The 57671-nt window shown below is 48.3% G+C and carries 50 protein-coding genes (2 of these 50 cut by a window edge); 14 read left to right on the top strand and 36 right to left on the bottom strand.

Features of this window, described 5'->3' with window-relative positions; all coding sequences use genetic code 11:
* A protein-coding gene (locus tag ACQ4MX_RS27235) for an RluA family pseudouridine synthase (protein ID WP_431088385.1) crosses the window boundary here: on the top strand, positions 1-205 show its final stretch. The gene continues 542 nt to the left of window position 1, outside the view; only the last 205 of its 747 coding nucleotides appear in the window; its start codon lies beyond the left edge, outside the window; its stop codon occupies positions 203-205.
* Positions 206-333: 128 nt separating this feature from the next.
* On the opposite strand, the gene ACQ4MX_RS27230 is transcribed toward ACQ4MX_RS27235, so the two are convergent.
* The 23 genes from ACQ4MX_RS27230 to leuC all read right to left on the bottom strand — a co-directional run bounded on the left by ACQ4MX_RS27230 (position 334) and on the right by leuC (position 30871).
* Positions 334-1836: a DHA2 family efflux MFS transporter permease subunit gene (locus tag ACQ4MX_RS27230; protein ID WP_431088384.1), complete on the bottom strand. Its 1503-nt coding sequence runs from the start codon at positions 1834-1836 to the stop codon at positions 334-336.
* Positions 1820-2305, bottom strand: a complete 486-nt coding sequence (locus tag ACQ4MX_RS27225) for a MarR family winged helix-turn-helix transcriptional regulator (RefSeq protein ID WP_431088383.1) — start codon at positions 2303-2305, stop codon at positions 1820-1822. The genes ACQ4MX_RS27230 and ACQ4MX_RS27225 overlap by 17 nt, the downstream gene beginning before the upstream one ends.
* 344 nt (positions 2306-2649) lie before the next feature.
* Positions 2650-3120, bottom strand: a complete 471-nt coding sequence (locus tag ACQ4MX_RS27220; protein ID WP_431088382.1) for a MarR family winged helix-turn-helix transcriptional regulator — start codon at positions 3118-3120, stop codon at positions 2650-2652.
* Positions 3121-3395: 275 nt separating this feature from the next.
* Positions 3396-5858, bottom strand: coding sequence for a DNA gyrase subunit A (gyrA, locus tag ACQ4MX_RS27215; RefSeq protein ID WP_431088380.1), 2463 nt, complete (start codon positions 5856-5858; stop codon positions 3396-3398).
* Positions 5859-5880: 22 nt separating this feature from the next.
* Positions 5881-7860, bottom strand: a complete 1980-nt coding sequence (gene parE / locus ACQ4MX_RS27210; protein WP_431088378.1) for a DNA topoisomerase IV subunit B — start codon at positions 7858-7860, stop codon at positions 5881-5883.
* Positions 7861-7958: 98 nt separating this feature from the next.
* Complete coding sequence (locus ACQ4MX_RS27205) at positions 7959-8948, bottom strand: ABC transporter permease (RefSeq protein WP_044648805.1); 990 nt, start codon at positions 8946-8948, stop codon at positions 7959-7961.
* On the bottom strand, positions 8941-10017 hold the full coding sequence (locus tag ACQ4MX_RS27200; RefSeq protein ID WP_431088376.1) for an ABC transporter ATP-binding protein: 1077 nt from the start codon (positions 10015-10017) through the stop codon (positions 8941-8943). Before ACQ4MX_RS27200 ends, ACQ4MX_RS27205 begins: the two co-directional genes overlap by 8 nt.
* Complete coding sequence (locus ACQ4MX_RS27195; protein ID WP_431088375.1) at positions 10017-10964, bottom strand: GDSL-type esterase/lipase family protein; 948 nt, start codon at positions 10962-10964, stop codon at positions 10017-10019. The genes ACQ4MX_RS27200 and ACQ4MX_RS27195 overlap by 1 nt, the downstream gene beginning before the upstream one ends.
* Before the next feature lie 239 nt (positions 10965-11203).
* Positions 11204-11884, bottom strand: a complete 681-nt coding sequence (locus ACQ4MX_RS27190; RefSeq protein WP_431088374.1) for a TIGR00266 family protein — start codon at positions 11882-11884, stop codon at positions 11204-11206.
* A gap of 244 nt (positions 11885-12128) precedes the next feature.
* Positions 12129-12866 (bottom strand): CAP domain-containing protein, encoded by a 738-nt coding sequence (locus tag ACQ4MX_RS27185; protein WP_431088373.1) that lies wholly within the window; start codon positions 12864-12866, stop codon positions 12129-12131.
* A gap of 206 nt (positions 12867-13072) precedes the next feature.
* Positions 13073-13534 carry a GNAT family N-acetyltransferase gene (locus ACQ4MX_RS27180; protein ID WP_044647579.1) on the bottom strand — a complete coding sequence of 154 codons (462 nt, stop codon included), beginning with the start codon at positions 13532-13534 and terminating at the stop codon, positions 13073-13075.
* Positions 13527-14711, bottom strand: a complete 1185-nt coding sequence (purT, locus tag ACQ4MX_RS27175) for a formate-dependent phosphoribosylglycinamide formyltransferase (RefSeq protein ID WP_431088371.1) — start codon at positions 14709-14711, stop codon at positions 13527-13529. The genes ACQ4MX_RS27180 and purT overlap by 8 nt, the downstream gene beginning before the upstream one ends.
* A 129-nt stretch (positions 14712-14840) precedes the next feature.
* Positions 14841-16679 carry an ABC transporter ATP-binding protein gene (locus ACQ4MX_RS27170; protein ID WP_431088370.1) on the bottom strand — a complete coding sequence of 613 codons (1839 nt, stop codon included), beginning with the start codon at positions 16677-16679 and terminating at the stop codon, positions 14841-14843.
* On the bottom strand, positions 16676-18451 hold the full coding sequence (locus tag ACQ4MX_RS27165) for an ABC transporter ATP-binding protein (protein ID WP_431088369.1): 1776 nt from the start codon (positions 18449-18451) through the stop codon (positions 16676-16678). Before ACQ4MX_RS27165 ends, ACQ4MX_RS27170 begins: the two co-directional genes overlap by 4 nt.
* A 267-nt stretch (positions 18452-18718) precedes the next feature.
* Positions 18719-22393 carry a dynamin family protein gene (locus tag ACQ4MX_RS27160; protein WP_431088368.1) on the bottom strand — a complete coding sequence of 1225 codons (3675 nt, stop codon included), beginning with the start codon at positions 22391-22393 and terminating at the stop codon, positions 18719-18721.
* A gap of 192 nt (positions 22394-22585) precedes the next feature.
* Positions 22586-23131, bottom strand: a complete 546-nt coding sequence (locus tag ACQ4MX_RS27155) for a glutathione peroxidase (protein ID WP_431088367.1) — start codon at positions 23129-23131, stop codon at positions 22586-22588.
* Positions 23132-23293: 162 nt separating this feature from the next.
* Positions 23294-23566, bottom strand: coding sequence for a hypothetical protein (locus ACQ4MX_RS27150; protein WP_014282011.1), 273 nt, complete (start codon positions 23564-23566; stop codon positions 23294-23296).
* A 57-nt stretch (positions 23567-23623) separates the two neighbouring features.
* Positions 23624-24298: an endonuclease III gene (nth, locus tag ACQ4MX_RS27145; protein WP_431088366.1), complete on the bottom strand. Its 675-nt coding sequence runs from the start codon at positions 24296-24298 to the stop codon at positions 23624-23626.
* 211 nt (positions 24299-24509) lie between these two features.
* Positions 24510-25160, bottom strand: a complete 651-nt coding sequence (locus tag ACQ4MX_RS27140) for a GerMN domain-containing protein (RefSeq protein WP_431088365.1) — start codon at positions 25158-25160, stop codon at positions 24510-24512.
* Positions 25161-25205: 45 nt separating this feature from the next.
* Positions 25206-26705, bottom strand: a complete 1500-nt coding sequence (locus tag ACQ4MX_RS27135) for an N-acetylmuramoyl-L-alanine amidase (RefSeq protein ID WP_431088364.1) — start codon at positions 26703-26705, stop codon at positions 25206-25208.
* Between the two features lie 317 nt (positions 26706-27022).
* A complete protein-coding gene (locus ACQ4MX_RS27130) occupies positions 27023-28597 on the bottom strand; it encodes an N-acetylmuramoyl-L-alanine amidase (RefSeq protein WP_431088362.1) in 1575 nt (524 codons plus the stop codon).
* Positions 28598-28822: 225 nt separating this feature from the next.
* Complete coding sequence (gene leuD / locus ACQ4MX_RS27125) at positions 28823-29425, bottom strand: 3-isopropylmalate dehydratase small subunit (RefSeq protein WP_134913989.1); 603 nt, start codon at positions 29423-29425, stop codon at positions 28823-28825.
* Between the two features lie 21 nt (positions 29426-29446).
* Positions 29447-30871 carry a 3-isopropylmalate dehydratase large subunit gene (gene leuC / locus ACQ4MX_RS27120; RefSeq protein WP_431091424.1) on the bottom strand — a complete coding sequence of 475 codons (1425 nt, stop codon included), beginning with the start codon at positions 30869-30871 and terminating at the stop codon, positions 29447-29449.
* Between the two features lie 387 nt (positions 30872-31258).
* Between leuC and ACQ4MX_RS27115 the strand changes: the two genes are divergently transcribed.
* From ACQ4MX_RS27115 to hydF, 11 genes are all read left to right on the top strand, one after another.
* Positions 31259-32215, top strand: coding sequence for a copper amine oxidase N-terminal domain-containing protein (locus ACQ4MX_RS27115; protein ID WP_431088360.1), 957 nt, complete (start codon positions 31259-31261; stop codon positions 32213-32215).
* Positions 32216-32723: 508 nt separating this feature from the next.
* A complete protein-coding gene (locus ACQ4MX_RS27110; protein ID WP_431088359.1) occupies positions 32724-33704 on the top strand; it encodes an aldo/keto reductase in 981 nt (326 codons plus the stop codon).
* A 98-nt stretch (positions 33705-33802) separates the two neighbouring features.
* Positions 33803-34189: a MerR family transcriptional regulator gene (locus ACQ4MX_RS27105; RefSeq protein ID WP_431088357.1), complete on the top strand. Its 387-nt coding sequence runs from the start codon at positions 33803-33805 to the stop codon at positions 34187-34189.
* Positions 34190-34340: 151 nt separating this feature from the next.
* The gene (locus ACQ4MX_RS27100) at positions 34341-34721 is read left to right on the top strand and encodes a VOC family protein (RefSeq protein ID WP_044647562.1); all 381 of its coding nucleotides are present in this window, start codon (positions 34341-34343) and stop codon (positions 34719-34721) included.
* 198 nt (positions 34722-34919) lie between these two features.
* Positions 34920-35402, top strand: a complete 483-nt coding sequence (locus ACQ4MX_RS27095; RefSeq protein ID WP_431088355.1) for a DUF2294 domain-containing protein — start codon at positions 34920-34922, stop codon at positions 35400-35402.
* Between the two features lie 129 nt (positions 35403-35531).
* Positions 35532-37694, top strand: coding sequence for a formate dehydrogenase subunit alpha (gene fdhF / locus ACQ4MX_RS27090; RefSeq protein WP_431088354.1), 2163 nt, complete (start codon positions 35532-35534; stop codon positions 37692-37694).
* Positions 37691-38341 carry a 4Fe-4S dicluster domain-containing protein gene (locus tag ACQ4MX_RS27085; RefSeq protein ID WP_431088353.1) on the top strand — a complete coding sequence of 217 codons (651 nt, stop codon included), beginning with the start codon at positions 37691-37693 and terminating at the stop codon, positions 38339-38341. Before fdhF ends, ACQ4MX_RS27085 begins: the two co-directional genes overlap by 4 nt.
* Before the next feature lie 33 nt (positions 38342-38374).
* Positions 38375-39880, top strand: coding sequence for a [FeFe] hydrogenase, group A (locus ACQ4MX_RS27080; protein WP_431088352.1), 1506 nt, complete (start codon positions 38375-38377; stop codon positions 39878-39880).
* 186 nt (positions 39881-40066) lie between these two features.
* Positions 40067-40657, top strand: coding sequence for a 4Fe-4S dicluster domain-containing protein (locus ACQ4MX_RS27075; protein WP_431088351.1), 591 nt, complete (start codon positions 40067-40069; stop codon positions 40655-40657).
* A 1-nt stretch (position 40658) separates the two neighbouring features.
* Complete coding sequence (locus ACQ4MX_RS27070) at positions 40659-42107, top strand: aspartate ammonia-lyase (RefSeq protein WP_431088350.1); 1449 nt, start codon at positions 40659-40661, stop codon at positions 42105-42107.
* Positions 42094-43347 carry a [FeFe] hydrogenase H-cluster maturation GTPase HydF gene (gene hydF / locus ACQ4MX_RS27065; RefSeq protein ID WP_431088348.1) on the top strand — a complete coding sequence of 418 codons (1254 nt, stop codon included), beginning with the start codon at positions 42094-42096 and terminating at the stop codon, positions 43345-43347. The genes ACQ4MX_RS27070 and hydF overlap by 14 nt, the downstream gene beginning before the upstream one ends.
* 112 nt (positions 43348-43459) lie before the next feature.
* Here hydF and hydG read toward each other — a convergent pair whose 3' ends face one another.
* The 11 genes from hydG to ACQ4MX_RS27010 form a co-directional block, all read right to left on the bottom strand.
* Positions 43460-44872, bottom strand: coding sequence for a [FeFe] hydrogenase H-cluster radical SAM maturase HydG (hydG, locus tag ACQ4MX_RS27060; protein ID WP_431088347.1), 1413 nt, complete (start codon positions 44870-44872; stop codon positions 43460-43462).
* Between the two features lie 65 nt (positions 44873-44937).
* Positions 44938-45981, bottom strand: coding sequence for a [FeFe] hydrogenase H-cluster radical SAM maturase HydE (gene hydE / locus ACQ4MX_RS27055; protein ID WP_431091423.1), 1044 nt, complete (start codon positions 45979-45981; stop codon positions 44938-44940).
* A 244-nt stretch (positions 45982-46225) separates the two neighbouring features.
* A complete protein-coding gene (locus ACQ4MX_RS27050) occupies positions 46226-46381 on the bottom strand; it encodes a hypothetical protein (RefSeq protein WP_431088346.1) in 156 nt (51 codons plus the stop codon).
* A 44-nt stretch (positions 46382-46425) separates the two neighbouring features.
* On the bottom strand, positions 46426-47067 hold the full coding sequence (locus ACQ4MX_RS27045; protein ID WP_431088344.1) for an alkaline phosphatase: 642 nt from the start codon (positions 47065-47067) through the stop codon (positions 46426-46428).
* Entirely contained in the window at positions 47068-48204 is a 1137-nt protein-coding gene (locus ACQ4MX_RS27040; protein WP_431088343.1) for an amidohydrolase family protein, read from the bottom strand.
* On the bottom strand, positions 48194-49264 hold the full coding sequence (locus ACQ4MX_RS27035) for a pyridoxal-phosphate-dependent aminotransferase family protein (RefSeq protein WP_431088342.1): 1071 nt from the start codon (positions 49262-49264) through the stop codon (positions 48194-48196). Before ACQ4MX_RS27035 ends, ACQ4MX_RS27040 begins: the two co-directional genes overlap by 11 nt.
* Positions 49251-50033, bottom strand: coding sequence for an ABC transporter ATP-binding protein (locus ACQ4MX_RS27030; RefSeq protein ID WP_431088341.1), 783 nt, complete (start codon positions 50031-50033; stop codon positions 49251-49253). Before ACQ4MX_RS27030 ends, ACQ4MX_RS27035 begins: the two co-directional genes overlap by 14 nt.
* Positions 50030-50803 carry an ABC transporter ATP-binding protein gene (locus ACQ4MX_RS27025; protein WP_431088339.1) on the bottom strand — a complete coding sequence of 258 codons (774 nt, stop codon included), beginning with the start codon at positions 50801-50803 and terminating at the stop codon, positions 50030-50032. Before ACQ4MX_RS27025 ends, ACQ4MX_RS27030 begins: the two co-directional genes overlap by 4 nt.
* Positions 50788-51654 (bottom strand): ABC transporter permease, encoded by an 867-nt coding sequence (locus tag ACQ4MX_RS27020; RefSeq protein ID WP_431088338.1) that lies wholly within the window; start codon positions 51652-51654, stop codon positions 50788-50790. The genes ACQ4MX_RS27025 and ACQ4MX_RS27020 overlap by 16 nt, the downstream gene beginning before the upstream one ends.
* Positions 51651-52649: an ABC transporter permease gene (locus ACQ4MX_RS27015; protein WP_431088336.1), complete on the bottom strand. Its 999-nt coding sequence runs from the start codon at positions 52647-52649 to the stop codon at positions 51651-51653. The genes ACQ4MX_RS27020 and ACQ4MX_RS27015 overlap by 4 nt, the downstream gene beginning before the upstream one ends.
* Before the next feature lie 4 nt (positions 52650-52653).
* On the bottom strand, positions 52654-54258 hold the full coding sequence (locus ACQ4MX_RS27010; RefSeq protein ID WP_431088335.1) for an ABC transporter substrate-binding protein: 1605 nt from the start codon (positions 54256-54258) through the stop codon (positions 52654-52656).
* Between the two features lie 324 nt (positions 54259-54582).
* On the opposite strand from ACQ4MX_RS27010, the gene ACQ4MX_RS27005 reads away from it, so the two are divergent.
* Positions 54583-55500 carry a LysR family transcriptional regulator gene (locus ACQ4MX_RS27005; RefSeq protein ID WP_431088333.1) on the top strand — a complete coding sequence of 306 codons (918 nt, stop codon included), beginning with the start codon at positions 54583-54585 and terminating at the stop codon, positions 55498-55500.
* Positions 55501-55840: 340 nt separating this feature from the next.
* Here the strand turns inward: ACQ4MX_RS27005 and ACQ4MX_RS27000 are convergent, their stop codons facing one another.
* Positions 55841-55981: a hypothetical protein gene (locus ACQ4MX_RS27000; protein WP_431088332.1), complete on the bottom strand. Its 141-nt coding sequence runs from the start codon at positions 55979-55981 to the stop codon at positions 55841-55843.
* A 79-nt stretch (positions 55982-56060) separates the two neighbouring features.
* A complete protein-coding gene (locus tag ACQ4MX_RS26995; protein ID WP_431088331.1) occupies positions 56061-56879 on the bottom strand; it encodes a carbon-nitrogen family hydrolase in 819 nt (272 codons plus the stop codon).
* 176 nt (positions 56880-57055) lie between these two features.
* Here ACQ4MX_RS26995 and ACQ4MX_RS26990 point away from each other — a divergent pair, with 176 nt between their 5' ends.
* Positions 57056-57671 carry the 5' portion of a pyridoxal phosphate-dependent aminotransferase gene (locus ACQ4MX_RS26990; protein WP_431091422.1) on the top strand. Its footprint extends 566 nt past the window's final position, so only the first 616 of its 1182 coding nucleotides appear in the window; the start codon lies at positions 57056-57058; the stop codon falls past the right edge of the window.

Below are 57671 nucleotides of genomic sequence, written 5' to 3'. Positions count from 1 at the left end.
CGGCTGTCCTCTATACGGGGATCAAAAATACGGTGGCAACCTGAGCCGTCCGGGTCAACAGTTGGCGCTCTGGTCCCTGCTTGCCGGAGCACCGCATCCGGTTAGCAAGGAGAACATGAGCTTCCACTCGTTCCCTCCAGCCCAATTCCCATGGAGTGAATGGCCCAAATCGCTTTATGAAAGAATGATCGAAGCTGAGAATTGAGCAGGCAAGTCCGCGTATTTAGCTTTTAATATCTTCAATTCAATATACAAAAAGAGCCCGTAACGCATGTAAACAAACATGCATTACGGACTCTTTTTTTGTTAAAAATCTGATAGTCCTCCCGTCGCTTATGACGAGGAGACCACAGATTGCCCTTTCTTGCTGTTCACCAACTGCTGACGGGGCAGAGCGTTTTGAGCATTCGTATTCTTGATGAAAAACGCCAAAATCAGGGCCGTCACACTCAACAGCGTCGCAATGATAAAGGCTGTATTGATACCGTAAATCGTAGCCTGATTGCCCGCTGCCAGCATCCCTGCTTTATCCGTAACAGATAATCCCTCAGATGCAACAATATTCGCCAGACGGCTACTGCTTTGAGTCGACATCACCGTCACCAGAATTGCCGTCCCAATTGAACCGGAAACCATACGCAGTGTATTACTCATTGCCGTACCATGCGCATTCAATCGTTGTGGAAGCTGGTTCAAGCCGGCCGTTTGGATCGGCATCATCAGCAATGACATTCCGAACATCCGAACCGTATAATTAGCCAGCAGCGTCATATAAGTCGTTGTTTCGGTCAAGCGTGTGAACTCCCAAGTGGTCACAGCCATGATCAATAAACCGATCACGGACAACCAGCGCGCTCCGATCCGGTCAAAAATAGCCCCGGTTACAGGAGACATGAACCCCATCAGAATCGCCCCCGGCAACATCAGCATACCGGACTCAATCGGTGAAAAGCCGCGAATATTTTGCAAATAAATCGGTAGTAATATCATACCGGCGTACAAAGCCATCGTCACAATGACATTAATGATTGTCGTCAAGCTATACACATCGTATTTAAAGATACGGAACTCCAGCATAGGTTCATCAACCTTCAGCTGGCGAACAATAAACAGAATGAGCGCGATCGTCCCCACAATAAGCGTAGACAGGACCGGAATACTTCCCCAGCCCGATGTTCCAGCATCACTAAAGCCGTATAACAGTCCGCCGAAACCGAGCGTAGACAAAATGATGCCGGGAATGTCCAGCTTAGGCTTGGACTGCTCCGTTACATTTTTCAGAAAAATAAATCCGATCACAATCGAAATCACTGAAATCGGCAGGATGATCCAGAACAGCACCCGCCAGTCATAATGCTGGACTATATAACCGGATAAGGTTGGTCCAATGGCTGGAGCAAAACCCATTGCAATCCCCAGCGTTCCCATCGCCCGGCCACGACGCTCTATGGGGTAGATGTTCAAGATAACGACCATCATTAAAGGCATCATAATACCCGCACCCGCGGCCTGAATAAGACGTCCGATCAGCAATATGCTAAAGCTCGGGGCAATAGCGCACAACAGCGTGCCGATTGAAAAGATAATCATCGCACTAATAAACAATTTACGAGTGGAAAAACGCGCAATCAAAAATGCGGTCACCGGGATCAATACCCCGTTCACGAGCATAAAGCCCGTACTAAGCCACTGAGCCACATTGGCATCTACATTCAGATCACTCATCATTTTCGGTAAAGCCACACTTATCAACGTCTGGTTTAAAATCGCAACAAACGCGCCAATCAACAGAGCGGCCACAATGGGTGCTCTGCGTACATTACCTGGTAGTGTCATTTGAGGACTGCTCAAGTTGATTCATTCCCTTCGGTGTCAATTTCATTATCATTTGTTTATGGATATCCAGAACCATGTCCAGATGCTCCTTCGGGATGTCCAGAATGGGCAAGACGCGCTCCATCCACATGTCGTCTACTTTTTGCATGATGTCTTTTCCTTCCGGTGTAAGCGTCAGTACTAAGGATCTGCGATCATGCTCATGCCGTCCGCGAGCGATATATCCTGCCTTGGTCAAGCGATCAACCACCCCGCTCATGGAGCTACACCCCATATGGGCTATGTCTGCCAGCTCGGATAACCCGATATTGGGTCGTTTATTCAGAATCGCCAAAGCCATGTGCTGAACGGCTGTCAGTTCCAAATGCTGCTCCTCATTCCAGAAGGCATAAAATATCGTTTTGTTAACCTCCCTTACCGACTGAATAATCCGGTACACCTCAAGTCTGTCTTCCTCTCTGTCACTCACTGGAACCATCCCTCTTCCCATTACCCAATTCACATTCCATATACATATTTAAGCAATTATTCGCATACGAAATGTTATTTATGTATAACTAATTTTATCATGTTATATGTTAATGTCAACATTCACCCCTGTAACAGATATAGGTATTGAAAAGAGCAACTGAAACTTGCAGGATACAACAAGTCATTTAAAAAAGTAACAACAGCTACAGTATGTGTTTTTTCAGCACAAAAAACGCGGACATGTGTGGCCCTTTTGGCCAGCATTATCCGCGCATTTTTATTTAGAATATTAAAGAGACGGTCTGTTCATGTAAGCCGTTTTTCATTCAACTGATGTTCCGCTTATTCTGCTCGCTCTATTTGTTCCTTTACTCCCTTTGCCTCGCTTGCCGATGCAGACGGTTTCGTCTTTGTGGTGATTTTACCCAACAGATAAACCAGCAAATTTTGATTATGCTGCGAAATCCGGTTTAGTGCAGAGGCCAGAAAATCATCTCTTATCTGCAACCCCCGTTCAGCTTCTTCTCTCCCTTGATCCGAAATAACAATCCATACGATTCTACGGTCCTTTACGTCTCTAAAGCGGGTGACCAGGCGATTCCGCTCCATCCGGTCCAGCAGCATTGTAACCGCGGCAGGTGTGGTTGCGAGATACGGGATCAATTGAGACGGTTTCATACGGCCGTATTCGTTCAAAACCTCCAGTACTGTAAGCTGAGCCTCAGTCAATGATGGAGCCAACTGCTGCTCCATATGAACCTTGTAATCCTTAGCCATTCTGGACCAGATTTTCGCAAATTCGGTCGTTTGCATTTTGCCTCACTCCTTTGAATAACAGGGTCAGTAAAAGCATCAAATTTACCGTATGGGCCACCGTCCGGATTGTATTTCATCACATTAAATTTTCGCCATTCAGCCCTGGTTTCCTGCCGTTTTTGGAGTATCAATTGAAAAGGGGAAGGAAGTCTCACTTCGGTTTTGGAGGGTGGTCAAGGTTCGACAGCATGACGGCAAAAAGGTCCTCATTCGTGCCAGAATGGCACGAGAGGACCTCTCTTTTTCGAGCTAAAAAGCGATTGACTTTCCTGTTATTCTATAGACTGGGAAGCCTGCAGCTCACTACGCGGCAGCACATTCACAATTTCGTCCTTCTTCTCCACAGGAGCCAGCAATTTGCCTGTATCCTTGCGGTCGGTCAAAGGAGCTTTTTCCGAAAGGAAAGACATCGTCTGCCCTTCTGCAGTGATCACAAACAATTGAATAGCTTCACGGCAATAGAAGGCAGCTACGATCCGAGTTCCATTCGAACGTACTCGTTTACCTTCCTTGAACTCAAAGGTGGTGATTCCTTTACCGCCTCGTCCCTGAGCAGGATAATCCAGCAGAAGCGTGCGCTTGCCATAACCGGACTCGGTCAGCACCAGCACTTCTCCTTCATCCTCTTCCACCCACAGCGCTGCGACAATTTCATCGCCTTCCGCCAGTTGTATACCTTTGACACCAGCCGAGACGCGACCCATCGCATTAACCTCTTGCTCCTTGAATCGTATGCTCATCCCTGCACGGGTAATCAGCATAATATCCCGGGTGCCGTCGCTTAGCGTTACCGACAACACTTCATCGTCCCCTGCTACCTTGCAGGCTGCTACAGCACTGGAACGTTTCGTTGCATATTCCGTCAGCTCTGTCCGCTTCACTTGGCCCTTCTTCGTTACAAACACCAGACTTTTGCCGATTTCCTCAATGTTTTTGATCGGAATGACACTCACGATACGATCATCCTTGGTTAACGAAATCACGTTAACAATCGGAGTTCCCGGCTCTTTCCACTTGTACTCCGGCACCTGGTGCACAGGCAATAAGAAATATTGTCCGCGCTGAGTGAAGACGAGCAACACATCCAGTGTGTTGACATCAAGCAACTGGGTGACATAATCCCCTTCCTTTACGCCAGAAGCTGAGCGCTCCCCACCGGAACGGGTGAAGGACAGCATACCTGTACGCTTCACATAGCCGTCTTTGGAAAGAGTCAGCAATACATCCTCTGCCCCAACCATGACCTCCAGATTTACCTTAATCTCTTCAACCTCACCCTGTATGTCCGAACGGCGGTCAATGCCGAACTTCTCACGGATTTCCAGCAGTTCCTTGCGGATCAAACTGATCAGCTTACGATCACTTTCCAAAATAGAACGGTACTGGTTAATCTTTTTCTGGATTTCACTTAATTCCTTTTCCAGCGTGGTGATTTCTAGATTCGTGAGGCGGTAAAGCTGTAAGGTCAAAATAGAATCAGCCTGGCGTTCGCTAAAGCCAAACATCCATTGCAAATTATTTTGCGCGTCCTGGCGATTTTTGGAAGCTTTAATGGCCGCAATGACCTCATCCAGAATGTTCAGCGCCTTGACCAAACCTTCCAGCACATGGGCGCGATCCTCCGCCTTTTCCAGCTCAAACTGGATACGGTGTGTGACAACTTCGCGTTGATGGGCAATATATGCTTCTAAAATGGACTTCAATCCAAGCTGATGCGGCGCTTTGTTCACAATGGCTACCATGTTGAAGTTGTATGCCACCTGAAGGTCGGTTTTTTTCAGCAAATAGGCCAAAATCCCTTCCGCATCGGCTTCCTTCTTCAGTTCCACCACAATTCGCAAACCATTCCGTCCACTCTCGTCACGAACCTCGGCAATCCCTTCCACCTTTTTCTCCAGACGGATATTCTCCATGGCGGTTACGAGCCTTGACTTAACAATCTGGTATGGAATCTCCGTAATGACCAGTTGCTGCTTGCCTCCGCGCAAAGACTGAATTTCCGTTTTGGAACGGATATAAATACGCCCTTTACCTGTGCGATAAGCGTCTTTAATGCCTTCGCCACCCATAATTAGTCCGCCCGTCGGAAAATCAGGACCTTTAATAAAGGTCATAATCTCTTCCAGCTCAATATCCGGCTTTTCCATCACAGCAATGCTGGCGTCAATGACCTCGCGTAAGCTGTGCGTCGGAATTTCAGTCGCAAATCCGGCCGAAATCCCACTGGAGCCGTTTACTAACAGATTCGGATAGCGGGAAGGCAGCACAACCGGTTCCTTTGCCGAGTTATCAAAGTTATCCTTGAACATAACCGTGCGTTTTTCGATATCACGCAGCATTTCCATCGCGATAGGAGACAGACGGGCCTCTGTGTACCGCATAGCGGCTGCCGGGTCATCGTCCTGGGAACCCCAGTTGCCGTGACCGTCCACCAGTACGTGACTCATTTTCCAAGGCTGCGCCATCCGCACCATTCCATCGTAAATTGACGAGTCACCGTGGGGGTGATAATTACCCATAACGTCCCCGACCGTTTTGGCAGATTTACGATACGCTTTATCCGGTGTGTTGCCGGAATCATACATGGAGTACAAAATCCGGCGCTGTACTGGCTTTAATCCATCCCGCACATCGGGTATCGCCCGATCCTGAATAATATATTTGGAATATCGGCCAAAGCGGTCACCGACCACTTCCTCCAGAAAAGCTGGCAAAAATTGCTCCGATAAGCTCATGTATACACCTCATTTGTTAGCACTACTCTACATATTCCGTAAAATCTACGTTTTCCACAATCCAGCGCTTGCGCGGATCAACCTTGTCGCCCATCAATGTCGACACACGGCGTTCAGCCTTGGCTGCATCCTCAATCTGGACGCGCAGCAGGGTACGTGACTCGGGATTCATCGTCGTTTCCCATAGCTGATCCGGGTTCATCTCCCCGAGTCCTTTATAGCGTTGAAGCTCAAAATTCCGTCCAAATTCCTTTAAGTAATTGTCAAGCTGCTCGTCAGTCCAGGCATAACGTACCGTTTCGAGCTTACCCGACTTCCGGGTTATTTTATACAATGGCGGTTGGGCGATAAATATGCGTCCCGCATCAATCAGCTCTTTCATATACCGATAAAAGAACGTCAGCAGCAACACTTGAATGTGCGCGCCGTCCGTATCCGCATCCGTCATAATGATGATTTTGGAATAATTGCTATCTTCCAGCGTAAACTCTGTTCCTACTCCCGCCCCGATTGCTGCTGTAATGGCGCGGTACTCATCATTTTTCATAACATCCGCCAGTTTGGATTTCTCCGGGTTCATCGGCTTACCCTTCAAGGGCAAAATAGCCTGAATTTTGGAATCACGTCCCTGTTTCGCCGATCCGCCAGCCGAATCACCTTCCACGATAAACAGCTCGTTTCGTGTAAAATCCTTGGACTGTGCAGGCGACAGCTTGCCGTTCAGATTAGAGCTTTCACTGCGTTTCTTGCCGGTACGCATTTCGTCCCGAGCTTTACGCGCAGCTTCACGCGCTCTGGATGCCTGAACTGCCTTTTTGATTAACGTTTGCGCGACCTGCGGATTTTCCTCCAGAAAACGCTGCACCTGCTCGGATACAATCGCATCCACGGTACTGCGTGCGGAAGCGCTACCCAGTTGATCCTTTGTCTGACCGACGAATTCAACCTCAGCCATCTTGACACTGATTACGGCCATCATTCCCTCTCGCAAATCATTGCCTTCCAGATTTTTATCCTTTTCCTTCAGCATTACTGTGCGTCGCGCATAATCGTTCATGACACGGGTGTAAGCGGTTTTGAAGCCCGTTTCATGTGTACCCCCGCCCCGTGTCGGAATGGAGTTAACAAACGAAGCAATCGTTTCGGTATAACCTGCATTGTACTGAATGGCAATTTCCACCTCAACGTCTTCCTTCTCTGCATTGAAGTGAATGACGTCATGCAGCACGTCCTTGCCTTCATTCAGAAAAGCGACAAACTGACTCGCTCCGCCCTCATAAAAATACTCATCCGACTTCCCGCTGCGTTCATCTTTAAGCTGGATACGAAGACCCGAGTTCAGAAAAGCAATTTCCTGAAGCCGTTCGGCCAGCGTATCGTAGTTGAAATGAATGCCTGCCTGGAATACGCGAATATCCGGTTTAAAAGTAATTTTGGTTCCCGTCTTGTTGGTATTGCCCAGCACTTCAAGGCCTGTGGTCGGTTCCCCGACATGCTCCACGCCCTTCTTGTCCTGCCAATATTCAAACCGCTGACGGTGAATCTTGCCGTCCCGGTAAATTTCCACTTCAAGCCATTCCGAAAGAGCGTTCGTTACGGACGCGCCCACACCGTGCAGACCCCCGGACTTTTTATATCCCGAACCGCCGAACTTACCTCCGGCGTGCAAAATGGTAAATACTACCTGTGGTGTTGGAATTCCTGTTTTGTGCATTCCCGTAGGAATGCCACGCCCGTTATCAGTTACTGTAACGGAACCGTCCTTATGCATTGTAATGTCAATGCGGGAGCAAAACTTGGCAAGATGCTCATCAACCGCGTTGTCCACAATTTCCCATACCAAATGATGTAGTCCCGAAGAACTGGTGCTCCCAATATACATGCCCGGCCGTTTGCGAACTGCCACAAGCCCTTCGAGCACTTGAATGTCGTCCACGCCATATTCCAAAGCTCCGTTCTGAGTGCCGGACGCTCCCGCAGACAAGTCGATTTTGTCGACCATTCATGCTCCCCCTTTGTCTAATCGTAACCGTGTTTTGCCTTATTCTTGATGATTTTCACCAAAAATGCAAACAGATGTTTTCTTTTACCTTGTCCATTTTAATTCAATATATCCCGTTTCGTAAAGACGGCGAATGAAACAATCAGCGCCGCAGCCCCCCAAATGCCCAGTACAGCCAAAGAAAACGGCAAGGTCATCCCCTCAATCGGGGCGGGGCTTCCTGATAAATAATCGGTCAATTCGAGGTTGACCATAAATAAATATTTTGCACTCTGCCAGGATGAGGCCATGTTCGTTAAAATTGTGCCTGAAATAAGCGCAGCCATCATTACCACAATGCTTGCTGCTGTACTGCGTACCAGCACCGATACCATAAAGGCAAGCGAGGCTATCACGAGACTGACGAACCAGATCAATCCGGCTTGCAGCATCAGATAGTACCATTGCGGGATCGCATGTACCGCAGACATATCCACTGTCGATCCAACAATTTGGAAGCCCGTAAATACCGGAACATTAAAGCCGCGAAAGCCAAAAAACAAGCCAGATATAAGATAACTGATCACAAACACAGCCAAAATGATGAGCGAAACGAACATATACAGTGTTAGCAGCTTGCTCAGCAGCACCTTCCACCGCCTGACAGGACGGGTCAGCAGCATTTTTATGGTACCCGTCGTCCGTTCTCCTGAAACCAGATCGGAGGCAATAGCCATAATAAGCAATGGAACGAACAAATTAATAGAATTGTCCATAAACTCTCTGGTAAAAGTTACGCCACTTGGCTCATTCGGGTTCACGTCATTTTCCAGATAATATTGCATTTGTTGGACAAATACTCTCCTGTAGGTTTTCCATTCCTCCGGAACCCGGTCGCTGCCCAGCGAATTTTGGTTGTCGGTAATGGCCTGACGCAGCTCCAGTCGCCAGTCATTGCCGAATTTTTCGCGGTTATTTTCCGCCACCTTCATCTGAGCGTACGTAAAAATCGGCACAAGCACAAGCAAAACAAGTAAAATGACATAAAATCGTTTCTTCTTGATGATTTTGAGCGTTTCATTTTGCACGAGCGGTAAAATGTTATTCAAGAATCTCACCTTCCGTCATTTTCAGGAATAGCTGCTCCAGTGTAGGGTTGATTTTGGTTACACCTTTAACGGAAATGCCGGAAGCCGTCATTTGTACGACCAGCTCCGCGATATGTTCTTCGTCCATTTCAGTAAAAATGGCATCCGCTCCGCTGCCTGCAACAATGCTGTCATCAACCAGTTCATCGGCGTTCGTAATGATTTGTACATGCGGAGAGCCATCCAACAGGGCAAGCCCCTGATCATGAGGCTCCAGTTGCCATACGGCCATACGCGAATGCGTTTCAACCAATTCCCGCACACCGCCAACAGCAAGCACCCGCCCCCGGCTAATAATCGCTACACGATCACACAACAACTGGATTTCACTAAGCAAATGACTGGAAACAAATACAGCCATGCCCTCTGCCGCCAACAGACGGATAAAAGTTCTCATCTCCTTGATCCCTTTGGGGTCCAGCCCGTTTGTCGGTTCGTCCAGAATAAGCAGCTTGGGTTTGCCAAGCAAGGCCTGGGCAATACCGAGACGCTGACGCATCCCGAGAGAATACGTACTTACTTTATCATGAATACGGCGATCCAGCCGCACCAGTTCCACCACTTCACGAATACGCTGTTCATCCACACCAGGCTGCATCCGGGCAAAATGCTCCAGATTCTCCCACCCTGTCAGGTAACCGTACACCTCCGGATTTTCCACAATAGAACCGATATGTCGCAAAGCCTGCTCCGGATCACGGTTTACATTATGACCGCATACGGTAATGGTGCCCTCGGTAGGCTTGATCAGATCGACCAGCATACGGATGGTCGTTGTTTTTCCAGCTCCATTGGGACCAAGAAAGCCAAAAATTTCACCCGCACGCACATCGAATGTTACATCGTGAATGATCATTTTTCGTCCGATACGCTTTTTGACGTGCTGAACAGAGAGAACGGTTTCGTTGTCGTTTCTGCTTCCGTCTGCACTGCGGATCTGATTGTCGGAATGATAGCCGGATGCTCCATCTGTGGTTGTCGAAGCCCTTGCTACATCGGTCTCGGTCTTGTCAGCAGATTGGATACCCATCACTTGTTCCCTCCTCTCTTCATATCAGCGGGTTGGCTGCTCGTGGACTTTTGTCCATCCTCCGAATTGTCGCCTTCCTTGGCCGCTACTACCGCAAACCCTTGAGCTATACGCTCAGCAATTGCCTGATAGCCCTGTCCGTTAGGATGAAAATGATCAGAGGATAAATAAACCGGCAAATTTTGCTGAAATAAATCGAAGGTTGGAATCAGCGTCATATTACTGTTTTGATTGGTAATCGTCATAGCAGCCAGATTCCATTCCGTCACGACGAGATTTCCCGGAATTTTCATTTCCGGCAGGTCACTGAATGGATTATATAGTCCAACGTATATAATTTTAGCCTTCGGATTGATTTTTCCGACTTTTGTCAGCACTTTTTGCAAACGCTTGGCTGCATCAGGCAGAGCCTTGCGCAAGCCATTAAGCGTAGGTGGCTCTTTGCCAGTTTGGGCAGCTTGTGCCCCCTGAAACAAATCATTTCCGCCAATGGACACAATAATAACATTAGCCTTTTTCAACACATAAGCCACGCCGGGCTCATCCAGTTTGGTCAAAAGTCCTTGGGTCGTCAGCCCGTTAATGCCAAGGTTATTAATGAGCTGAGCCTTATGCCCTTCCTGATCATTTAACAAGGTTACCGACCGTCGTACAAAACCACTGCCCGAGTCATCGCCGGTTCCTTTTGCCAGCGAATCTCCTATGGCAGCTACCCTAAACTCCCCCGCCTGAGTTGCAGCGGATGGCGCATTTTGTATTTGTGATGAACCCGAATTTGCAGGTTTGGTGCTAGCGAGCGGCTCTGGAGCCGTAATGCTTCGTACTGCGGCAATAAATCCGTACAATAATAGCAGTGTGGCGGCGATGGACACGGAACCGACAGACCGCCAGATCCATTTTGATGAATTCACTCGTGTTCCCTCCTGATCACTTGGTGAAATAAACATAAAGCTTCTCATATCATTTTGCAAATAAACAGTTCTGAGTGTTATGAAGCATACATGTCAAAAGAAAGCAGAAAGTTATACTTTTCAAATCGAAATAAATGTAATTTTTCACAAAAATACAGACCATTTCAGTTCTTTTTTTACATAAGTATGTTAAAAAGGATGGCATAGAGCCATCCTTTTTATTACACCTTTTTGGTTCGAACAGCTCATCCTTTACCTCTACACAGACGAAAAAACTACTTGCTGTCAGGTATAAAGCTTTTGATCCATTGTCCAAAGCTGCCCGGATTTCTACTTTGGATCAATACCGTCCCCTCGCCGCGAAAACGGCATACAAGTGCTTCTCCGCTCGTTACACTGGACAACCAGCCTTTGGACGCTTTTTCAATTTTGTAATCCATATAGTCCGGCCATGCCACCAGATGAGCATTATCAATAATACGTTCCTCTCCAGGGGCTATATAAATAGGATGAATAGCTCCATAAGAGGACAAAAACACTGTTCCGCGACCGCTGATTTCAACGATAAAAAAACCTTCGCCTGAGAACAATCCTTTCATCAGATTTTGCATTTTGGTGCTGACCTCAATGCCCTCCGTACATGCCAGGAAGCCATCCTTTTGCACCAAAAGTCTATAACTACCGTCCAATTCCACCGCTTGCACATCACCTATACTTGCCGGAGCAAGCAGCACTTCAGCCGGCCCCCGAGATGCTCTCAGCTCCTGAAAAAAGAATTTCTCCCCGCTCAGCATCCGGCCTAAACCGCGCAATAACCCTCCATCGACAGTCCCCTTTATATCCACGCTAGACGACATGGAAACCATGGCTCCCATCTCCGCTTTAATCGTTTCCCCGGGGTTCAATCGCACCTTGAGCATAGCAAAAGCACCTTCATGCACAATTTCATAGCTCATTCGTTCACCTGACTTTCCTATAAGTTTATTAGTTATCAGCTTGGTGCTATCATACTATACTTGCTGCACTTATGCCTGTTCTTGCATATAAGCAAAGGTGATAACGTAAGAGCATATCAGCGGCCAAACAACGTAAAAAGCCCGCTGAATGTGTCAGCAGGCTCCTAAAATTAGCTTTAATCGTCAGTATAATAGTATACATGAGAACCATAATGACGTTTGAAGCGCTTTTTATTATCGTCTTTTAGTTGCGTGTAAATTCCTGTACCCAATATCCATTGTAGTAAGCTACACCGATTTGTGTATATTCTGCCTTCAAAATATTTTCACGGTGTCCTTGACTGTTCATCCAGGCTTTCATAACTTCTTGCGGTGTTTGTTGTCCCATCGCAATATTTTCACCCGCATACGTATAACTTACACCGAATTTCTTCATCATATCAAACGGTGAGCCATACGTCGGAGATGTATGGGAAAAGTAATTGTTCGTGCTCATATCTTTTGCCTTGGCCAAGGCCACCTCGGTAAGCTTCGCGTTAGAAGCGAGTGGGCTCAAACCTTTTTGGCTACGCTCGTTATTCACCAGCTTGACTACTTCTGCTGCAAATTGGGACTTGCTGAGCTGTGCAGACGACCCGGCAGACTGAGCCGCTCCTGAGTTCGTATTTTGAGTTTTCGACGGCTTGTTCGTAACAGGCTGTGAATCTTTTGAATTAGCTGGCTTGGCTACCTGCTTATCGGAAGAAGGATTCGTTGTGTTTGTTTTCGCTTTATCCTGTCCGGGCCAGTCCTGAATGACGGTCTTCGTAATCGTAGTCGTTCCGTTAGAGTTATTTACCGTATATCCGTTATTTTGGAACCATTGTTGTAGTTGGGTAGACAAATCGTCGGCTGGTGAAGCTGATGCCGGAACGATGAATCCTGCGGATAACATAGCGGTTAAACTTCCCATCACCAGTGTTTTTTTCAACATATTCTTCATTTCGTCATCTCCTTGTTGTATAATGTCTTGTTGTGAACGCGCCTGGTTACAACTTTGTAATCTTTACTCTAGCAGTATATCATGTTTCATAGCAGGATCAATGGTATAAAATTTGGAAAAAAAATAGTCCCGCTCGGCAATAGCCTAAACGGGACTGATCTATGGGTTAATGAGGCTCTGAATATAATCCGGGCTTGTCAGGACTTTTATTTAAGCTTTTTGCTGAAACGGTAGCCTTGCTTTTCAAAGCCGATTCGGTTGTAGAATGCTTGGGCCTCTATTTGTTTGATGCGGTTATTCGCTCCGGTAATGAACAAATGGAAGCTTCCTTGCGCACGTCCCCACTCCTCACCACAGGCCACCAGGCGCTTGCCGATGCCCTCGCCGCGATACTCCTTGCTCACGACCAGCATGGTGATTTGTACGGCAGGATCAGGATAAGCCAGGCTTTGAGCCGTATGCATGCCGATTACGCCTACAACACGACCATCCATTTCTGCGACCATCATATTCGCTTGACAGTCCTCCTGCGTAGTTCCCATAACTTCTTTCATCACACCACAAGTCATCGGATATCCGACTTCTCTTAGCAGTCCTGTTACGGCTTCGCAATCGCCAAGCTCTACGGAACGAATTGTCAGTACTGGAATCATCACATTGTTAGACATGATTTACCTCCACTTTCAGCATATTGGCAGCTTCTTTGGCCGTCTTCCGTGCTGTTTCCACATCTCCCGCAGCGCTAAGCGCTACAGCCATCCGGCGTCCCGGCTTGGTTTCAGGCTTCCCGAACACTCGCACCTGTGTCCGGGGTAGCAATAATGCTTCATGCAGACCACCGATTACAAAATCCCGTGTAGCCCGTTCTGCCTTCAAGGTAGCCGAAGCCCCAGGGGTTAGCAGTGTGACCGACGGTATCGGAAATCCGAGAATGGCCCGCACATGAAGCGCAAATTCCGACAAATCCTGCGTAATCATCGTCACCATTCCCGTATCATGCGGACGGGGGGATACTTCACTGAATACGACGCCATCAGCCGTTAAAAACAGCTCCACGCCAAACAATCCGTAACCACCCAGTTCATCCGTAATCGTACGGGCAATGTCCTGCGCGTCCGAGAGCTGCTTGTCCGTCATACCATGAGGTTGCCAAGATTCGACATAATCCCCATCCTTCTGAATATGGCCAATCGGTGGGCAAAAAGTCGTACCCGATACTGATCTGACGGTCAATAACGTAATTTCACTCTCAAACGGAACAAAAGCTTCAACAATGACACGTGTTGTTTTGGCACGTGCGCCTTCCAACGCCGTATTCCAACAGGATTCAGCGTCTTCGGGTGTCCGGCATACAGATTGCCCTTTCCCCGACGAACTCATCAAGGGCTTGACCACGCATGGCGTGCCCAGCTCATGAACCGCTGACCGCAATTGCTCAAAATCATCTGCAAAGCGGTAGGCGGCAGTCGGAAGTTGCAACTTCTCGGCAGCAAGTCTGCGAATACCCTCCCGGTCCATCGTAAGACGGGCGGCCCGGGCCGTAGGAACTACGTGAAATCCCTCTTGCTCCAATTCTTCCAAAGCACCCGTAGCAATAGCTTCGATTTCAGGTACAATTATGTCGGGCTTTTCCTTGCGAATCAGTGCCTTCAATGCCTCAGCATCCTGCATATCCAAACAATGAGAACGATGGGCAACCTGCATTGCTGGGGCCAGTTCATAACGGTCTACAGCAATGCATTCCACGCCAAGTCGCTGAGCTTCAATAATGACTTCTTTTCCCAATTCCCCGCTACCCAGCAGCAGCATCTTTATAGCCCCGGCAGAAAAAGGAGCACCCCACATCTTGAACTCTTCCCCCTCTGACGATATTGCTCTGATCTCTTTTCATCTTTATTTTCAGGGTTTAGCTCCAAGATTGCAATAGCGCTCCGCATTTAAATTTACAAAAACCGCGATTTTTTGCTCTTTTTTTTACAAAAATCTGAACTGTGCTTCCACCAGCCCCCGATAAATTCCATGTTTTTTCATCAATTGTTCATGATTCCCACTTTCTTGGATCTGCCCATGATCCAGCACGACGATATGATCGGCATTCCGAATCGTGGACAAACGGTGAGCAACCATGAAGGAGGTTCTGCCATCCAGCAGCACCTGAAGAGCCTCCTGAATTTTGAGCTCTGTTTCTGTATCTATACTGGCTGTGGCTTCATCCAAAATAAGAATTCGCGGATTAGCGAGCAATGCGCGGGCAAAGGATAACAGTTGGCGCTGGCCCATAGACAGCATACCGCCCCGCTCCTCGACCTCCGTTTCATAACCACCCGGCAAATGAACGATGAATTCATGAGCATTAACTGCCTTCGCAGCCGCTTCAATTTCCTCATCCGTTGCATCCAGGCGACCGAATCGAATATTATCGCGAATCGTACCTGAAAAAATAAACGTATCCTGAAGTACGATGCTAATTTGACTACGCAAGCTCTCCACCGTTACATCACGCACATCATGGCCGTCAATCGTAAGTCGCCCTGATGTAATATCATAAAACCGGCTGAGCAGATTAATGATGGTGCTTTTACCAGATCCGGTATGCCCGACAAGCGCAATAGATTGACCCGCCTCGACAGAAAGATTAATGCCTTTAAGCGCCTGACGTCCCTTTTCATATTCAAAAACAACTTCTTCAAAATGAATATCGCCGCGAATGGACGGCAGGTCTTTGGCTCCCGGCTTATTCGCAATATTCGGCTGTTCATCCATAAACTCAAAAATTCTTTCCGACGAAGCCATCGCAACCAGCAACTGGTTGTACATTTGCCCCAGTCGATTAATCGGGTCCCAAAAGTTCCCCACATAGTTGGCAAACGCAACCAGCAGACCTACCGTAAGTTGATCCGTCTGAATCAGATGCGCCCCGAACCAGAACAGCACAAGCGTGCCCAATCCTCCGGTAATATCAATGAGCGGTCCAAAAACCTGATTCATGGCGGAAGCTTTATCCCAAGACCGCCTGCTGGAGCTGTTCATGTTATCGAAATAAGCCATATTTTCCTGCTCCTGCGTGTACGCCTGTGTCACACGGATACCCTGAATGGACTCATTCAGATGGGAGTTGATACGGGAATTCTTCATACGTACTTCCTGCCAGGCACGACGGATGCGCACACGCAGCTTGGTAGAGATCAAAAACATGATTGGAACAGTCACAATCACTGCCAGACCAAGTTTCCAGTTAATCAGTAGCAAAATGACAATGATTCCAGTGAGCTGTACGCAGTCAATCAGGACATTCACCGCACCATTCGTAAATAGATCCTGAAGTGAGTTGATGTCATTCGTAACGCGTACCAAGACAGAGCCAGCCGGTCTTTTATCAAAGAAGTTGAAGGAAAGCTTCTGAATATGCTTGAACAGATCCTCACGCAGATCGTAAATGACACGTTGACCGATAATATTGGTGAATTTAATGCGGTACGTGCTGGCTGCCCACTGAATCAAATATAGCAGCAGCACGGCTCCGGTTATCAGCAGCAATAGCTTTACACTGGGCAGTGCAGGCCATGTGGGAGAAATCGCCTTGTCAATGGCCAGACTGATCAGATAGGGAACGGTCAGCTTGGTAATGGTACCGAGAATCATCATAACCAGCAGAATCGGCAGAATCTGCCGGGCATAAGGCTTCATGTAAGCGAGCAACCGTTTGAATTCCGACCAGTTAAACGGTTTGTCGATGATATCATCATCCTGGTACACAAATCGCTCATTCATTGGTTTTTGAAGCGGTTTGGCTTTTTCAGCGGGTACATTCATGGTCTCACCTGCCTTTCGGATACACCGTCAGGAGTTTGGGCTATGTAGTCGGCGTATTGAATATGATACACATCCTGATATGGACCTGGGGTCGCAATGAGCTGTTCATGCGTTCCTCGCTGAACTATGCGTCCTTCCTCCAGCACTACGATTTCATTAGCATGACGAAGTGAAGAAATACGGTGAGCAATAATAAAGGTCGTCCGTCCCCGCATAACCTCTTGAAAACCAGTCTGGATTTCATGCTCCGTCTCCATGTCGACCGCGCTGGTCGCATCGTCAAGCACCAGAATTTTCGGATTTTTGAGTAAGGCCCGTGCGATGGCAATCCGTTGTTTTTGCCCACCGGACAGCCCCAATCCCCGTTCACCGACGACAGTGTCATAACCCAATGGCAGCTCGGTAATAAATTCATGTGCCTGAGCCAGCTTGGATACGCGTATAATGTCATCCATGCTGACATGGCTTAGTCCATAGGCGATGTTGTTACGAATGGATGATGAGAACAGGAATGTCTCCTGAAACACAGAAGAAATCTGAGCACGTAAATCACGGATTTTCAAATGGCGTATATCCATTCCATCCAGCTTGATGCTGCCTGCGTTCACATTGTAAGCCCGCATAAGCAGTTGAATAATAGTGGATTTACCTGATCCCGTTCCGCCCAAAATACCGATAACTGATCCCGGGGGCGCATCCAGGTTGATGTCTACCACAGCGGGTAGCTTATTCCCGTAAGCAAAAGTGACATGTTCAAATGTAACATGACCCTCTACCTCATCAGCATCAAGTGTCAGCGCGTCAGCTTCATCGGTAACATCCACCGGTTGATTCAAAAGCTCCAAGACCCGTTCACCCGAAGCTTTGGACTGCGTATAGTTATTGATATGAAAGCCAATGTTCCAGATGGGACCGATAATGTACCAAATTAAGCTGAAAAAAGCGACAAGCTGACCCAGGGTCAGCGATTTTCCAATAACCAGATAGCCCCCCATGCCCAGTAGAAGAACCACACTGACTGAAGCAATCAGCTCCATGGCGGGGAAGAAACGGCTCCACAGGGAAGCTGCTTGAATTTGATTACTTTTGTACTGCTCATTTCGCACTGAAAATTTTTCAACCTCATATGATTCGCGGGCAAAAGATTTGACGGTGCGCACGCCTGTTATATTTTCCTGCACCGCTGTCGTCAAGGCGCTTAGTGCAAGCCGCATTTCCTGAAAGGTGGGGTGAATTCGGGATTCGAACTTAAACGTGACGAAGAGCAGCAGAGGCATGCTGATCATCGTAAAGAGGGTGAGCTGCCAGTTGATGTACAGCATCATCATAGATCCGAATACGACCATCAGTACGACATTGAGGAGTTGGGCAAAACCAAACCCGATAAAGTTGCGAATCGCCTCCAGATCACCCGTCAAACGGGACATGAGATCGCCCGTTTTGGCAGTGTCATAATATCTGAAGGACAAAAATTGCAGCTTTTCATAACAAGCATTGCGGAGTCGGTACGCCAGATAGTTACCCAGCCGTCCACCAAAAAATCCGTGTAAAAATTGCATAAAACCTTTGACGATCACTACTCCCAGCACAGTTAGAGCCAGTGCCGGGACTTTCCCGAAGTCACCGGGGATGATAGCGTTATCAATTAGCCTTTGGAGCAGGTTTGGATACACCAGTCCTAGGGCCGTCGCTATCGCAAGGCATAGAATAGAAAGAAACAGATAATGTCTCCTCTCACGAAAAAAGCCCTGCAATTGCCTGAGCACTTCCATGTCAATGTCCCTCCATTAGTTGCACGACGTTGTTATATGGCTTAGTGAAGTTTACCATTCGCATTCCAAGGCGGCAAAGAGGATAAAAGGCCGTTTTCAGGCAGGTTCGCAATTGGCGGGTGATTAGGCAAATTAAATCGCTTTCTTATCATTGAATATGGCTGATTGCTCAACATTGCTTTCTTTTTGGAGCATGCGTAAAACACCGGGTTGTCCTGCAACCCGGTGTCCTGATGAAAGCTATGCTTGTGTGCATATTTATATACTTTATCTCAGAGATTCTTCCTTCTCCAAGGCGGCGATCCGGCTAGCAAGCTCTTCCCAAACCTGTGGCTGCTCACCACCCGTAAGTGCATGCTCCATACCACGAATCGTCTCCAACATCTGCTCCCGAAGCAGAGCCGTCTGCCACGTTTGTTCCTCCTGCACCAGCGTAATGTAAAAAGAGGATAGTTGTTCCCGCTGTTGCTCTACAGCTTCCCCGATTCGCTCGCGCAGCACCGGCTCCAGCTTGGTTTGCAGACCCGCGCGACCCGCTCCTTCAAAAAATAGCTTTGGATTTTTAAAGCTGTTCCAATATTCCTTCCAATGGACGGACTCCTGCAAGGAAATTTCGATCAGTTCGGGAACAGCCCACTCTCGGGGTTCAGGAACCGTGCAATCCAGTCCTTCCAGTTGATGGTTCATATCCTCTACGCACCGTTGTACAGCCTTGCGTACCAAGCTTTGTCCCGTTTTTTCCAGCCTGAGCGTGGTTGCCAGCAATTCCTGTGACAGCTCCAGTTCGATCAGGCGCATTAGTTCACGGCCACAGGATGCAAAGGCTGAGCGAAGATCGCCCACGCCTTCCCGCAGGACAGACGGATGAAACGCCTCCGCCATAAACTCTCCAGTCCGATAAGCAAGCCGTTGGCGTACGTGAAACAACAGTTCATCGGTTTCCCCAGACAACACGGCTGCACCGCTGCTGTCAGACAGACTCAAGAGGGTTTGCTCCAGTTCTTCGCGGATATGGGTTAATCGCTCCAACCGCCCTTCGCGTTCCTCCACGCTATACCTGGCATCGACGGCGTGTTGCTCTATCCGGTTCCGCAGCCGCGCCAGCTCCTGCATGGCGGACGCAATGGACAATCCGGCCAGTTCTTCGGCTGCGAATGCTGAAAAATCATTTTCAAACGCATCAAAAAGTGAGGACGCACGCAGCGAAGCCTCTCCCTGCTCGGCTGCTTCCAGCGCCAGCATACTTGACAGCGGATAAATACGCGGCTTACGAATCCCGTTTGCTTGCAGTTGCTCTTGCACATGTTTGGTCACGGATAGTAGCTCTTCTTCGGACGAAGCGAGATCCGCTGCATTGACGATAAAAAAGGTCTGATCCAACGCCAACGTCTCTTTCACCCGACCCAATTGATTCAAAAATTGACGATCTCCCTGGGTAAACGCATGATTATAGTAGGTGACAAATACAAGAGCGTCCGCATGCTTCATATAATTGAAGGTTACGCCTGTGTGGCGCGCATTTACTGAATCCGCTCCGGGCGTATCCACCAGCACGATCCCCTGACGGGTCAAAGGACAGTCATAATAAAGGTCAATATGCTCTACAAAGCATGACTTATGCTCAGAGGCAACAAAGTCCCGATATTGCTCCAGATTTACTTGAAGTTGCTGGCCCAGCAAGCTTTCAGCTTCTGCCCACCCAGCTGCGGCGGCCTTCAAAAAGCTGTAATGGGGCCGTCCGGCAGGGTGAATACCTTCCGGCGACAACGCATGTACGGCATCCTGCCATCCTTCTACACCCGGTTCTCCCAGTCCTAGCAGACGGAACGAGTATTTAAGGTCTTCACGCAAAGCGTCCACGGATTTCATTTGGACGTCAGCGGTGGCATGACGCTCCTGGCTTGCGGGCACCATAATCCGGTTAATCGCCGCTGTCGTCGGATGCGGCGATACGGGCAGCACCGCCTCGCCCAGCAAAGCGTTGGCGAAGCTGGACTTCCCGGCGCTGAACGCTCCGAACAGCGCCAGCGTGAACCGCCCGCCCTCCAGCGCAGCGGCGCGGGCGTGTAAATCCCGTACCACCGCCTGCATGGCAGGGTACGGACTCACTAATGCAGCGGCGGCCTCCAACCGGGACGCTGCTGCATCCAGCCGCGTGCGGCGGCCTCCGGCGGCGGGCTGTGCTACCGCCGTGCCCGCCAGCGGCTGCGCCGATGCGGCCCCTGCGCCAGCGGTGGTGGTACGCGCAGCGCTCACTGTCGCGGGCGAAGCCGCAGCGGCGGTTTCCGCCACGGGCGCAGGCGTTGCCGCGCGAGGCAACGCGCCGGGCACAGCAGCTTGCGGCAGCAGACTGCGCAGCGCGGTGGCGTGCGCAGCCGATGCGCTTAGGCGGGCGCGGTAACGGCCTGCCGCGTCCGCCTGCGCCAGCAGCTCGGTGCGCGCGGATGCGAGAGCCTCGCGGCGTGTCTCAGCCTGCGCAGTCAGTTGCGCCAGCAGGCGGTCTGCCAGCGCCAACGCCTTGTGACGGCAATCTGCCGTGACGGTGCTGCGCAAATCCTTGCAATAGTTCAGTGTATACTCTGGCGACAACGCTGTTTCTTTCACCGTCTGCTCAACCAATTGTCGATCCGTCACAGGACGAATTTTCTCCAGCTCTTGCTCCAGCGCAGCCGACCACAAACCATGCCCGTCCCCCCAGGAACGCAGCAGCTCTCGAACGTGGGGGAGCAACTGACCCTCTACCTGATCAGCCAACATACCAGTCAGTCGTTCCAAACGTACTCCCTTCTCTCGCTCCGTCTTACCTCCAGCGAACCACAGCCCGGTCTTGAAACCCGGCCTGCGGCTCTCCAGATATTCGCCCGCCGCCTCTCGCAGCTCTGCTGGTGTCAAATGTGCATGCTCCAGTAGCTGATCCAGCTCTTGCCGCAGCCGTTTATACTCCTGCTCCGGCAGCATCTGCCAGTGTTCATCCTCTTGCTGCAAGATTTCCAGCTCCGTATCCAGACGCGAAATTGCTTCCTCCCCGCCTGCCTCTTCCAGCAACGTGTTCAGTTCCTCTTCCGCAGCAGCCTGTACAGCCTTCACATGTTGATCCGCCAAATGGCGCATGGAGGAAACCAAACTGTACAACAATAGCTCTGTTTTTCGCTCCAGCAGTGCTTTAATCAGCAATGGTAGCTCTTTCCACTGGTTCCAAGGATGACTTTGCTCTTTCAAGGAGGTGAACAGTATATCCGTGTAATTAACCTGCCATGCATGAAAACTGGCCTCCACCTCACTACGATAACGTGTAAATGAAAGCTCTCGCTCTCGATGCTTATCTATTTGGTTAATAATCAAATATAACGGCTTGCCCCAATCTGACAGGCTTTTGGCAAAGGACAAATTATTTTCCGATTGGACATGGTTATAATCCATCACATAAAAAACAATATCCGCCCAGTGTAAAGCTGAATGTGTCGCCAGCGCATGACCGTGGTCCGTGGAGTCGACACCAGGCGTATCCATCAATACCCCTCCGCCAGCCAACATCGGGACATCCTCCCATACCTGAACCGATTCATAAGCTCCGCCATTTTTACAATATTCAGCCAGCTCGAACAGAGAGGTTTCCAGTATCTCCGGCTCCGGGTTTTCTAATGTTTTGGCCGGATGAATGAGCGCTCTCGAACGTCCGTAACGGATGGACACCACATTAGCGCTCGTAGGAATCGGCCCGGACGGCAGTACTGTTTTGCCGCACAAACTGTTGATTAAACTCGACTTTCCAGCCGAAAAATGTCCACAAAATGCAATGGTCAGTTCCTCTGCTTCCGCCTTTTCCAGCAATTCAGCTACAGCTTTTGCTCCTTCCCCATCCCCAGCTGTGCGCAAAAAATCCCGCAGCCGCTCTATCGTATTCCATTCTTCCCCGGTATCTCCTGTAATCGCTTGCATCATAAGCTACAGTTCCACTCCTTGTCTCTTAGCTGCCTCAAATAGCTTTATTGTAGCATTCCTAAGTCGCTGTGAGAATCATCACAATTAAAAAGTTATAAAAAAAAGGCGTTACCCTCAAGTGCATGACTTTGGGGAAACCGCCTTTTCATCAATCATAAAAATAAGTTCGTTTCATTCTGTCCAAAACGGTCATTATAATAAAGCTTCGATATCCTCTTCCATATCCAGAGGATCAGTCGTCGCTTCAAAGCGTTTGACCACTTTCCCGTTCCGATCAATCAGGAATTTCGTAAAATTCCATTTGATCGAATCTCCCGCCAAGTATTCAGGATGACGCTCGTGAATTAAAGGAATAAGTATTTTGGCAACCGAATGCGTTTCATCAAAGCCCTCAAAGGGCAACGACGAAGCAAGATATGTAAACAACGGGTGAGCCTGCTTGTCACGTACATCCACCTTTTGGAACATCGGGAATGCGACCCCATAATTCAAGGTACAAAATGTATGCACGCTGTCATTGGAATCTGGCTCCTGATCGGCAAACTGATTGCACGGAAAGCCGAGAATTACCAAACCTCTATCCTTATAGTGATCATACAGACGCTGCAAATCCTGATATTGAAATGTAAACCCGCATTGGCTGGCCGTATTTACAATCAACACCACCTTATCTTTAAAATCTCTAAGGGCGATTTCCTTGCCGTTCATTGCAACGGCTGAATAATCATAAATGCTCATTAAGAATAACTCCTCTGAAGATGTAATTGAACATTTCATATTTTAGATATGTGGAATCGTCCATGATAGACTTCAAGGACTGTGCACGCCATGCGCCCCCAGGCTGGTTAGACCAGCCGAGCCGCCTTCGGCGGACCATGCAAGCATGTCCGCTAATTGAACTTAATTGGTTGCCGTCTCAAGCACTGGCAGCAAAATTTCAAATACTTGACCATGCTGCAAAATCGTAATTCCGCGGGATTTGTCCTTCATTACGACTACTTCCGGCTTCTGAGACATACGCTCCAGATAATGCTCGGGTACATCACCAGAATGGCTAACCGTAATTCCTTCAAGCTCACGTTCTTCGTTTTCAGCAAACTCCGATGTTACGATTTGTTCAAAGATATCGGAGAAAGCCTCAAAATTGTCTGTATATACCGAAATGCATTTCATACTCTTCATCCTTTTCTACACTTAAATGGTTAAACCCTCGTAATCTCTGTCGGGTCTTTAAGCTCTACGTTCCTTATCTTTCCTGATCCGGGACGTTTTCATACGTTTCTTGCCTTCCCTGCATACATCGAGCAACGGACATACCTGACATTGAGGATTTTGGGCTTTACAGTGGTAGCGACCGAAAAAAATGATTCTGTGATGGGTCAAGGACCATTCGTCCCTTGGCACCCTTTTCATCAGCTTTTTTTCAACCTCAAGCACTGAATCGTCCCGTCCCGCAAAGCCGAGTCGTTTGGAAACACGCTCTACATGCGTATCTACCGCAATGGCAGGTACATTAAAAGCGGTGGACACAACGACATTAGCCGTCTTGCGCCCAACACCGGGAAGCTTGACCAACTCATCATGCTCAGACGGTATTTCTCCCCCGTACTGGTCTATCAATATACGGCACAGGTTATGAATATGCTTAGCCTTGTTTCGGTACAAGCCGATTCTGCGGATATCCTGCTCCAGCTCTTCAATGGGAACAGCCAAATAATCCTCGGGTTTCTTGTATTTTTGAAACAGGTCTGCCGTTACTTTATTCACCATCTGATCGGAGCATTGAGCGGACAATAACACAGCAATCGTTAATTCAAAAGCATTATCATGGTTCAGCTCACAATGGGCATCCGGAAACATTGTACCGATGGTGTCCAATATATGACGTGCGGTTGCTGCATTCACGGAATCCTACCTCCTACCAAAAAAAACGTCTTGATACGGGATAGCCCGCATCAAGACGGTCACTCTAAATAATCATCCGGAAAGAAACGAATACTATTTGTGCATGACTGCCTGCATAGGCGAGAAATACACTCCTATATTATCATTAACTGTCACAGATTGCACGTGAAAAGTGTGTAATTCCCAAGAATTTTTCATACAATCTGATCTGTTAACGGTTCATCGGATGATCCAGGTCTACATGTCCCATTAAGGATTCCAGGGACTGACCATCTACGAGCAAATCCAGCGTTTTGACTTCCTTGAACTGGAACATCGTTTTCTTCAAAGCGTCGATAGCCAATTCCTCGCCGCCAGCACCCAGACGAGCCTCGTCCGGCAGGGAAATATCAAACGTCAAAGCTCCATTGTCCAATTTGATCTTGTGCACGGAAATTTTGTCGGACCATAACGGTATCAGAGCAGAATCCCCACTTTTTTGCAGAGCTTCAAACGCCTTTTGGAATTTTTCCAGCTCGCTTGGGTAGGTAATTTCCTTTTTCTGTTCCTTCAAGCCTGTCTCTTGTGTATCGGTGTAGTACACCGTAATCTGCTGAGATTGGCGGTCTCCTGTTTTTTCCGTATTCGTCTTGGTGTTTGTAGGCTCCGTTGACGTGGATGCAGGTGTTTGACTCGCTCCGTTACTCTCAGTAGTCTGAGTCGATGAATCAGGGGCCGTTTGTTCTGGCGTGCTATTTTGCGCCGCAGACGTTTTTGCTTCCTGAGATGGAGCCGCAGGAGCGGCTGTCTGCTTGGAGGCGCAACCTGCACCTGCAATAGCAAACATTGCCAGCAGACCTGCGATTACGATTTTCTTGTTCATATGTCCCCCTCCTTGCTTGACGTTGGCAAGCGATTTGTTGAAGATTTATTTTACACCAAGATACTCTGTGATGCCGTCTGCAATCCCTTGAGCTACCCGGTTTTGGAAATCTTCATCAAACAGTGTGGCTTCCTCTTTCGCATTACTGAGATATCCTACCTCAAGCAAAACAGCAGGCATCGTCGTTTCCCGAATGACATGGAAATTGCCATAACGAATGCCCCGGTCTGTCAAACCTGTCGCTGGAGCAAAGTACTTATGCATGACGTTGGCGAACGCTTTGCTTGCACTACGCTGGTAATACGTCTCTGTACCGTTGGAAGCCGAGCTGCCGCTGCTGTTGGCGTGAATGGACACGAATACGTTGGCATTAAGATTTTCAGCCACTTTTACGCGCTGTTTAAGCTCCAAAAACGTATCATCGCTGCGTGTCAACACAATCTCAAGTTTCGGATTCTGCTTCAAAATGCTTTCTACTTTCAGAGCCATAGCCAAGTTGAAGGTCTTTTCGTAATTTTTTCTCGAAATCCCAACGGCTCCGGAATCCTTCGCTCCATGACCGGCATCAATAACAACGACTTTTTTGCCATTGCTGTTAACTGGTGAGGTCTGTGTATCATCCGGCTGTGAACCATCTGGTAAGGTAGAGTCAGGTGTTGTATTAACTGAATCCTTCGATGCCAGATCGACGATTACACGATTCGAGCCGTCATTGTATGCGGTGTAGTTCATGGCATGCTTCAGATCAATCACAACGCGAACCGTTGAAGGTTCCTTTTGGAATAAAGCATAGCGGATACCGGATACATCCGCTTCATCCTGAATATCCAGTGAACCATTCAAGTTGCTGTCCAGTTTTTGCTGATCCCCAAAGTTGTCAGCAAACGCAGTAGCCGGCAAATCCACAACCACCCGATCAGGGGTTGTCATTGTAAATGCTTTTGGCTTCACTGCACCCGTAGTCGTAATGGTTAAGCGGTTTTGACTGAAACTGATCCCTTGCACCTGCATTACACCTGAACTGGCATTATTCGTTGGTACAGTTACACTTCCTGTATCTGTGCTGCTATTCCCGGATTTTGGAGGAGTAAATTCACCGTTTCCCGACCCGCTGCTGCGGGTATATAATTTTACGGACTTGGAGCTACTGTCCCATTTTACGTCCAGTCCCATTTGCTCGCCGATAAAGCGAAGCGGTACAAGGGCATAATTGGAACGCAGCAGAGGCGAAGCATCCAGACTAATGTCGCTTCCATTGACAGTCGCCGTCTTGCTTCCGATTATCATTCGGATCGAGGTACTGTCCTTCTCAATCGTTATGGTTCGCGCCTGCTGCTTCCATGTCACGTCATAACCTAAATTTTCAGAAATTACGCGTAGCGGAACCATTGTATTTCCACTAATTACTTGTGCCTTAGCACCGCTCGGGACACTTAACTGTTGATCGTCGAGATAGATTTGTGTTCCACTCGAAGCCGCATGTCCATAACCCGGAACCGCCCACATGAAGACAAATAATAACAACAAAAAACCAAATTTCTTCATTCGTCACCCTTCCATTCATAATTTTTTTGCCACATGCTCCGGTGCGGCGACCTGATATACGCGCTTATGTAATATCAGACAACCTTTTAGACGTAATTCCACACCATTAGTTGCGAATATATTCCATCATAACAGAAATATACGTGCCAAAGAACTAGTTTTGTCGAATTTTGACTAAAAATATAGTTCATTCGCTTTGCTGCTAAAGTCATTGCCCGATTACAAAAAAAAAGCTGCTTTCTCCCTAAACATAGCTAGGGATGAAAAGCAGCTTTTTGGTGAATTTCATACGATCTAATTTAAAATTTTCAAAATTATCAATTAATAGATTCACTCGTGACATTGCCCGTCACAGTCCCGAGAAATTCCTTTAGACCGCCCACAATCCCTTCCGCAATCCTTTCCTGGGCTTCTTCCGAGAACATGGCCGCTTCATCAGACTGATTACTAAGATAGCCGCATTCCAGCAGCACGGCTGGCATTTGTGCCTTTCTCGTCACGATATGATTCGCCACCTTAATCCCGTTATCCTTAAATCCGGTAGCTGCTACAAGATGCTTATGCATCGTTGTTGCCAGTCCCAGACTTTCCTGACGTGCATAGTAGGTTTCAGAACCGTTGGCTTTTCCTTTATTGGAGGCCAGCATACTGTTTCCATGGATCGAAACAAACACGCTTGCCTGCTGTTCGTTTGCTAGCTGGGGGCGTTCATCCAGCGTAGGATACGTATCTCCATCGCGGGTCATGACTACCTGAATGTCAGGATCGTTTTGCAAAAGCTGCTTGACCTTTAACCCTACAGCCAGTGCAAACTCCTTTTCGTGCCTTCCAGTGATACTGCCTGCTCCAGGGTCCTTGCCACCATGCCCTGGATCAATGACGACAATTTTCCGTCCGCCGCTATTGGTTGGTGTCACAGCCTGATCAACATTGCGTTCACGCAACTGAAGTGTGATTTCACCTGTGCTGTTAGTTGAAAGCTCGTAATCACGTACCTGGTTTAAAGCAATTACAATACGGACGCCGCCCTTTTGTCCATCGGCGGGGGCAAACCTGACTTCCTGCACATCCCCGCTGTCAATATTCGTCAGTACTCGTAATCCATCGCTACGAACCGGAAACTGCTGAGAAAGCTCTGTCGTCAGCGCCGCTTCTGCCAGATCTACAACAATGCGGTCAGGTCCCGTCATTTTGGTCACTTTGGGCGTTACATCTCTGTTCAATGAAATCTGTAATGCTTCATCTTGAAAGGTAATGTTTTGCACCAGTAGCGTATTTGCTTTTAGCTGTTCTGTATCCTGCTGCTTGGATAATGCGAGTACATCCTGTGTAAGCTTGTCTGATCCAGTGAGATTGATAATTGTCGTCGTTGACGTAGACGATTTTGGTGTGCTTGTGTTTTTCACCTGCGTTGGTGACGATTTTTGGGATTGAGGCTGTTTTTCTGTCTGCTGGGCTGTCACTTTCTGACTGAGATTTACGGATTTATTTTTATTATTCCAATCCACCTTCAGCCCCATTTGCTCCCCGACAAAACGCAGTGGAACCATGGTGGAGTTACCACGCAGCACAGGAGGTGCATCCAAATTAACTGTTTTTCCATTTACGTCAGCCGACGTACGGCCCACATACATGGACATATCTGTGCTGTTTTTTTGGATTGAGATTTTATAGGCTTGCGGCTCCCATTTAAATTGGTATCCAAGCTGTTCACCAACGACTCGCAGCGGAACCATCACTTTTCCATTGACCATTTCAGGCTTGGCATCTGCGGGCGCCTCTATCCTTTTTCCATCTAAAAACAAATCTGCTCCAGCCGCATTCACATGAGAAGCGGACGGCCACAACCCAATTAGAATAGCCACCAGTATCAACCAACCATATTTCTTCATCCTCATTCCCCTAACTTAGATATGTATTTTTTGTGCTACTGTAATAGGGATAGTCCTTTAGCCATTTTACATTACCATACCATGCTGAATCGAACCGTCAACCCCTTATTTACCAATTTATCTTATGAAAATGACAAAAGCCCGCAGGCAAAAGAATTGCCAGTACGGGCTTTTTGTCCAACAAACCAGTTCACTTTATCGCTACAAACTCATACAGAGCTGGAATTATGCGCCTTGCTTTGCAGCACGCTTCTGTTCAAAAGCCAGAATTTCCGACTCATGCTGGAGCGTCAGGCCAATGTCATCCAGGCCTTGCAGCAAAAATTGACGGCGGTGCTCATCCAGATCAAAATCAATATGCAGACCATAATCGTCGGTAACTGTTTTTGCGTCCAGGTCTACGTTCAATTGGTAGTTATCATTCTTTGCCGTGCGCTGGAACAAATCCTCTACCTGCTCCTCAGACAGCTTGATCGGCAAAATACCATTTTTAAAACAGTTATTATAGAAGATATCCGCATAAGACGGTGCGATTACGCAACGGAATCCATAATCCATGATCGCCCACGGCGCATGCTCACGTGAGGAGCCACAGCCAAAGTTGGCACGGGAGATCAGAACAGACGCCCCTGCATAGCGAGGCTTGTTCGGTTCAAATTCAGGATTTATATTTCCCGCTTCATCAAAGCGCCACTCGTAAAACAGAAACTGTCCAAACCCTGTGCGCTCAATTCGTTTCAAAAACTGCTTGGGGATAATAGCATCTGTATCTACGTTCACCCGATCCACAGGTGCTACAATCCCTTTTAAAGTTGTGAATGCTTCCATTGTAAATTCCTCCTCCGTATCCTATTGGACTACTGCTTCCTGCTTGAACTTCCAGTCACGCACATCGACAAAATGTCCATGAATCGCCGCAGCGGCTGCCATTGCAGGAGATACGAGGTGAGTCCGTCCTCCGCGTCCCTGACGTCCTTCAAAGTTACGGTTGGAAGTCGACGCACAGCGCTGTCCCGGTTGAAGCACGTCCGGATTCATTGCAAGACACATACTGCATCCCGCTTCACGCCACTCAAAGCCTGCATCCTTGAAAATGACGTCCAATCCTTCTTCCTCGGCCTGAATTTTCACACGACCTGAGCCTGGTACGACGATTGCCGTTACTTTGTCAGATACCTGGTAGCCCTTGGCAACCTCAGCCGCAGCACGCAAGTCTTCAATCCGCCCGTTCGTGCATGAGCCGATAAACACATAATCAATAGCAATATCCGTGATCGGTGTGCCTGGCTTCAAATCCATATATTCAAGTGCTTTTTCAGCAGCTTTGCGTTCATTCTCTGTTGGCAATTCTGCCGGAATCGGTACAGTAGCGGAAATATTTGTACCCATGCCCGGGCTAGTACCCCAGGTTACTTGCGGAATAAGAGAATCTACATCAAACTCCAGCACAACGTCAAACTCAGCGCCTTCATCTGTTACGAGTTCTTTCCACTCGGCAACCGCCTGCTCAAAAGCAGATCCTTGCGCTACATGTTCACGTCCACGCAAGTAGTTGAAGGTTGTTTCGTCCGGTGCGATCATACCGGCTCTGGCTCCGCCTTCAATGGACATGTTGCACACGGTCATGCGCTCTTCCATGCTCAATTCGCGGATAGATTCACCTGTATACTCAATAACATAACCAGTAGCGAAATCCGTGCCGTATTTGGCGATAACGCCCAAAATCATATCCTTCGCTGTCACACCCGGTTTACGGCGTCCTACAAATCGGACTTCCATCGTTTTTGCTTTGGCTTGCTGGAGACATTGGGTTGCCATGACATGCTCTACTTCGCTGGTTCCGATACCAAAAGCGAGCGCTCCGAACGCGCCATGAGTGGAGGTGTGGCTGTCACCACAAACAATGGTTTTACCCGGATGAGTCAGACCAAGCTCCGGCCCCATAACGTGAACAACACCTTGATCAATCGTATCCAGATCATACAAAGTGACACCGAAATCACGGCAATTTTGAGTTAATGTATCAATCTGTTGCTTGGAAATCGGGTCCGTGATATTGTAGCGATCCTTTGTCGGCACATTATGATCCATCGTCGCAAACGTAAGCTCTGGACGACGCACCTTGCGTCCGCTAAGACGAAGCCCCTCAAACGCCTGTGGCGAGGTTACCTCATGAACCAAGTGAAGGTCAATGTACAAAATACTCGGCTTTCCCTCTTCCTGATAGATGACATGGTTATCCCAAATTTTCTCGAACATGGTCTTTTTGCTCATCATAATTCACCCCTGTGTTTTTCGAACCTATTGTAGAGAAGGCTGTACGGCTTTCTCTTGGATGTCAACAATATACCACGGGATGTCTGATTGGTCTAAGATATGATATCTATAGAAGTGATAGGTTAAGGCTATAAGGCGGGTTCAGGCAACATGGGATAGATATTAGGATATATATTGGTATACATACGCCATGAACATTTCCCAACGAGACAGCTTTACTTCACATCTGCTTGTGTTTATTGAGGTAACAACGTGTGTAGATCACAAACAGAACATGTGTTCTGTTCAATAAATTTACAGATAGAAAAATATTCCTAGGTCTGATAGACTACTTGTAAAATGAGGAGTTTGCAAATTCCTAAAATATTAAAAGAGGAGATTATTATGAAGCGCCTTCTTACCTTATTGTTAATTTTTGTTGTCTATTTTGGAACGATTCCAACAATTCATGCAAATCCGTCGAATTATCGTATTTTTTTGGATGGAAAAATTGTGACACTTCAATCTGCCCCTCGCATTGAAAGTAACACCCTTATGGTTCCAGTTGTCCCGTTGTTAAAAAAATTAGGCTATACAGCTGCTGTAGATCCCGATATTCCTGATCGTGTAAAAATAACAAATTCGAATAATTCGATTACCTTTGTAATTGGTGCTAAAAATATGTATATCAACGGAAAAGAAATTCGTATGCCTATTAGCTCTAAATCATACAATGGAGTAACTTACCTTCCTCTGCGCGCAATTTCGCAAGCGCTCGGGAAACCATTTGGCAGTAACCCTACAGAACAGTACGCCTGGATTGGAGTTGCACCGAGTAAAAACCAAAACATTCCACCAGAATTGCAAGGGAAAGATTTTAGAAATGCTGTATGGGGTATGACAGTTCAGCAAATTAAGAGGTCCGAGACACTGCCTCTCGTCAATGCTGTCACTGAATTGGATGATTACGGCATGAGTAATATGTACTATACTTATTTGGACTACAAAGGTGAATACAACGGGTACAAAGCAGTTTACACTTATATCCTATCCGGGAAGAATAAAAACAGCACTAAACTGATTGACGGACAGATTTTATTTCCTGAAAAATTTAGTAACATGCAAAACTATATAGATCGTTTCTTTAAAATTAGTTCTAAAATGCAATCGGCATACGGTGCACCCGTTGAAACGGAGCGACCACGAGGAAGAGATCAGAGTAAATGGGCGGAAGACCTGTCTTTAGGTAATCTCTCATTAACCGATTACTACAATGTCGGTCGAAATTCTTATTATATCCGATTGTACAAAAGTATGAATTCTGAATATCCTCAATTGGATATTTTGGTATCTCAAAGATGATATTAGACTTTTTTCTGAGAATCAGCACGACAGTGTAATTGATTTTATCAAGTACTTCGAATGATCGTTATAGAACTGACTAAACAAAAAGCTCTGCCGACCCATTAAGGTCAGCAGAGCTTTTACTATTTCACTATGAACCTTACTTTTGTTCCATCAGCATACTATCTAACTGACGACTTACCCGTGATCCAGCTCCCTGGTTATTATCACAGTACCTAACATATTTAAAATCACCACAGCTATATTCATCGACAATTCCACTTCCTATTCTTCAATACCCCTTATTTGACAAAAACATTACTCTATACTCGATGATGTTAACCTCTGGGTTCGTAGATCATTTTGTCAACAGATTCAGCCGATTATTGATGCACTGCGTAGTAAAAAAATCGCTTGACTTGGAGTTAACTCCAAATGCAATAATATCGGATGTAAGTAGGTGAAGAGTAATCGGAGTAAACTACATTTGAAGGAAACAATACCTAGGAAAGTGAGGAACAATCAAATGGAATATGTGAAACTTGGAAATACCGGCTTGGATGTATCCCGGCTTTGTCTTGGCTGTATGGGCTTTGGTGTTGCAGAGCGATGGATTCATCCATGGATACTCGATGAAGAGCGCAGTCGTCCAATTATAAAAAAGGCCCTGGAGCTTGGTATCAATTTTTTTGATACTGCGAATGTATATTCAGACGGAACAAGCGAGGAAATTGTTGGACGGGCTTTAAAGGATTATGCGAATCGAGATGAAATTGTCCTCGCAACGAAGGTTCATTTCCGTATGCATCAAGGTCCCAACGGTGCGGGACTTTCCCGAAAGGCAATCATGAGTGAAGTAGATAAAAGCCTTAAGAGACTGGGAACAGATTATGTGGATTTGTACCAAATTCACCGCTGGGATTATAATACTCCCATCGAAGAGACGATGGAAGCATTACATGATGTGGTGAAGGCCGGGAAGGCAAGATATATTGGTGCTTCTGCCATGTACGCATGGCAGTTTCTGAAGGCGTTACATGTAGCTGAGAAAAATGGATGGACCCGGTTTGTATCGATGCAGAATCATTTAAACCTCTTATATCGTGAAGAGGAGCGGGAGATGCTGCCGCTTTGTAAGGAAGAAAAAATCGGTGTGGTTCCATACAGCCCTCTTGCAGGAGGAAGATTGACGCGTGATGCGCAGGAAACAACACATCGTTCCGAAACCGATCAAGTTGCGAAATCTAAATATGATGCGACTGCACATACCGATCAATTGATCGTGGATCAGGTTGCGGCAATCGCAGAACAACGTGGAGTTCCCCGTGTCCAAATCGCACTTGCCTGGTTGCTGCAGAAAGAACCGGTAACAGCACCCATTATCGGTGCTACGAAAACGTCTCATCTCGAAGATGCGGTAGCTGCGCTCTCGATTACGTTAACACCTGAAGAAATTGCGTTGCTGGAAGATCCGTATGTTCCTCATCCGGTAATTGGCGCTCAGTAAATTTTGATGCGATGACCGTTTTGATATAAGAAACGACAAGAACGCCCTATCCATTTACTTGGGGCGTCCTTGTGCGAAAATCGGGAGGTGAAATCTGCATGTTGATAGCAGAAGTAAGTAAAAAATTTGATCTATCACAGGATACACTCCGCTATTATGAACGCATCGGACTTATTCCACGTGTGAACCGCAATAAAAGCGGAATCAGGGATTATACGGAAGAAGACTGCAGGTGGGTTGAATACATCAAATGTATGCGAGCCGTAGGTCTTCCAATTGAAATTTTGATTGAGTATGTTGGGTTGTTTCAACAGGGTGATGAAACCATGGATGCTAGAAAAGAACTCCTAATCGAGCAACGTAAGCAGCTCATAACAAGAATGGAAGACATGAAGAACGTGTTGGAACGCATGGATTATAAAATTACAAGATATGAACAGACAATAGTTGAAAAAGAACAAACACTAAATAGTCCGCAAAATTAGTCTTTTGAATGACCATGTGAAAATCATTCCATAAGTCAGCTCTGTCTACAGTAGTAATATTGGCGTCTGGTTCAGTAAAGAAACTTGTACCTATAGTAAGGATTAGGATCATCGAGTTGGGTAATTACTTATACAAAGGAGTGAAAAATCAATGATTAGTAAAGTCGGTCAAATTATGTTGTATGTAAATAACCAAGATGAGTCACTGGATTTTTGGACAGGAAAAGTAGGATTTAATGTAATTTCTGAAGAAAATAATGGTCAAGGAATGAGATGGATTGAAATTGCTCCTGAAAAGGGTGCAGAAACAAGTATCATTCTCCATAATAAGGAATTCGTTGCTAAAATGTCACCTGAATTAAATCTCGGTACACCTTCTTTAATGTTTTTTTCGGAAAATCTCGATCAATTACATGGCGACTTATCCAATAAAAATGTCAAAGTCGGAGAAATTGTAAATATGCCTTCAGGCAGAGTATTTAACTTTGCAGATAATGAAGAAAATTACTTTGCTGTAATGGAAAAAAAGTAAATTACGATAAAAGAGTAAAAGCCCTCCGTTTAAGAGGGCTTTTTCATATATGCTGGCCGCAAACTAAAGTCATTCGATTGACCTCACTAACCGCCAATCAGGTCCACTCCAACCTCTTCTATGTAAAATTATGGCTCAGTGTAATGAATTTCACATCTTTCCGGGTCAACCTGTTTTACCATAGAAGGGTGATACGCCGTGCTAGGCAGACCATCTTGGGCGGGACGGGTGCGTTCTACTGCAAATCAGCTACACAGGCTGTCTGGCATGTGCGGCAAGCACGCTTTTATTTTGATTCGAAGCGGAGTTGTCCAGATGTTGAATACCGAATGGGAATACCGTGAGCGCATCAGGAAGCTGGCCGTCTGTATTGTCAAGCATTACCGGGGAAAAGGACCGGACAACGTCAAGGTCTCACTGGAGTCGCCGCTCCGGATTACGGTAGAAGTTTGGGGCACATTGTCCAATCTGTCTGAAATTCTGGTTCATGAAGGGGCTGGGGAAACGGTCAGAGAATATTGGAACGTCCTCCGTCCTTACTTGGAAAAGGAATTTATGAGCGAAGCGGAAAAAACACTTGGCAGTCCCTTCAACTATACTTGGGAAGTCTGCCCCTCCGCCCATGGAGACGGACACATTATCTTTACTCTTGAATTACAACACATACACCGGTTGGATTAGCGGGAAGGAGCTTGTCTCCTCGCCCGCGGATAAGCCAGTACAGGATGCAGCGTAAAGCGGCATTTTTGTATTGGCTTTTTTTCATGTTACGAGCTTCATCTAATTCATATAAAAAGAGGTGCTGCACACATGGCAGACAAGGTATTGACCGTATGTCCCTACTGCGGAAGCGGTTGCCAGCTTCATTTGCTGGTAGACAAGGGACAGGTAATTGGCGCAGAGCCGGCTGGTGGTCGTACAAATGAAGGAACACTGTGTCTGAAAGGACACTATGGATGGGATTTTCTGAATGACCCACAAATTCTGACTGCACGCTTGCACAAGCCCCTGATTCGCAAAAATGGGGTTATGGAGGAAGTAGAATGGGAAGAAGCCATCCAGTATACCGCTGAACGCCTTTTAGCAATCAAGGAAAAATACGGACCCGATTCCATTATGGGAACAGGCTCCGCACGCGGTCCGGGAAACGAGGCCAACTATGTCATGCAAAAGTTCATGCGGGCGGTCATTGGCACGAACAATATTGACCATTGCGCTCGTGTATGCCATGGCCCTTCTGTGGCTGGTTTGACATACTCACTCGGGGACGGGGCCATGTCCAACTCAATTCCAGAAATTGAACACTCTGATCTTATTTTCGTGTTTGGGTATAATGCACCCGAAACACATCCGATCGTCGCAAGACGCATTGTAGCTGCCAAGCAAAGAGGTGCCAAAATTATTGTATGCGATCCGCGCATGACTGAAACTGGACGCATTTCAGATATGTGGCTACCTCTAAAAGGCGGTTCGAACATGGCTTTGGTGAATGCTTTTGGTCATGTGCTTGTACATGAAGGACTGTACGACAAACGATATGTGGAAGCAAACACAGAAGGCTTTGCCGAATACGTAGAAAGCATTAAAAAATATACGCCCGAATATGCAGAAGGCATTACGGGGGTCAAGGCGGCTGACATTCGAGCAGCTATGAGGGAATATGCAAAGACCCCTACCGCTACAATTCTGTATGGAATGGGCGTATGTCAATTTTCACAGGCCGTTGACGTGGTAAAGGGACTCGCCTCTCTTGCACTGTTGACCGGAAATCTGGGCAAGCCGAATGTGGGGATTGGGCCTGTGCGGGGGCAAAACAATGTCCAGGGCTCCTGCGACATGGGCGCATTGCCGAATGTATATCCTGGTTATCAGGATGTAACGGATAGCACGGTTCGCAAAAAGTTTGAAAAAGCATACGGTGTTGAGCTGCCGCGTAAAAAAGGATATCCCCTTACGGAGGTGCCACACCTCATCCTGAAGGAGAACAAGCTGAAAGCTTATTATATTTTCGGCGAGGACCCTGTACAAAGTGATCCGAACGCCGCCGAGTTACGTGAAGCGCTAGACCAATTGGAATTCGTCGTGGTGCAGGATATTTTCATGAATAAAACGGCGCTGCACGCCGATGTCATCCTCCCTTCTACCTCCTGGGGCGAGCATGATGGTGTGTATTCCTCGGCAGACCGCGGCTTTCAGCGCATTCGCAAAGCGGTCGAGCCGCAAGGTGACGTAAAGCCGGACTGGGCCATTATTAGCGAGGTTGCTACAGCCATGGGCTACCCTATGTCCTATGCAAACACAGAGGAAATTTGGGATGAAATGCGAAGCCTCTGCCCGTTATTCGCTGGTGCCAGCTACCAAAAAATGGAGGAACAAGGCGGCGTACAGTGGCCCTGTCCTACAGAGGATCATCCAGGTACACCGTATTTGTACAAAGGCAATCAATTTTCCACGCCTAGTGGCAAAGGCCGATTATTCGCCTGCGAATGGCGTCCGCCACAAGAACAGCCGGATGCAAAATACCCGCTTGTCTTGTCCACAGTCCGTGAGGTAGGCCATTACTCCGTGCGTACCATGACTGGCAATTGCCGTGCGCTACGCCAACTGTCAGATGAGCCTGGCTTTATTCAGATTAGCCCGGAAGACGGAGCAGATCTGAACATTCTGGATGGCGAAATTGTTGCCATATCCTCCCGTCGGGGACGCATCATGGCACGGGCACAAATCAGTGACCGTGTGCAACAAGGTGCGACCTACATGACCTATCACTGGTGGGTTGGAGCATGTAACGAGCTGACCGCCGATTTTCTTGATCCGGTGTCCAAAACACCGGAATTAAAATACTGCGCCATTCGGCTGGAACGGATCGCCGACCAAGCGCAGGCCGAACGTGATGTTCATGAATCGTACCAACGGATTCGTAAACAGATGAACGTCCAGGAAGCCGTTTTAGCCGATAGGGTGACGAGATGAGCGGCACCCGGAACATGCTGCACAGTTCGGCAAATACCCGGTCAGCTTTGACGAGTAGAATGGGAGCAGCCAGTAGAACAAACGCTGTCGCTTCTTCCTTTGTGGTCGCAGATGCCGGACACTGCATCGGCTGCAAAGCGTGCGAGCTGGCCTGCTTCGCCGTCCACGGACAGAGTAACAACGTGGGCGCTTCTATTGGTACTGTCAACGTGCCGGTAGTGCCCAAGGTGTATGTGGTGCGTAGCGGAAGCACATATGTGCCTGTGCAATGCCGGCATTGTGAGAATGCGCCCTGCGCACATGCCTGTCCGGTTCAGGCCATTCGACAGGAGAACGGTGTGGTCATGATTGATGAGGAACTGTGCATCGGCTGCACCTCTTGTGTATTGGCCTGTCCCTTCGGGGCCATTGAGGTATCCACCGTCTACCGGGAAGGACGAGTCATGACGCAGCCCGGCTTGACCGACCGTGCCGCTCACAAGGCTCTCCCCCGGACCGCGGCAGGCAAATGCGACCTGTGCGCAGACACAAACGGAGGACAGCCTGCATGTGTAGAAGCCTGTCCAAACGATGTCCTACGGCTGGCTATAGTCGAGTCCGATCCGCTTCCCGAGCGTCGGCGGGAAGTCTTCTTCCCTCGCCTGTAAGGCCAAAATCAGCCGCAGAAAGGTAGAAATAAGATGTCCATAACAACTAACAATGCCTCTTGGGCTCCTTGTATGGAGACGACAGATTGCACCAACCCCATTATTCATATTGACCCCAGTATGTGTACCGGGTGTAGACGCTGTGCGGGGGTTTGTCCGGTAGATGCCATAGAAGGACAGCCCGGAGAGCCGCAAACCGTGAATGCAGACCGTTGCGTGATCTGTGGCCAGTGTGTACAAATATGCAGCGTATACGCATCCGATTGGGCAGATTCATCTCCACAGGAAGCCGCAAGCAGACGTCAGGTGCGTATGCGTGAGCGCGATATGCCTGCTGACATCGGAGAACCGCTATTCGCTGCCTATTATAGCGGTAGCCTGAATAAGGTAACCGATATGATGACGAAACCGGGACAGTTTCGGATCGTCCAATGTGCTCCAGCCATTCGCGTTTCAATCGCGGAGGAATTTGGTATGCCATTTGGAACGCTCACGCCAGGTAAAATGGCCGCAGCACTGCGCCGTCTGGGCTTTGACCGGGTATATGACACCAACTTTGGAGCTGATGTCACCATTATGGAGGAAGGCACCGAACTGATTCGTCGTGTAACCGAAGGTGGGCCGCTACCGATGTTTACCTCCTGCTGTCCGGCATGGGTTCGGTTTGCCGAGATTGAATATCCCGATCTGTTGGACCATCTATCCAGTTGCAAATCACCTATGCAAATGCTAGGCTCGCTGGTCAAAACCTATGGTGCACAACTGGACGAGGTGGAACCTGCGAACATTTATAGCGTTGCGATCATGCCTTGTACCTGCAAGCAATTCGAATGTGATCGTCCTGAAATGGAATCCGACGGGTACCGTGACGTGGATGAGGTACTGACAACGCGTGAATTGGCATACTGGATCAAGAAAAGCGGCATTGATTTTATGAATCTGCCAGATGAAGAATTCGATTCACCGCTAGGACGTTATTCAGGAGCAGGGTCCATTTTTGGTGTAACCGGAGGCGTTATGGAAGCCGCCATCCGTACAGGTTATGAGCTGTTGACGAATGAAAAGCTACCGAAACTCCAACTGGATTTTGTTCGCGGTGAGGAAGGCATTCGAGTCGCGGAGGTTCAGGTGGGTGAGCTACAACTTAAGGTAGCGGTCGTCGCGGGGCTACAACATGCCTATGGACTGCTGGATCGTGTGCAGGCAGGCGAATGTGATTATCATTTTATTGAGGTAATGGGCTGTCCTGCCGGATGTATTAGCGGAGGCGGTCAACCCAAGCTCATGCTGGAAAAACACCGGATTGAAGCTTACCGTGCACGCAAATCCTCTATTTATGGACATGATGCGGGGCTTCAGGTGCGAAAATCGCATGAAAATCCTCACATTATTAAGCTGTACGATGAATTTTTAGGTGAGCCGCTTGGTCATGTATCGCATCATCTGCTGCACACGACCTTCCAAAAGCGCGGACCAGGCAAGCAAAGCCGTAGCTGTGATGCTCCCGCTAAAGAGAATACAGGTAACTCCATTCATTAGCACGTTAAGTTAAAAGGGTGAACCGTGGCGGCATCCTGCCTCTCCATGCTTAATAAGAGGCTACTGGGTCTTATCCGTGTTCATCCTGTGCTCATCATGTTCTGAACCAACAAAAACTGCATTTTAAAACTTTTTTGATACGGTATCCATTGTATTTTGTCGTTAGTTAGAAAGGAGTCGAGTTGTATGAACCGTTTTGTTTTAGCTGATCCCGATCAGTGTATCGGTTGTCGTACCTGTGAAATCGCATGTGTCATCGCACATTCAGCAGGTAACCCTTTTATCTCGCCAGATGACGAATTTCATTTTCACCCACGTCTGAAGGTTATTAAATCCATTGGAGTCACTGCCCCTGTTCAATGCCGTCACTGTGAGGATGCCCCTTGTGCCAACGCTTGCCCGAACGGCTCCATTACAAACGCGGACGGCTGTATTCTCATTAACAGCGAGAGCTGTATCGGTTGTAAAACCTGTATGATCGCCTGCCCTTACGGCGCCATTACCATGGTACCCGAATATCGGGACGGGCGAGCTGTAGTTCAGGACGGACTGTACACCAATGTGTCAGGGCGTTTGCAGCCCAAGGAACGCATGATTGCCAGCAAATGTGATCTGTGTGTAGGCGTAGAGGGGGGTCCCGCCTGCATTGGAAAATGCCCAACACGTGCCCTCAAGCTGGTTGAGCCAGATCTGGTTCACGCCCGTGTTGAGGAAAAGCGAGCTGCGAGCGCACGCCAGTTACTGCATATGACGCGCATTCCGGCAACGGGTCTCTGACATGACTGAAGCCCTTCCTCTGCAAAAGGATACGCGGACCGAGCGGGATGCGCTAGGGGAAATGGAGATTCCCGCCAATGCCTATTACGGCATTCATACCGCACGTGCGATGAACAACTTTGCGGTCAGCGGCAGACCTGTGAACCGGAAGCTGATTCACGCTCTCGTGCTGGTAAAAAAGGCAGCCGCTCAGGTGAACTGTGAGCAGAAACGGCTCCCTCCCCACCGGGCGGCTGCAATGATAGACGCCTGCGATGAATTGCTCGCCGGACGGCATCTGGATATGTTTGCAGTCGATGCCCTGCAGGGCGGTGCAGGCACCAGCACCAACATGAACGTCAATGAGGTCATTGCTAATTTGGCGATTATGCGGCTTGATGGAAAACCCGGACAGTACGAGCTGGTACATCCGTTGGATGATGTGAACTGCTGCCAGTCCACGAACGATGTTTATCCCACAGCATTACGAATTGCAGCCATTCGACTGCTTCGCCCCTTATGCGATGCGATGGCTTCGTTACAGGAGTCTTTACAGCACAAAGAATCGGAATATGCCGATCTGCTCAAGCTAGGTCGCACACAGCTAATGGGTGCCCTGCCCATGATGGCGGGGCAAGGCTTTGGCGCTTATGCAAAGGCTGTGGCACGTGACCGCTGGCGTCTTTACAAAGCCGAGGAACGGCTTCGGGAAATCCCTATTGGAGGTACGGCGATTGGCACAGGCATGAATGCGCCTCGCGCTTACAGCTATCGGATGGTTGAAAAGCTTGCGGACGAGACTGGCTTTGGGCTATCCCGAAGTGACCACCCGATGGACCCGATTCAGAATATGGATGTCTTTGTGGAGGTATCCGGTCTGCTCAAAGCCGCCGCTGTGAACCTGTTCAAAATATCAGGCGATTTTCGCCTGCTGGCCTCCGGTCCTCTCGGCGGTATTGGCGAGTTCACTCTGCCTCCAGTTCAGGCCGGATCATCCATTATGCCCGGCAAGGTTAACCCGGTGATGGCTGAACTGGCCGGACTAACGGCGTTGCGCGTGATAGCCGAAGATGCAGCGATTACGATGGCGGCTGCTTCCGGGCAGCTAGAGCTGAACGCGTTCCTGCCGCTGATTGCCGAATCGCTGCTGGAATCGCTACATATTCTGGACGGCGCGGTGCGGCTGTTCGAGGAACGATGTGTGCGCGGTCTGGTCGTAAGCGAGGAACGCTGTTCAGCTAATCTGCGTATCTCCGCTGTGATGGCTTCTGCGCTGGTCGCGGAGCTTGGCTATGATGAAGCTGCCTCCATTGCTTCAACAGCCATTGCCCAGGGCCGCACACCGGAGGATATTGCCGAAGAACGCGGTCTGCTGACCCGCTCGCGCATTGAGCAATTGTGCCATCCCTATACAGTAACCAAGCCCGGAATTCCGGGGCAGGAAGAAGGAATTCACGTTGGGAATGAATGATACCCCCCGTAGCAACCGACCGCACATCACCCTGCTCGGTCGCCGCAACGCTGGCAAATCCAGCATTTTGAACACCCTGACCGGCCAGCCCGCCGCCGTGGTATCTCCCGTAGGAGGAACGACCACGGACCCGGTTTTCAAGCCGATGGAGCTGCTCCCTGCTGGCCCCATTGTTCTGGTGGATACCGCCGGACTGGACGATGAGGGTGAGATCGGAGCGCTGCGCCGCAACAAAACGCTAGAAATATTAAATAGCACGGATCTGGCGCTGCTAATCATAGATGCTACTGTTGGGGTTAGCGCATTTGAACATGGGCTACTCGAAAAGCTGCATGCCAAGAAGATTCCCGTCATTGGTGTATTAAACAAGACGGACATCTTGGCAGAGGCAGAGAAAATGACCGCAACCCTAAAGGCTGAACTGGATTTACCCCTCATTCCTTTCAGTGCCTCTAAGCTATGGGGAGACGCGGAACTGAAAAAGGCCATCATTGATGCCTTTCCGCAAAACGAGGATCGTTTCCGTATCGTTGGTGACCTGCTGTCACCCGGCGATTTTGTCGTACTGGTCGTTCCAATCGACAAAGCTGCGCCCAAAGGCCGACTGATTCTGCCACAGCAGCAGACGATCCGCGATACGTTAGAGAGCGATGCTATCGCCATAGTGACCAAAGAACATGAGCTGCGACTGACGTTGGAGCGACTGGGGCGCAAGCCCCGCTTGGTCATTACCGATTCACAGGCTTTTATGAAGGTAGCAGCAGACACTCCCAAGGATGTGCCCCTGACTTCCTTTTCCATCCTGTTCGCCCGTCATAAAGGTGACCTTGACGAACTCGTACGAGGTGCAAGAGCTATTGATCGTCTCAAGGATGGCGACCGCGTACTCATTGCAGAAGCCTGCACGCACCAATGTCAGTCTGACGATATCGGTCGTGTGAAAATACCCCGTTGGCTCCGTCAAACGATAGGCAAACGTCTCATCATCGAGCACGCATCCGGTTCCAGCTTTCCTGCCGATCTGAGCGAATATGCGCTGGTTATTCACTGCGGGGCCTGCATGCTCAATCGACGTACCATGCTGCACCGGATGGCAGAAACGGAAGCCGCCGGGGTACCCATTGTGAACTATGGTATTTTCATCGCCTATGTTCAGGGAGTCTTCCCCCGTGCCATCGAATGCTTCCCATCCGCTATGCTGGCATGGGAGCAAGCCGTTGGTGCTGGCAGCCATTCCTGAATGAGACGAATCATTGAAGCAACAAATTCCGCCCCATACACACAAAAGCAGCCGCGCTGATTCTCACGCGGCTGCTTTTTATTTGCCCAATTCCAAAGAGAAGATCGATATTCTAAAAATACAAATCCCGCTCGCCCGCTTCCAAGCGTTCCAGCTTATCAAGTGTCAAACGGCGTGTCGACTCATGCGGGATACGCTCCAAATTATCACGCAGGGCTTCAGCTCCCAGCTCACGTGCCTCTTCATCTCCATAATCCAACAGAAATTCCTGAAAAGTCAGCAGCGAATTCGGCTGGCATACATTGTGAATCTGCCCTGATTTAGCAAGCTCCATGAACCGATCTCCGGTTCTTCCTTCGCGATAGCAGGCTGTGCAATAGCTTGGCATATATCCTCCACGACACAGACTTTTGATGATTTCCATCGGTGAACGATGATCCCCGACCTCGAACTGAGGTTTATCTTCCGTATCCTGTTTTGCATATGCCCCTACACCTGTAGCTGAACCTGCACTAATTTGTGACACACCCAGACCAATAACACGGTCTCTGTATTCCGGTTCTTCACGTGTAGACAAAATCATACCTGCATAAGGAACAGCCAGCCGGAGAACGGACACAATTTTCATAAAATCCTCGTCGTCGACCAAATACGGATAGCGATTCAGATCCACATTTTCAGCCGGACGTAACCGTGGAACCGAAACCGTGTGAGGACCACAGCCAAACACTTCCTCCAGATGCTCAGCATGCTTAAGCATAGCTATCGTCTCATAACGGAAATCGTATAAACCATACAACACACCAATACCCACATCGTCTATCCCTGCTCGCATAGCGCGGTCCATGGCAGTCGTGTGCCAATCATAATTCCGTTTTGGCCCTTGAAGATGATATTTGCGGTAGCTTTCGCGATGATACGTTTCCTGGAACAAAATATACGTACCAATTCCTACCTCTGCCAGCTTCCGATAGTCTTCTTCGGTTGTGGAAGCAATATTGACGTTGATTCGGCGTATGCTGCCATTGTCCACTTTAACCTCATAGATCTGACGCAGACAATCGACGATATAATCAATCGGACAATTGAGCGGATCTTCCCCCGCTTCCAGTACGAGGCGCTTATGCCCCAACTCCTGAAGCACTCTGACCTCCTCGACCAGTTCCTCCGGCGTCAAACGGCTGCGGGTAAAGCTGTCATTGGTATGCTTATAGCCGCAGTATTCGCAGTTATTGACACAATGATTACTTACATATAGAGGGGCAAACAACACAATCCGATTGCCGTAAATCTGCTCTTTCACCGCCCGTGAGGATCTAAACATTTCCTCCAGCAGTTCAGGATCATCCACATGCAAAAGAGCCGCCGCTTCAGTTGCACTCAACCCCCGGCAAGCTCTTCCCTTCTCCAAAATGTCTAAAATACGGTTGCGATCTGTTGCTTCCTGCTTTCCCTGCTCCACCGCTGCCATAATCTCTGCCTCATTAATGAAATCCGCCGACACTTTCTCCCGTACTTCACTCACGTAGATCCATCTCCCTTATTATGGTGAGGATTTCGCAAAATCCTTATGGTTAACTACTGTTTCTTCTATTGACTCATGAGCTGTCGTTGTACCCTCAGACTATCGCCACGTCCCATATCGACTTCAAACCCCGCTCCACGAATGCGCAGCTCCAGACAATGTCTGCATTGGGCAGATTCATCGCCCAAACATATTTTATTTTCATAAATGGCATACTTCGGCCTCACCGCGAGTGGCGACAAATTGGGCATAACTACATTCGCCCCTGCCTGAAGCGCCTTCTCCCGACCTTGGGGATGAATCGTTCCCATCGCCGTGGATGCTGGAATTAGCGCATCTGGGACGACCAACCGGGACAACGAAACGATATCCAGTGCCTTTTCCATGCTTCCCTGACCGGCATCCCGGAGCGGCGTGTTGCTATGCGGTAAAAACGGACCAATCCCGATCATATCCGGCGATAGACTGTGCAAATAGACCAAATCGTCTGCCAAATCACTGTTCGTTTGTCCGGGCAATCCCACCATACATCCAGCCCCGATCTGAAATCCGATTCGCTGCAACGCGAGGAGTCGACTGCGCCTGCTTTCTATCGTCATCGTCGGATGCAGCTTGGCGTACAAATGCGGTGAAGCTGTCTCATGCCTTAGCAAAAAGCGGTCCGCCCCCGCCTCGTATAGTAGCTCATAGGTTTCATCATTCCGTTCACCAATAGACAATGTAACCGCCACATCGGTAAAACGGCTTTTGATCTCCCGAATCAGCTTCGCCAGCCGTGCTGCCGTGAACCAGTAATCTTCGCCGCTTTGCAGTACAAAGGTCCGATATCCCAGCTCATACCCCTCCGCGCAACAGGCCAAAATTTCTTCCGGTCGCAAACGATAGCGATCCGCCTGTTTATTCGAGGCACGTAGCCCGCAATACATGCAGTCCTGACGACATATGCTGGAGAATTCAATTAATCCACGTAAAAAAACACCTTTGCCGTAACGCTCCATTTTGATGCGAGCTGCCAATTTTCGTAACTGTGCCCGCACCGTCGGCTCTTCCTCCAGACGTGCCAGCAGCTCCGCCATTTCCGTATGCGTCCATTCCTTGCCGTCAGCCAGACGCAGTAATAATTCGTCCGTGACTCATCCCTTCTTCCCTTGTCCCTCTGGACTCCACGTCGTCAGCAGCTTGTACCGTACATGTATTATTCTAGCAACATCGGTGGGAATAGAACGTGACTTGCTTCACAAAAAATCCCATTTTCTGAATGTAAACTCCAGCATCTGCCGCAAAAAATACATATTTACCGCAACAAAAAAGCTGTCTCCTCCTCTATGGAAGAAACAGCTCTAATCATGTTTATTATTGAATCAAATCAACCGCCTGCTGTGGTACAAAGTAATCAACGCCGTTATATACGACAACACCGTTCAGTGCTGTATTTTTACCATTCAACGTGGCGATATTTTTGTATACCGGAAGCTCCAGCTTGTTGCTGCCCTTCGTCACTGTAATCACCTTCGTGTCCGCAGTGAACTTGGCACCTTTTGCTTCAAAAGCAGTTATGCATCACGATCCAGGTTATACGCGAGGGCTTCTGGAGAGAAGTTACCCCACAACTTGCTGGAAGTGGAGTTTTTCAATCCTTCAGGTGTCGTGACATAATCATAGCCCTGGTCTTTTATCTGAGCGACCAAATCTTGGCCGTCCTTACGTTCGGCTGCCTCCAAAAACTTGCCGCCTCCACCTAACACCACGTCAACCCCGTTATAGGCTTGCTGCATGCTGAGTGCATCATAATTTTTGCGATCAGGGTAGTGGGCGGTAAAATCGGCCGGAGTGGCATGCATAATCTCCGAGGTAGCAATAATCCCGGTCGATTTCCCTGCCAGCTTGGAAGCCTCTAGAATGGAAGCTACGGGCTTTTTGACGTCACCCGCTGCAATGGGTTGCTGCCCAGGCATGGTCGCTTCATCAGGAAGGACACCTACATAGCCCGTGTGCGATTTGTGTCCTGTGGCAAAAGCGGTTCCCGCCGGAGCGGAATCTGCAATCGGAGCATCCGCAGAATGCGTACGCACCATGCCACTTGCCATGCTGTCTAACGTTAAGGAAGAACCTTTATACCATCTAGCCAGTGCAGTAGCATCATTAGTCATACCGTCCGGAATAAGAATAGATGCTCTCTGGAGTATTGGTCTCACTCAAATTGCCCCTGTAATTACCGATACGATACTTTCACGCAGTGCTTTGGCGTTTTGTGACTTATATGGATCAGCATTAAAAAGGATTGTATCTGCAGTGTAGTTCTCTTTTATACGTCCCAATTTGTCCCCATATCCCAAAATTTCAGCGGCGAACTCCGTGGCAGCCTGCCAGGCCTCTTTTCGAGTTAATCCACAGTCTATGAGTGTGTCTAATTCCTCGAGGTTGCATCCATGTAACGAAGGTGTGGCAAAATCTGTACCGAACGCAATTCGTACGCCTGCTCTTTTGGCATAGCTAACGGCTTTAGGGTGGGCTTCGGCGGCGCGGGCGGCGCGATCACAAATTTCCCTGTCGAGTGAAAGAACTCCAGACGGGTCCGCAGCAATACGATAAATGGAAGCAGTAGGCACAAAGGCTGTCCTTGATTGCGCAAGCCGGTTGGCCTGAGCCTCGGTCAAATACATTCCATGCTCTATAGATTCCACACCAGCGGCAATAGACCAGTCTACAGTAGGTCCGCCCCAGGTATGAACCATGACTTTCAGGTTGCGTGCATGGGCGCTGCGCACAATAAAAGAGAATTCTTCCTCAGAAAAAATCGGGTTCAGCACTGTATCTGGCGACGCCCCTAGCCCCCCCGTTGCAAGAATCTTAATCCAGCTTGCCCCGGAATTCTTAATTTCTGTTACCCGCCGTTCCAAATGCTTAAGACCTCGTGCATCTCCGACTCCAAGCATATCACCACAGGTGTAAACTCTTAAAGGCCGGCTGTAATGCTGACTGATATGCTGAACAGTGCTTGGCAAAAGCCCGCCTGCATCACGCACTGAAGTCACTCCAGCCCGTAGAGTGGCCTCAAAGGCTTGCGCCTGCAACACTTCGATCTCCAGTTCATCGCGCTTCTCTTGGTCAGAATGATCAAAATCCGTCCATGCCAAATGAGTATGAAGGTCAATTACTCCGGGGCTGATCCATAAATCGCCATCTGGACTATTTTGTTGCGCGTACGGAGATACGGACTCTGCAATGGACGAAAAACGACCATTGCTGATCGTAATATCGAATTGTTTCCCATCAATCCCGGCCACAAATATATTATGATATGTTAGCTGTTTTTGAATGTTATTTCCCATCTTTATTCCCCCAGATTGACCTTTGGGCCGCCAGCGCATGATCAGGATCTTGATGCATAAGCTCTGCAAGCGTCAGGATGGCTTCTTCAACGCTTTGCTGATTTGCATTCGCTCCAAAATGGTTAATGCGTAAGAGTTTATTATGCAATTCTCCGTCTCCGGGAGCGACAATACCTATGGGCTGTTCGATATTGAAATGGCCGCCTTGAGGAATCCGAACCGTTGTAGTCAACGTTGAGTAGCTGTCTTTGTTCCGCTGCCACGGTTCAAGGCCCAAGGCTGTAATGCCAGCAATTGCAGCGGACGTAGTTAAACGATGACGGCGGTTGACCGCTTCCAGACCTTCTTCTTCAATAAGCTTTAAGGCCTCTATAAGCGCCCGGGCTTCCAAAACAGGGATGTTGGGAGGAACCCGTAAGGGAGTCGCACTATCATGAGAACGCTTTAGGTCAAGCAAAGACAGAATGGAATTGCGCGGCGCATTTTCGTTGGAGGCCAGAAACTCCCAGCCACGGGGAGAAATCCCCACAGCGCTGATCCCGTTAGGCCCGGATAGTGCTTTTTGCGCGCCCACAGCTACAAAATCAATTCCCCACTCGTCCATAAGTACCGGTTCGCCCCCGATTGCCGACACTGAATCTATCACGGTTATGAGGTTTGACCGACGCGCAAGCTCCAATATTTCCCTTGTTGGATTGGAGCCTCCTGTGACTACTTCTGCCTGCACGAAAGAAAGCGCGCATGGGTTATATCGTTCAATCGCTGCGGCGACTTCATCTACGGTTACCACTTCATCAAAAGATGTTTTGAGTTCGATGACTTCTGCTCCGCCACGCGCAAGCCAGTTACCAAAAATCGTTCCATAGGGACCTGTCACAATGTTTAGAATTGTACGGTTGGGCGCAGCTATGCCTGCTGCTATGGCTTCAATTCCCAGGATCGCCTCGCCCGGTATGATTACCGGGGATTCTTGGGTGGACAGGAGTTTGGAGAGCAAGTTAGTTAGCGTATCAAACTCCGATATTGTAAGAGGCACAAATCCTTTATTATTTTGACTCATAAATACCTCCTGCAGAATTGGATATTGGCATCTTGGGTACAGCGGACAAAAGCTCACGGCTATAGGGCGTTTCAGGATGAGAAAAGAATTTCTCCTTAGGGCTGATCTCAACCAGCTTTCCCTGCCGCATTACAGCAACAATATCGCTTATCGCATTGATAACACCCAGGTCATGAGAGATAAAAAGCATCGTAAGATTAAGCTCCGATTTGAGTGTGCTCAACAGTTCCAGCATACTCCGTTGTACCGAAACATCCAGTGCGCTCGTTGGTTCATCTGCGATAAGTATGCTTGGCTCAACGCTTAGTGCGCGGGCAATCGCTATCCGCTGACGTTGACCACCGGAAAATTCGTGAGGGAATCTGCCAAGGGCTCTTTCATCGATGTGAACACGTGTAAGAAGTTCCCTACATCTCTTGTCCACTTGAGCGCGGTCAACAATCTTGTGAAAAAGCAAGGCTTCGGCAAGGATTTGCCTGATCGTATGCTTTGGATTAAGCGAGGAATCCGGGTTTTGAAAAACCATTTGTATTCTTTTATGCTGCTCCCGGCTCCGTCGCTTGCCCAGTACCTGAGAACCCAGCATGATCCGGCCCTCATCCGGGGCGATCAGCCCGGCTATTACCCGCGCAAGGGTAGACTTTCCTGAACCCGATTCTCCCACAAGACCAAGCGTGCTACGCTCCTGCAGCTCCAGGCTTACTTGATCAAGCGCGGTAAACTTACCATAAGCAACCGTTATATTTTCTATCCGCAAGGCTGTTTTCATAAATCAACGCTCCTTTCAAGATCCGGGAGAGGAAGCACTGAGTTTATCAGCATCTGCGTATACGGATTTTGCGGGTTTTGTAAAAGAGGCAAGGTGTCTCCCTGCTCTACGATTCTTCCCTCTTTCATAACGCAAAGCTTTGAGCACATCGAGGAAGCTACGGCAAGATTGTGCGTAACAAATACCATGGCAAAACCCAGCTCCTTTTGAAGACTTGAAATAACGTCAAGTATTTGCCGTTGTACCGTTACGTCAAGCGCTGTTGTTGGCTCATCACAAAGAAGGATGCCCGGCTTGCACGCCAAAGCCATCGCAATAACAATACGTTGACACTGACCGCCTGAAAGCTGGCGGGGATAACGGTCAGTATGCTTTAAGGAATCGGGAAGACCAAGCATTTCAAGCAATTCTAAAGCTATTGTACGCGCGACCTTCCGGCTCACCTTCTGCCTGTAGTACACAACCTCGGCAAGCTGCCGGACAACCGGGCAAAGAGGGTCAAGCGCCCCTATCGGGTCTTGAAAAATCATTGCACATCTGCCATTGCTCCTGATATTCCCGCCAACTTGTTCAATACCGGAGGGAAGCAACCCTATGATGGAGCGCAGGGTGAGTGATTTTCCCGATCCGGATTCCCCCACAAGGCCTATGCTTTCGCCCGCTTCAACTGTAATACTCACATCGGTGACCAATTGATGATTCGACCGCGTCCTGAGCGACAAATTTTCCACTTCTAAAATTGGATTCATAGCATTCATTTTCTTCTCCATATATCTGCCAGCCCATCGCCCACAAGGGATAAGGCTATCCCCGTATATACCACCGCAAAGCCCGGGATGGCTGAAAGCCACCACTTTGTAGAGATAAAGGGCTGCCCATCAGAAATCATCGTTCCCCAATCCGGAGTTGGCGGCGCAATGCCGATACCGAGATAGCCTAGCGTAACAATGGCCACAAGCAGAACAGCCATATCCGTCATAAGCACTACCACTGCTTGCGGTAGCACATTCGGCAGAAGATGGCGCATTATGATTTTAATATTCGGGATTCCCAGTGTCTTGGCAGCGGCTATCCATTCCTGTTTACGAAACGAAGCGCTGAGGCCCTTGACCACACGCGCATATACAATCCAGCCAACCAGCATAAATGTGATGTATATCCCCTGTTCACCCGTACCGCTTGCAAACGCCACGATAATGACAATCAAATAAAAAGGGAACGCAATAAACGTATCGGTCAAAAGCGTGATAATCGTGTCTACCCATTTACCGTAATACCCGGCAAGCATCCCCAGAAACACCCCCATACAAAAAGGGATGATCTCTGCCAGCACCATGATCTTCAAATCAGTCCGTGCGGCATAGATTAGTCGTGTAAACAAATCACGCCCCAGTTGATCGGTTCCCAGCCAGTGTGCAGATGAAGGGGATTGTAAAGTTGCCGAAATATTTTGATCAGAAGGCTGGTAGGGACTAATAATCGGTGCAAACACTGCAATGCCTATGAGTAACGCAAACATAATACTGCCCCATAGAAGAGATGGAGTATTTAGTATTTTTCCCCATGTGCTGTTGCTCCTGCCGACCTTCTGAATCTGAAGATCTAATTGCGTGCGTTTCATTGTTCTCCTTTCGTCCTGGGATCAAGATACCCAGAAGCAACCTCAATCACGAAGCCGATGATGACCACAGATATCGCACAATAAAGAGCAATCCCCTGTATCACAGGAAAATCCCGGTTTGAAATGGCTGAAAATAACAGGCTTCCGATACCCTTGAGGCCAAAAACCTGTTCAATTACCAACGTGCCGCCCATCAGGTAGGCAATATTTACGCCAAGAAGCATAAGCGCGGGAAGAGCGGAATTACGCAGGACATGCTTTACCAGTATGACCCGGGCGGGGATTCCTGCAGCCTTCAAGGTTACAACAAAATCAGATTCCAGTACTTCCAGCATCTGCGCTCTTAAAGAACGAACGAGCGAGGGAATTTGCGACAATCCGACAGTGATCGCAGGTAGCGCGAGACTGTATAAGATTCCAAGCCAACCCTCGCCGACTCCCCCGACGGGAAACCAGCGAAGCCGAACGCTAAATACCAGAATCAGTAGCAGTCCAACCCAAAAAATCGGCATACCGAGCGTTACAGCAGGCAAGATGCGTATCATATGATCAAGCAGTCCGTCTTTATGTGTTGCCGCAAGGGTGGCCAGCACCAGCGAAACAATAATGGCAAAAAGACAGGTCATTACAATGAGCAGCAGCGTCACGGGAGCCCGCTCTGCAATCAACTCTCTTGAAGAAGTCTCAAAAACAATCGAAACTCCGGTATCACCGTGTGTAAAGATATTGTGCACAAAGCCTATAAACTGCTCCCAAAGAGAAAGATCCAGCCCCAGCCTGTGACGCATACTCTCAATAGCCTCAGCTGTGGCGTATTCCCCCAGAATCATTTTGGCGGGGTCTCCCGGCACCAGCCTTATGATGAAAAAGACTGCCACCACCACACAGATGACTACTGATGCCGCTCTTATCATAGCGCGCACAAGCCATTTGTGTGGGGAAGTTAGATTTGCAGACAATCCGGCAGACTTTTTAAATATATTGTGGGCCGTCAAGGGTCTAATTACCCTTCACACGTACATCTTCAAAACGAACGCTGTTATTGGGAAGCACGACCAGGCCATCAATGGAAGAACGAACACCTTTCAGAATATCCGGATAATAAAGCGGGATGTAAGGCACTTCATCTGCAAGGATTTGTTGAAGCTTGGCGTAAATTCCCGCACGTTCTTCCCCATCAGGTGTTTTTTGCCCCTCGTGCAGGAGCTTGGTAACTTCATTGTTCGTGTAATGAGTCCAATACGACTTGCTAAAGCCTTCCGGGTCTGTCTGGAAAGCGAGGATCGAGTTGGCTTCTGGAGAATCCGCTTGTCCGCTGTTGATCATTGCCGAAAAATCATAGGCAAAGAAACGCTCGCGGAATGAGGCCAACTCAACAGATTCGATCTGGATGTCTATGCCGATCGTTTTGGCAGCCGCCTGAATAATCTGTGCCTCCTGAGTTCTTGAGTTGTTTCCAGAGGCAATGAGCAATTTTGTAGAAAACCCATTAGGGAACTTTGATTTTGCAAGCTCTGCTTTGGCAGCGTTCGTATCAAAGCTGAGCGCTTTAATCGTATCGTTCGTGTTGTAGGGAATGGCTGGCGGCAAAAGCGAATTGGCTGGCTTTGCGAAACCAAAGGTAACCGCATTGGTCAATCCATTACGGTCAAGTGCCAACGCCAGCGCACGGCGAACGTGCACATCAGAAAAATGTTTGTCCAAGGTATTGAAGAACAATTGCTCTGTCACCCAGCTTCCATTGGTCGCCACCTTGGTATCCGTACCTTGTTTTAATTCATTTACATTTTCAAGAGCTACAGACTCAATAGCATCAATCGCTCCAGCCTTCAACTGGTTAATCGCTTGGCTGTCATCTTCAATGAGCTTGTAGACAAGTTCATTGATATAGGGCTTGCCTTTCTGCCAATAGTATTTATTTTTGCTGAAAGTAAGATCACCTGCAGAATCCCATTTCTTAACGGCGAAGGGACCGGTACCGACCGGATTCTTGAAGAATTCTTTTTCCGAGACACCCCCGAAATCCTTTGGAAGGATACCATTGGAAAAGTTTGAGAGTTCAGAAATAAACGGCGTATACGGCGCTTTAAGCTTAATTACGAGTGTTTTTTCATCTTTAGCCGAAAGCGAAGCCACCTGTGCCGCTATTGCAAGAGGACCTCCTACATTCAAATGGCGCTGAATTGAAAAAACCGCATCCTTGGCAGTAACTCCAGTTCCGTTTGAAAATTTCAAGCCATCGCGTAAAACAAAAGTATAGGTTAGACCATCTGCGCTTATACTGTGCGACTCTGCAAGCCAATCCACAATCTTTCCATCACTGTTAAAGGCGACCAGCGGCTCAAATACTTTGTCGATAGCAAAAGCATTATTGGATGTAATCTGATTGTGCAGATCAAACGAGGTTACGGAAGCCGGGCGACCATATGTAAAGGTTCCCCCTTCTGCGGGTTGATCAGCGGTTGTGCTTGGGTTAGGAGTTGCGTTTGTATTTTGACCTGCATCATTTTTGGAGCCGGAGCATCCTGCCACGAGAACCAATAAAAGAAATACTAAAGATCCAACCAATAACGGCTTCCTAAAAGATACAATAAGTTTAGACATCCCATTTTCCCCTTTTCCCCAATAAAACATATTGTTTTAATATGAATAGTATTATGGATGAACCCATTTGCCATGTCAAACAGAATTAAATACCATAATTTAAAAATTCATAGATAAAAGTAAGCATAGGGATTTTCCAGCTTGCATCCTCCCCATCGCTCGTCAGAAAAGACTCTATTTGTGAAAAAACGATTCATCTATATAAAAATTGTGACACATGGAGTTCATTGGGATTGGGATTTTGATTGAAATATTGTATAATCACTCTATGATGTAATAGGTAAATATTATAAGATAACGATGATAAAAGGAGCCCGAAACTCGATGGAATTCAGACAGCTTCAATACACCCTGCAAATTGCAGCGGAAAAAAACTTCTCACGCGCAGCGGAAAAGCTGCACATTGCCCAGCCTTCCCTGAGCCAGCAATTGTCCAAACTGGAAAAAGAGCTTGGGGTGCTGTTATTTCAACGCAATACAAGCGCGGTGGAATTAACGCATGCAGGAGCAAGCTTTGTGGAAAAAGCAAAAAAGATCGTCGACGCCGTCGAGCAACTCCGACAGGAAATGGACGATATTTCTCAGTTGCGCAAAGGGAAGGTCGTCGTCGGCAGTATGCCTATCACGGGTTCCCATTTGCTTCCACATGTGTTGCCTGTATTTAAAAAAGCTCATCCGGACATTGAAATTGTTTTGGTTGAGGATTCATCCATGAATCTGGAGAAAAAAACAGCCAGCGGCGATACCGATCTCAGCCTGCTTTCTCTCCCGTTAGTAGAGCCGACACTCTCCTATGTGCCTATCGGTGAAGAATGGATTGATCTCGCTGTTCCCCCGGGTCACCCGCTGGTTCTGCGCAAAAACGGTGACCAACCACAGCCAGTGCATCTGGAAGAACTGAAAGACGAACCGTTTGTCGTCCTGAAAAAAGGGCAAGGCTTCCGAAAGCTGACGATGGACTTGTGCCATCAAGCGGGCTTTGAGCCGAATGTGGTGTTTGAAAGCACCAATATGGAAACCCTCCAATCGCTCGTAGCGACAGGGATGGGGGTGACACTCGTGCCTCGTTTTATCGCCCGGGCTGCCAGCAGCGAGTTTGTTCCAGCATTGCTGCCACTGGCTGAACCGACACCAAGCCGCACGCTGGCTATTGCGTATCGGAATGGGCGTTATTTATCCAAAGCCGCCGAGGCTTTTATTGAAACTTTCCGCGAAACGGTCAAACAGCTTTCCCAAAAGTAGTTCTCACGTAAAAAGACCGTCTTCCTCCCCAGCCAAAGCCAGAGAAGAAGACGGTCCCGGGGCTACACCCCTATACATTACACATTTAATGTTCAGTTCCATTAGGTTCGATTACAATGTTGCTATGCTGCTCCACCTGGTTTCAACGAACCTTATTTCATGTTCCCTTGAATTCCATGTCAGCCTCGCCTGATTACCTTACACTTGCTCGGAAACTCCACTTTATCCATCCCGCATCACTTCTTTCCTTAAGGTCTCATGCCCTGGTTTCCCAAGAATGTCCTACCTCAGTTCCAATGTGCTGTGTGATCCCAAAGTGCCTGTCCTCGCCTTGTCGTGATCAGGGTCGCCGTGAGTCTGGTGGACTTTTATCCTGATCATAGCCCATTTCGTGATTATTGCCGACAACCTGTCTATTTAAGCCTCTCGGCCGTGACAGGCCATCCCTATTCGCCAGTTCGGATCTACTTTGGTTATCCATCGTTATCAACCTCCTGGTGTCGGGATACTATTATAATACACCTATGGGCTGTATCTGAAACAGGAACGGTAATATTTTTTTAACGGTCATACAGAGATGTACGACGATCCTCGAACACCGGTATGCGCCCACGCACGTCCTGCACCAAGGCTGACTCAATTGTTCCTGTGATGATGTCTTCCTGCTCTCCGCCCTCGGCAATGATTTCTCCCCACGGATCAATAATGAGAGAATGCCCGAAGAAATCCGTATCTCCACTGCGTCCTACCCGGTTACAGGCGATGACGTACATTTGATTTTCAATGGCCCGTGCAGTCAGCAACGTGCGCCAGTGATGAAGACGGGGATGTGGCCATTCCGCAGGTACGATAAGCAGATTTGCGCCAGATAGGGCCAGACTGCGTGCTAGTTCGGGAAAACGGATGTCGTAGCAGATTGATGCACCCGCCTGAATCCCTCCATCCAGCGTGAATAAAACCTTTTCCTCGCCAGGCTGCAAATATTTTTCTTCATCCATAAGCCGGAACAAATGAATCTTGGAATACGAAGCAACCTCAGCACCGGATCGGTCAAAAACGATCATCGTATTGTACACATGTCCGTCGCTTTTCTTCTCCGCGATAGATCCGGCTACCACGTTCACCTGATGAGTAGAAGCGAATGCCGATATCCATTCGCGGGTTTCCGCTCCTTCCTGATCCGCCAACTCATGAATGCGGTCCAGCGCATACCCCGTATTCCACATTTCCGGCAGTACAATCAGGTCCGGCTTTAATTCGGCTGTCACCGCTTGTTCCATTAACGTACGAATATGACTGCGGTTTTCCGGGGGGTTCCCCAGCTCAATATGAGCTTGTATAAGTGCAATACTGAACGGCTGAGCTTCATGATATGTCAAAATCGTTCATCCTCCTTGTGAACCGGAGCTTCCGGTGATTGCTTGTCCGGCATTTTCTCCCATCATAGCCCGTTCAGGCTCTACCACGCAACCGCATAAGACCAATCCCCTCTATACAACTTGGTTAAATCGTGATAAATTAATCCTCAAACTATTCCAAAAGGTCGTGTGAAATGATGAGTAATTTTTCCATTCCCTCCGCTGATGTGATGAAGCAGTTACCCACTCAATTTTTTGCCACACTCGTACAAAATGTAAATTGTGAAATTGCGGCAGGGCATGATGTCATTAATCTCGGGCAAGGGAACCCGGATACCCCTACCCCACCTCATATTGTAAAAGCTCTGCAAGAATCAGCGGATAACCCGCTGTATCATAAATATTCACCTTTTCGCGGTTACGGCTTTCTCAAGGAAGCCGTGGCCCAGCGCTATCAGGAGGATTACGGTGTGACACTTGACCCGGAAACTGAGGTCGCCATCCTGTTTGGCGGAAAAACAGGCTTGGTGCAGCTACCGCAAATTTTACTTAATCCTGGCGATGTGTGTCTCGTGCCTGATCCCGGCTATCCGGATTACTGGTCTGGCGTAGCCCTGGCTAAAGCGGAAATGTCCTTTCTCCCATTAAAGGAAGAGAACCGTTTTCTGCCCGATTATGAGGCTATTTCCGAGGAAGACCGCCGCCGAGCCAAGCTGATGTTCCTCAACTATCCGAATAATCCGACCTCGGCCACCGCGCCTCTTTCCTTCTATGAGGAAACGGTTGAATTTGCGAAGCGTAATGGCATTGTGG

The organism is Paenibacillus sp. 8b26 (assembly GCF_050626875.1).
In the GTDB taxonomy this organism is placed as follows: domain Bacteria; phylum Bacillota; class Bacilli; order Paenibacillales; family Paenibacillaceae; genus Paenibacillus.
Note: the sequence above shows the minus strand (reverse complement) of the source record. Positions and strands in the feature narration are given on the sequence as shown.

What these genes read in the sequence shown, in the direction of transcription:
- ACQ4MX_RS27140 (WP_431088365.1), bottom strand. Translation starts at nt 25,160, where the DNA reads ATGAACAAGAAAATCGTAATCGCAGGTCTGCTGGCAATGTTTGCTATT.
- ACQ4MX_RS27130 (WP_431088362.1), bottom strand. Translation starts at nt 28,597, where the DNA reads ATGAAGAAATATGGTTGGTTGATACTGGTGGCTATTCTAATTGGGTTG.
- fdhF (WP_431088354.1), top strand. Translation starts at nt 35,532, where the DNA reads ATGGCAGACAAGGTATTGACCGTATGTCCCTACTGCGGAAGCGGTTGC.
- ACQ4MX_RS27220 (WP_431088382.1), bottom strand. Translation starts at nt 3,120, where the DNA reads ATGCAAACGACCGAATTTGCGAAAATCTGGTCCAGAATGGCTAAGGAT.
- ACQ4MX_RS27080 (WP_431088352.1), top strand. Translation starts at nt 38,375, where the DNA reads ATGTCCATAACAACTAACAATGCCTCTTGGGCTCCTTGTATGGAGACG.
- ACQ4MX_RS27105 (WP_431088357.1), top strand. Translation starts at nt 33,803, where the DNA reads ATGTTGATAGCAGAAGTAAGTAAAAAATTTGATCTATCACAGGATACA.
- leuC (WP_431091424.1), bottom strand. Translation starts at nt 30,871, where the DNA reads ATGAGCAAAAAGACCATGTTCGAGAAAATTTGGGATAACCATGTCATC.
- ACQ4MX_RS27040 (WP_431088343.1), bottom strand. Translation starts at nt 48,204, where the DNA reads ATGGGAAATAACATTCAAAAACAGCTAACATATCATAATATATTTGTG.
- ACQ4MX_RS27190 (WP_431088374.1), bottom strand. Translation starts at nt 11,884, where the DNA reads ATGAGCTATGAAATTGTGCATGAAGGTGCTTTTGCTATGCTCAAGGTG.
- ACQ4MX_RS27070 (WP_431088350.1), top strand. Translation starts at nt 40,659, where the DNA reads ATGACTGAAGCCCTTCCTCTGCAAAAGGATACGCGGACCGAGCGGGAT.
- ACQ4MX_RS27035 (WP_431088342.1), bottom strand. Translation starts at nt 49,264, where the DNA reads ATGAGTCAAAATAATAAAGGATTTGTGCCTCTTACAATATCGGAGTTT.
- ACQ4MX_RS27115 (WP_431088360.1), top strand. Translation starts at nt 31,259, where the DNA reads ATGAAGCGCCTTCTTACCTTATTGTTAATTTTTGTTGTCTATTTTGGA.
- ACQ4MX_RS27025 (WP_431088339.1), bottom strand. Translation starts at nt 50,803, where the DNA reads ATGGAGAAGAAAATGAATGCTATGAATCCAATTTTAGAAGTGGAAAAT.
- ACQ4MX_RS27185 (WP_431088373.1), bottom strand. Translation starts at nt 12,866, where the DNA reads ATGAAGAATATGTTGAAAAAAACACTGGTGATGGGAAGTTTAACCGCT.
- ACQ4MX_RS27030 (WP_431088341.1), bottom strand. Translation starts at nt 50,033, where the DNA reads ATGAAAACAGCCTTGCGGATAGAAAATATAACGGTTGCTTATGGTAAG.
- ACQ4MX_RS27135 (WP_431088364.1), bottom strand. Translation starts at nt 26,705, where the DNA reads ATGAAGAAATTTGGTTTTTTGTTGTTATTATTTGTCTTCATGTGGGCG.
- ACQ4MX_RS27170 (WP_431088370.1), bottom strand. Translation starts at nt 16,679, where the DNA reads ATGAATGTACCCGCTGAAAAAGCCAAACCGCTTCAAAAACCAATGAAT.
- purT (WP_431088371.1), bottom strand. Translation starts at nt 14,711, where the DNA reads ATGTGGGGTGCTCCTTTTTCTGCCGGGGCTATAAAGATGCTGCTGCTG.
- ACQ4MX_RS27000 (WP_431088332.1), bottom strand. Translation starts at nt 55,981, where the DNA reads ATGGATAACCAAAGTAGATCCGAACTGGCGAATAGGGATGGCCTGTCA.
- ACQ4MX_RS27230 (WP_431088384.1), bottom strand. Translation starts at nt 1,836, where the DNA reads ATGACACTACCAGGTAATGTACGCAGAGCACCCATTGTGGCCGCTCTG.
- ACQ4MX_RS27155 (WP_431088367.1), bottom strand. Translation starts at nt 23,131, where the DNA reads ATGAGCATTTATGATTATTCAGCCGTTGCAATGAACGGCAAGGAAATC.
- parE (WP_431088378.1), bottom strand. Translation starts at nt 7,860, where the DNA reads ATGGTCGACAAAATCGACTTGTCTGCGGGAGCGTCCGGCACTCAGAAC.
- ACQ4MX_RS27180 (WP_044647579.1), bottom strand. Translation starts at nt 13,534, where the DNA reads ATGTCTAACAATGTGATGATTCCAGTACTGACAATTCGTTCCGTAGAG.
- ACQ4MX_RS27165 (WP_431088369.1), bottom strand. Translation starts at nt 18,451, where the DNA reads ATGGAAGTGCTCAGGCAATTGCAGGGCTTTTTTCGTGAGAGGAGACAT.
- leuD (WP_134913989.1), bottom strand. Translation starts at nt 29,425, where the DNA reads ATGGAAGCATTCACAACTTTAAAAGGGATTGTAGCACCTGTGGATCGG.
- ACQ4MX_RS27075 (WP_431088351.1), top strand. Translation starts at nt 40,067, where the DNA reads ATGAACCGTTTTGTTTTAGCTGATCCCGATCAGTGTATCGGTTGTCGT.
- ACQ4MX_RS27005 (WP_431088333.1), top strand. Translation starts at nt 54,583, where the DNA reads ATGGAATTCAGACAGCTTCAATACACCCTGCAAATTGCAGCGGAAAAA.
- ACQ4MX_RS27020 (WP_431088338.1), bottom strand. Translation starts at nt 51,654, where the DNA reads ATGAAACGCACGCAATTAGATCTTCAGATTCAGAAGGTCGGCAGGAGC.
- ACQ4MX_RS27010 (WP_431088335.1), bottom strand. Translation starts at nt 54,258, where the DNA reads ATGTCTAAACTTATTGTATCTTTTAGGAAGCCGTTATTGGTTGGATCT.
- ACQ4MX_RS27150 (WP_014282011.1), bottom strand. Translation starts at nt 23,566, where the DNA reads ATGAAATGCATTTCGGTATATACAGACAATTTTGAGGCTTTCTCCGAT.
- gyrA (WP_431088380.1), bottom strand. Translation starts at nt 5,858, where the DNA reads ATGAGCTTATCGGAGCAATTTTTGCCAGCTTTTCTGGAGGAAGTGGTC.
- ACQ4MX_RS27100 (WP_044647562.1), top strand. Translation starts at nt 34,341, where the DNA reads ATGATTAGTAAAGTCGGTCAAATTATGTTGTATGTAAATAACCAAGAT.
- ACQ4MX_RS27110 (WP_431088359.1), top strand. Translation starts at nt 32,724, where the DNA reads ATGGAATATGTGAAACTTGGAAATACCGGCTTGGATGTATCCCGGCTT.
- ACQ4MX_RS27085 (WP_431088353.1), top strand. Translation starts at nt 37,691, where the DNA reads ATGAGCGGCACCCGGAACATGCTGCACAGTTCGGCAAATACCCGGTCA.
- ACQ4MX_RS27160 (WP_431088368.1), bottom strand. Translation starts at nt 22,393, where the DNA reads ATGATGCAAGCGATTACAGGAGATACCGGGGAAGAATGGAATACGATA.
- ACQ4MX_RS27195 (WP_431088375.1), bottom strand. Translation starts at nt 10,964, where the DNA reads ATGTTTATTTCACCAAGTGATCAGGAGGGAACACGAGTGAATTCATCA.
- ACQ4MX_RS27200 (WP_431088376.1), bottom strand. Translation starts at nt 10,017, where the DNA reads ATGGGTATCCAATCTGCTGACAAGACCGAGACCGATGTAGCAAGGGCT.